The sequence below is a fragment of the Diaphorobacter oryzae DSM 22780 genome (assembly GCF_059568935.1).
The window spans coordinates 519,710-576,563 of sequence record NZ_JCANUL010000002.1 but is presented as its reverse complement, the minus strand read 5'-3'; the positions used below and the strand labels follow the sequence as shown (position 1 = coordinate 576,563).

Annotated in this window: 52 protein-coding genes, 1 other RNA gene and 1 CRISPR repeat array (1 of these 54 only partly in view); of the genes, 20 read left to right on the top strand and 33 right to left on the bottom strand. The window is 69.2% G+C overall.

All coding sequences use genetic code 11. The features are described from left to right. The 20 genes from murG to dapF form a co-directional block, all read right to left on the bottom strand. Positions 1 to 811, bottom strand: partial view of an undecaprenyldiphospho-muramoylpentapeptide beta-N-acetylglucosaminyltransferase gene (gene murG, locus BP68_RS05870; RefSeq protein WP_496369680.1) — the 5' portion only. 254 nt of this gene lie to the left of the window's left edge; only the first 811 of its 1,065 coding nucleotides appear in the window; it begins with the start codon at positions 809 to 811; the stop codon falls past the left edge of the window. Beyond that, positions 808 to 2,082, bottom strand: a complete 1,275-nt coding sequence (gene ftsW, locus BP68_RS05865; RefSeq protein ID WP_496369679.1) for a putative lipid II flippase FtsW — start codon at positions 2,080 to 2,082, stop codon at positions 808 to 810. The genes murG and ftsW overlap by 4 nt, the downstream gene beginning before the upstream one ends. Beyond that, positions 2,079 to 3,965: a UDP-N-acetylmuramoyl-L-alanine--D-glutamate ligase gene (gene murD / locus BP68_RS05860; RefSeq protein ID WP_496369678.1), complete on the bottom strand. Its 1,887-nt coding sequence runs from the start codon at positions 3,963 to 3,965 to the stop codon at positions 2,079 to 2,081. The genes ftsW and murD overlap by 4 nt, the downstream gene beginning before the upstream one ends. Beyond that, a complete protein-coding gene (gene mraY, locus BP68_RS05855) occupies positions 3,962 to 5,140 on the bottom strand; it encodes a phospho-N-acetylmuramoyl-pentapeptide-transferase (protein WP_496369677.1) in 1,179 nt (392 codons plus the stop codon). Before mraY ends, murD begins: the two co-directional genes overlap by 4 nt. After that, on the bottom strand, positions 5,131 to 6,567 hold the full coding sequence (locus BP68_RS05850) for a UDP-N-acetylmuramoyl-tripeptide--D-alanyl-D-alanine ligase (protein WP_496369676.1): 1,437 nt from the start codon (positions 6,565 to 6,567) through the stop codon (positions 5,131 to 5,133). Before BP68_RS05850 ends, mraY begins: the two co-directional genes overlap by 10 nt. Positions 6,568 to 6,587: 20 nt before the next feature. Then, on the bottom strand, positions 6,588 to 8,096 hold the full coding sequence (locus tag BP68_RS05845; protein ID WP_496369675.1) for a UDP-N-acetylmuramoyl-L-alanyl-D-glutamate--2,6-diaminopimelate ligase: 1,509 nt from the start codon (positions 8,094 to 8,096) through the stop codon (positions 6,588 to 6,590). Next, entirely contained in the window at positions 8,093 to 9,841 is a 1,749-nt protein-coding gene (locus tag BP68_RS05840) for a peptidoglycan D,D-transpeptidase FtsI family protein (protein WP_496369674.1), read from the bottom strand. Before BP68_RS05840 ends, BP68_RS05845 begins: the two co-directional genes overlap by 4 nt. Then, the gene (ftsL, locus tag BP68_RS05835; protein WP_496369673.1) at positions 9,838 to 10,143 is read right to left on the bottom strand and encodes a cell division protein FtsL; all 306 of its coding nucleotides are present in this window, start codon (positions 10,141 to 10,143) and stop codon (positions 9,838 to 9,840) included. The genes BP68_RS05840 and ftsL overlap by 4 nt, the downstream gene beginning before the upstream one ends. Positions 10,144 to 10,198: 55 nt before the next feature. Continuing rightward, on the bottom strand, positions 10,199 to 11,125 hold the full coding sequence (gene rsmH / locus BP68_RS05830) for a 16S rRNA (cytosine(1402)-N(4))-methyltransferase RsmH (protein WP_496369672.1): 927 nt from the start codon (positions 11,123 to 11,125) through the stop codon (positions 10,199 to 10,201). Between the two features lie 9 nt (positions 11,126 to 11,134). Beyond that, positions 11,135 to 11,563, bottom strand: coding sequence for a division/cell wall cluster transcriptional repressor MraZ (gene mraZ / locus BP68_RS05825; protein ID WP_496369671.1), 429 nt, complete (start codon positions 11,561 to 11,563; stop codon positions 11,135 to 11,137). Between the two features lie 265 nt (positions 11,564 to 11,828). After that, entirely contained in the window at positions 11,829 to 13,148 is a 1,320-nt protein-coding gene (hslU, locus tag BP68_RS05820) for an ATP-dependent protease ATPase subunit HslU (protein WP_496369670.1), read from the bottom strand. Positions 13,149 to 13,237: 89 nt separating this feature from the next. Beyond that, a complete protein-coding gene (gene hslV, locus BP68_RS05815) occupies positions 13,238 to 13,783 on the bottom strand; it encodes an ATP-dependent protease subunit HslV (protein WP_496369669.1) in 546 nt (181 codons plus the stop codon). Between the two features lie 91 nt (positions 13,784 to 13,874). Beyond that, a complete protein-coding gene (locus BP68_RS05810; protein ID WP_496369668.1) occupies positions 13,875 to 15,692 on the bottom strand; it encodes an STAS domain-containing protein in 1,818 nt (605 codons plus the stop codon). Between the two features lie 60 nt (positions 15,693 to 15,752). Then, positions 15,753 to 16,244 carry an RNA polymerase-binding protein DksA gene (dksA, locus tag BP68_RS05805; protein ID WP_496369667.1) on the bottom strand — a complete coding sequence of 164 codons (492 nt, stop codon included), beginning with the start codon at positions 16,242 to 16,244 and terminating at the stop codon, positions 15,753 to 15,755. 367 nt (positions 16,245 to 16,611) lie between these two features. Beyond that, positions 16,612 to 17,721, bottom strand: coding sequence for a CobW family GTP-binding protein (locus BP68_RS05800; protein ID WP_496369666.1), 1,110 nt, complete (start codon positions 17,719 to 17,721; stop codon positions 16,612 to 16,614). Positions 17,722 to 18,304: 583 nt separating this feature from the next. Further along, the gene (locus BP68_RS05795; protein ID WP_496369665.1) at positions 18,305 to 19,024 is read right to left on the bottom strand and encodes an Ig-like domain-containing protein; all 720 of its coding nucleotides are present in this window, start codon (positions 19,022 to 19,024) and stop codon (positions 18,305 to 18,307) included. Then, positions 19,021 to 20,133, bottom strand: a complete 1,113-nt coding sequence (locus BP68_RS05790) for a midcut-by-XrtH protein (RefSeq protein WP_496369664.1) — start codon at positions 20,131 to 20,133, stop codon at positions 19,021 to 19,023. Before BP68_RS05790 ends, BP68_RS05795 begins: the two co-directional genes overlap by 4 nt. 247 nt (positions 20,134 to 20,380) lie before the next feature. Continuing rightward, on the bottom strand, positions 20,381 to 21,355 hold the full coding sequence (locus tag BP68_RS05785) for a tyrosine recombinase XerC (protein WP_496369663.1): 975 nt from the start codon (positions 21,353 to 21,355) through the stop codon (positions 20,381 to 20,383). 100 nt (positions 21,356 to 21,455) lie between these two features. Continuing rightward, positions 21,456 to 22,151, bottom strand: coding sequence for a DUF484 family protein (locus BP68_RS05780; protein ID WP_496369662.1), 696 nt, complete (start codon positions 22,149 to 22,151; stop codon positions 21,456 to 21,458). Then, on the bottom strand, positions 22,148 to 23,026 hold the full coding sequence (gene dapF, locus BP68_RS05775; protein ID WP_496369661.1) for a diaminopimelate epimerase: 879 nt from the start codon (positions 23,024 to 23,026) through the stop codon (positions 22,148 to 22,150). Before dapF ends, BP68_RS05780 begins: the two co-directional genes overlap by 4 nt. A gap of 196 nt (positions 23,027 to 23,222) precedes the next feature. Between dapF and BP68_RS05770 the strand changes: the two genes are divergently transcribed. The 6 genes from BP68_RS05770 to BP68_RS05745 all read left to right on the top strand — a co-directional run bounded on the left by BP68_RS05770 (position 23,223) and on the right by BP68_RS05745 (position 28,856). Then, on the top strand, positions 23,223 to 23,420 hold the full coding sequence (locus BP68_RS05770) for a hypothetical protein (protein WP_496369660.1): 198 nt from the start codon (positions 23,223 to 23,225) through the stop codon (positions 23,418 to 23,420). Between the two features lie 137 nt (positions 23,421 to 23,557). After that, a complete protein-coding gene (locus BP68_RS05765; protein WP_496369659.1) occupies positions 23,558 to 23,755 on the top strand; it encodes a hypothetical protein in 198 nt (65 codons plus the stop codon). Positions 23,756 to 23,781: 26 nt separating this feature from the next. Beyond that, positions 23,782 to 25,476 (top strand): MBL fold metallo-hydrolase, encoded by a 1,695-nt coding sequence (locus tag BP68_RS05760; protein ID WP_496369658.1) that lies wholly within the window; start codon positions 23,782 to 23,784, stop codon positions 25,474 to 25,476. After that, positions 25,469 to 26,239: an rRNA pseudouridine synthase gene (locus BP68_RS05755; RefSeq protein ID WP_496369657.1), complete on the top strand. Its 771-nt coding sequence runs from the start codon at positions 25,469 to 25,471 to the stop codon at positions 26,237 to 26,239. Before BP68_RS05760 ends, BP68_RS05755 begins: the two co-directional genes overlap by 8 nt. Before the next feature lie 139 nt (positions 26,240 to 26,378). Continuing rightward, the gene (locus BP68_RS05750; protein WP_496369656.1) at positions 26,379 to 27,653 is read left to right on the top strand and encodes a YjgN family protein; all 1,275 of its coding nucleotides are present in this window, start codon (positions 26,379 to 26,381) and stop codon (positions 27,651 to 27,653) included. Between the two features lie 12 nt (positions 27,654 to 27,665). Continuing rightward, positions 27,666 to 28,856, top strand: a complete 1,191-nt coding sequence (locus BP68_RS05745; protein WP_496369655.1) for a M48 family metallopeptidase — start codon at positions 27,666 to 27,668, stop codon at positions 28,854 to 28,856. A gap of 27 nt (positions 28,857 to 28,883) precedes the next feature. Here the strand turns inward: BP68_RS05745 and rnpB are convergent. Beyond that, an RNA gene (gene rnpB / locus BP68_RS05740) (RNase P RNA component class A) lies at positions 28,884 to 29,223 on the bottom strand. Positions 29,224 to 29,249: 26 nt separating this feature from the next. Beyond that, positions 29,250 to 29,420: a hypothetical protein gene (locus tag BP68_RS05735; RefSeq protein WP_496369654.1), complete on the bottom strand. Its 171-nt coding sequence runs from the start codon at positions 29,418 to 29,420 to the stop codon at positions 29,250 to 29,252. Positions 29,421 to 29,660: 240 nt separating this feature from the next. On the opposite strand from BP68_RS05735, the gene cysK reads away from it, so the two are divergent. Together cysK and BP68_RS05725 are read left to right on the top strand one after the other, a co-directional pair. Beyond that, positions 29,661 to 30,578, top strand: coding sequence for a cysteine synthase A (gene cysK / locus BP68_RS05730; protein ID WP_496369653.1), 918 nt, complete (start codon positions 29,661 to 29,663; stop codon positions 30,576 to 30,578). A gap of 199 nt (positions 30,579 to 30,777) precedes the next feature. Then, positions 30,778 to 32,559: an NAD(P)/FAD-dependent oxidoreductase gene (locus tag BP68_RS05725; protein ID WP_496369652.1), complete on the top strand. Its 1,782-nt coding sequence runs from the start codon at positions 30,778 to 30,780 to the stop codon at positions 32,557 to 32,559. A 10-nt stretch (positions 32,560 to 32,569) separates the two neighbouring features. Here the strand turns inward: BP68_RS05725 and BP68_RS05720 are convergent, their stop codons facing one another. The 11 genes from BP68_RS05720 to BP68_RS05670 form a co-directional block, all read right to left on the bottom strand. Further along, a complete protein-coding gene (locus BP68_RS05720) occupies positions 32,570 to 32,932 on the bottom strand; it encodes a hypothetical protein (protein WP_496369651.1) in 363 nt (120 codons plus the stop codon). A gap of 124 nt (positions 32,933 to 33,056) precedes the next feature. After that, positions 33,057 to 33,932, bottom strand: coding sequence for a protease HtpX (gene htpX / locus BP68_RS05715; RefSeq protein WP_496369650.1), 876 nt, complete (start codon positions 33,930 to 33,932; stop codon positions 33,057 to 33,059). A 123-nt stretch (positions 33,933 to 34,055) separates the two neighbouring features. Further along, the gene (locus BP68_RS05710; protein ID WP_496369649.1) at positions 34,056 to 34,823 is read right to left on the bottom strand and encodes a DUF3025 domain-containing protein; all 768 of its coding nucleotides are present in this window, start codon (positions 34,821 to 34,823) and stop codon (positions 34,056 to 34,058) included. Next, positions 34,820 to 35,689, bottom strand: a complete 870-nt coding sequence (locus tag BP68_RS05705; protein WP_496369648.1) for an NYN domain-containing protein — start codon at positions 35,687 to 35,689, stop codon at positions 34,820 to 34,822. The genes BP68_RS05710 and BP68_RS05705 overlap by 4 nt, the downstream gene beginning before the upstream one ends. Positions 35,690 to 35,834: 145 nt before the next feature. Further along, positions 35,835 to 36,875, bottom strand: a complete 1,041-nt coding sequence (pyrC, locus tag BP68_RS05700; protein WP_496369647.1) for a dihydroorotase — start codon at positions 36,873 to 36,875, stop codon at positions 35,835 to 35,837. Between the two features lie 34 nt (positions 36,876 to 36,909). Continuing rightward, positions 36,910 to 37,104, bottom strand: coding sequence for a DUF2905 domain-containing protein (locus BP68_RS05695; protein ID WP_496369646.1), 195 nt, complete (start codon positions 37,102 to 37,104; stop codon positions 36,910 to 36,912). A 41-nt stretch (positions 37,105 to 37,145) separates the two neighbouring features. Continuing rightward, positions 37,146 to 38,048 carry an ABC transporter permease gene (locus BP68_RS05690; protein ID WP_496369645.1) on the bottom strand — a complete coding sequence of 301 codons (903 nt, stop codon included), beginning with the start codon at positions 38,046 to 38,048 and terminating at the stop codon, positions 37,146 to 37,148. Then, a complete protein-coding gene (locus tag BP68_RS05685) occupies positions 38,045 to 39,001 on the bottom strand; it encodes an ABC transporter ATP-binding protein (protein ID WP_496369644.1) in 957 nt (318 codons plus the stop codon). The genes BP68_RS05690 and BP68_RS05685 overlap by 4 nt, the downstream gene beginning before the upstream one ends. Continuing rightward, the gene (locus BP68_RS05680) at positions 39,001 to 40,083 is read right to left on the bottom strand and encodes an ABC transporter substrate-binding protein (protein ID WP_496369643.1); all 1,083 of its coding nucleotides are present in this window, start codon (positions 40,081 to 40,083) and stop codon (positions 39,001 to 39,003) included. Before BP68_RS05680 ends, BP68_RS05685 begins: the two co-directional genes overlap by 1 nt. A 96-nt stretch (positions 40,084 to 40,179) precedes the next feature. Next, complete coding sequence (locus BP68_RS05675) at positions 40,180 to 41,079, bottom strand: TauD/TfdA dioxygenase family protein (RefSeq protein ID WP_496369642.1); 900 nt, start codon at positions 41,077 to 41,079, stop codon at positions 40,180 to 40,182. Between the two features lie 122 nt (positions 41,080 to 41,201). After that, positions 41,202 to 42,314, bottom strand: coding sequence for a class I SAM-dependent methyltransferase (locus BP68_RS05670; RefSeq protein WP_496369641.1), 1,113 nt, complete (start codon positions 42,312 to 42,314; stop codon positions 41,202 to 41,204). 18 nt (positions 42,315 to 42,332) lie between these two features. Between BP68_RS05670 and BP68_RS05665 the strand changes: the two genes are divergently transcribed. From BP68_RS05665 to cas6f, 12 genes are all read left to right on the top strand, one after another. After that, entirely contained in the window at positions 42,333 to 43,118 is a 786-nt protein-coding gene (locus BP68_RS05665) for an SDR family oxidoreductase (protein ID WP_496369640.1), read from the top strand. Positions 43,119 to 43,140: 22 nt separating this feature from the next. Further along, on the top strand, positions 43,141 to 43,512 hold the full coding sequence (locus tag BP68_RS05660) for a dihydroneopterin aldolase (protein WP_496369639.1): 372 nt from the start codon (positions 43,141 to 43,143) through the stop codon (positions 43,510 to 43,512). Positions 43,513 to 43,516: 4 nt separating this feature from the next. Next, positions 43,517 to 44,470 carry a tRNA 2-thiocytidine(32) synthetase TtcA gene (ttcA, locus tag BP68_RS05655; protein WP_496369638.1) on the top strand — a complete coding sequence of 318 codons (954 nt, stop codon included), beginning with the start codon at positions 43,517 to 43,519 and terminating at the stop codon, positions 44,468 to 44,470. A 93-nt stretch (positions 44,471 to 44,563) separates the two neighbouring features. Beyond that, positions 44,564 to 45,178 carry a DUF4136 domain-containing protein gene (locus BP68_RS05650; protein ID WP_496369637.1) on the top strand — a complete coding sequence of 205 codons (615 nt, stop codon included), beginning with the start codon at positions 44,564 to 44,566 and terminating at the stop codon, positions 45,176 to 45,178. Between the two features lie 9 nt (positions 45,179 to 45,187). Further along, positions 45,188 to 45,835 (top strand): histidine phosphatase family protein, encoded by a 648-nt coding sequence (locus tag BP68_RS05645; protein WP_496369636.1) that lies wholly within the window; start codon positions 45,188 to 45,190, stop codon positions 45,833 to 45,835. Beyond that, entirely contained in the window at positions 45,819 to 46,988 is a 1,170-nt protein-coding gene (locus BP68_RS05640) for a DSD1 family PLP-dependent enzyme (RefSeq protein WP_496369635.1), read from the top strand. Before BP68_RS05645 ends, BP68_RS05640 begins: the two co-directional genes overlap by 17 nt. A gap of 37 nt (positions 46,989 to 47,025) precedes the next feature. Continuing rightward, positions 47,026 to 48,030: a type I-F CRISPR-associated endonuclease Cas1f gene (gene cas1f, locus BP68_RS05635; protein ID WP_496369634.1), complete on the top strand. Its 1,005-nt coding sequence runs from the start codon at positions 47,026 to 47,028 to the stop codon at positions 48,028 to 48,030. Continuing rightward, complete coding sequence (gene cas3f / locus BP68_RS05630) at positions 48,027 to 51,557, top strand: type I-F CRISPR-associated helicase Cas3f (RefSeq protein ID WP_496369633.1); 3,531 nt, start codon at positions 48,027 to 48,029, stop codon at positions 51,555 to 51,557. The genes cas1f and cas3f overlap by 4 nt, the downstream gene beginning before the upstream one ends. Before the next feature lie 45 nt (positions 51,558 to 51,602). Further along, entirely contained in the window at positions 51,603 to 52,970 is a 1,368-nt protein-coding gene (csy1, locus tag BP68_RS05625; RefSeq protein WP_496369632.1) for a type I-F CRISPR-associated protein Csy1, read from the top strand. Further along, the gene (gene csy2, locus BP68_RS05620; RefSeq protein WP_496369631.1) at positions 52,967 to 54,052 is read left to right on the top strand and encodes a type I-F CRISPR-associated protein Csy2; all 1,086 of its coding nucleotides are present in this window, start codon (positions 52,967 to 52,969) and stop codon (positions 54,050 to 54,052) included. The genes csy1 and csy2 overlap by 4 nt, the downstream gene beginning before the upstream one ends. Before the next feature lie 58 nt (positions 54,053 to 54,110). Continuing rightward, on the top strand, positions 54,111 to 55,136 hold the full coding sequence (csy3, locus tag BP68_RS05615) for a type I-F CRISPR-associated protein Csy3 (RefSeq protein ID WP_496369630.1): 1,026 nt from the start codon (positions 54,111 to 54,113) through the stop codon (positions 55,134 to 55,136). A 13-nt stretch (positions 55,137 to 55,149) separates the two neighbouring features. Then, positions 55,150 to 55,725, top strand: coding sequence for a type I-F CRISPR-associated endoribonuclease Cas6/Csy4 (gene cas6f, locus BP68_RS05610; RefSeq protein WP_496369629.1), 576 nt, complete (start codon positions 55,150 to 55,152; stop codon positions 55,723 to 55,725). 129 nt (positions 55,726 to 55,854) lie between these two features. Further along, positions 55,855 to 56,843: direct repeats of the CRISPR family, unit length 28 nt; unit sequence GTTCGCTGCCGTGCAGGCAGCTCAGAAA. Between the last annotated feature and the right edge of the window lie 11 nt (positions 56,844 to 56,854).

The window sequence follows — 56,854 nt, the reverse complement described above, 5'->3', positions numbered from 1 at the left end:
CGGCGGCGATCTCGGTGACGGTGCTGGCGCCCGCGCGGCACACGATGAGGTCGGCCTCGGCGTAGGCCGTGGCCGTGTCGTCGATGAAGGGCGTGCACTCGGCCTGCACGCCCGCCGCCGCGTAATTGGCGCGCAGCTGCTCGATCTGCGCGGCGCCGCTCTGGTGCATGACCCGGGGCCGCTGGCCTTCCGGGATCAGCGCCAGCGCCTGCGGCACGATCTCGTTGAGCGCGCGTGCGCCCAGGCTGCCGCCCACGACCAGCAGTTGGAGCGGCCCCGTGCGCCCCGCAAAGCGCTCGGCCGGACCGGCCTGCCGCGTGAAGGCGGCGCGCAGCGGGTTGCCCACCCACTGGCCCTTCGTGAACACGCCGGGGAAGGCGGTGAAGATGCGGTCGGCCACGCCGGCCAGCACCTTGTTGGCCATGCCGGCCACGGAGTTTTGCTCGTGCAGCACCAGGGGCTTGCCGGCCAGCACGGCCATCATGCCGCCGGGGAAGGTGACGTAGCCGCCCATGCCCACGACCACGTCGGGCCGCACGCGCCGCACCACGGCCAGCGCCTGCCAAAACGCGCGCAGCAGCTTGAGCGGCAGCAGCGCCAGCGTGACCAGCCCCTTGCCGCGCACGCCCGAGAAGTCGATGGTCTCCAGCGCAAAGCCCTGCTGCGGCACGATGCGCGACTCCATGCTGCCCGGCGTGCCCAGCCAGTGCACGCGCCAGCCGCGTGCGCGCAGTTCCTCGGCCACGGCCAGGCCGGGGAAGATGTGGCCGCCGGTGCCGCCGGCCATGATGAGCGCGGTCTTCTGCGTCATGTGCGCCCTCCCCTCATCAGCAGCTTGTTTTCGTAGTCGACGCGCAGCACCACGGCGACGGCGACCAGGTTCATGAGGATGGCCGAGCCGCCGAAGCTCATGAGCGGCAGCGTCAGCCCCTTGGTGGGCAGCGCGCCCAGGTTCACGCCCATGTTGATGAAGGCCTGGAAGCCGATCCAGATCGCCACGCCCTGGGCCACGAGGCCCGAGAACACGCGGTCCAGCGCGATGGCCTGGCGGCCGATGTGCATGATGCGGCGCGTCATCCACAGGAAGGCCAGGATCAGCGTGAGCACGCCCACCAGGCCGAACTCCTCGCCGATCACGGCCAGCAGGAAGTCGGTGTGCGCCTCCGGCAGCCAGTGCAGCTTTTCCACGCTGCCCCCCAGGCCCACGCCGAAGATCTCGCCGCGGCCGATGGCGATCAGCGAGTGCGACAGCTGGTAGCCCTTGCCCAGCGCATGCTTTTCGCTCCACGGGTCGAGGTAGGCAAAGATGCGCTCGCGCCGCCAGTCCGAGAACCAGACCATGGCCGCGAACGCCAGCAGCAAAATGGCGGCGATCAGGAAGAACATGCGGGCGTTCACGCCGCCCAGGAACAGGATGCCCATGGCGATCACGGCGATCACCATGAAGGCGCCCATGTCGGGTTCGGCCAGCAGCAGCGCGCCCACGATGGCCACGGCGACCGCCATGGGCATCACGGCGCGGAAGAACCGCTCCTTGACCTCCATCTTGCGCACCATGTAGTCCGAGGCGTAGATCAGCACGGCGAACTTGGCCAGCTCCGACGGCTGGAAGTTCATCACCCCCAGGCTGAGCCAGCGGCGCGCGCCGTTGACCACCGTGCCCACATGCGGAATCAGCACCGCGATGAGCAGCACGATGGAGGCCACGAACAGCCAGGGCGCCATGCGTTCCCAGGTGTTCATGGACACCTGGAACGCGAACAGCGCCGCCACGAAGCCCACGCCCAGCGCCGTCACATGGCGCACCAGGAAATGCGTGGGCGCGATGTTGCCGAAGCGCGGGTTGTCCGGCATGGCGATGGAGGCCGAATACACCATCACCACGCTGAAGGCCAGCAGCAGGACCACGACCCACAGCAGCGCCTGGTCGAAGCCCAGCACGCGCGCGGGCGTGGCCGCGGTGCGCCGGTATTCCGTGCCGCCCACGCGCACGGGCAGCACGTCGGCGGTCTTGGCCGGCAGCGCGCCCACCCAGCCCAGCAGGCGCTGCCAGAGGTTGGTGCGGGGAGCCGCGGCGCTCATGCCAGGCCTCCGTCCAATGACTGGCCCGCATCCTCGGCCAGGGCCTGCACGGCGTCCCGGAACACCTGGGCGCGGTGGCCGTAGTGGTCGAACATGTCCAAGCTCGCGCAGGCGGGCGACATGAGCACGGCGTCGCCCGCGTGGGCGCGCTGCGCGGCCAGTTGCACAGCCTCGGGCAGCGTGGCGGCGTCCAGCAGCGGCACGCCGCTGCCCTGCAGCGCGGCGCGGATCTGGGGCGCGTCACGGCCGATGAGCAGCACGGCGCGCGCATAGCGCGCCACGGGCGTGGCCAGCGGCGAGAAGTCCTGCCCCTTGCCATCGCCGCCCAGGATCACCACCAGGCGCCGGTCCGCGCCCAGCCCCGTGAGGGCCGCCACCGTGGCGCCCACGTTGGTGCCCTTGCTGTCGTCGAAATACTCCACCTCGCGCACCATGCCCACGGGCTCCACGCGGTGCGGCTCGCCGCGGTATTCGCGCAGGCCGTAGAGCATGGGCGCCAGCGCGCAGCCCGCGGCCTGGGCCAGTGCCAGGGCGGCCAGCGCATTGGTGGCGTTGTGCCGGCCGCGGATGCGCAGCGCATCGGCGGGCATCAGGCGCTGGATGTGCAGCTCGGCCTCCGGCTGCGCCTTGCCGCGCTTGGCGGTTTCGTCGGCCTCGTGCGCACGCACCAGCCAGGCCATGCCGCTCACGATCTCGATGCCAAAGTCGCCCGGGCGCTGCGGCATGTCGCCGCCGAAGGTGACATGGGCGCGCAGCTGGGGCTTTTGCAGCTTCACGCGCAGGGGCGGCGGCAGCATGGCCATGACCTCGGGGTCTTCGCGGTTGAGCACCATGAGGCCCCGCTCGCCGAAGATGCGCGCCTTGGCCTGGGCATAGGCCTGCATGCTGCCGTGCCAGTCCAGGTGGTCCTGCGTGATGTTGAGCACCACGGCGGCCGTGGGCTCGAAGCCTGTCACCCCGTCGAGCTGGAAGCTCGACAGCTCCAGCACCCAGACCTCGGGCAGCTGGCCCGCGTCGATGCGCTGACCCAGCGTGTCCAGCAGCGTGGGGCCGATGTTGCCGGCCACGGCCACGCTCTTGCCCGCGCATTCCACCAGCAGCCCCGTGAGCGAGGTCACGGTGGTCTTGCCGTTGGTACCGGTGACGGCCAGCACGGCCGGCGCATAGCCCTGGGTGGCGCGCAGTTCGCGCAGCGCCATCGCATACAAGCCCAATTCGCCTTGCACGCTTATCTGTAGCGCGTCAGCAGCTACAACAATAGGAGCAATCTCCGCCGGACGCAGGCCCGGGGAACGGTACACCGCGTGCAGTTCGCGGCCCTGCAGCAGGGACGCATCGAAGGCGCCGGCGACAAACTCCACCTGCGGCAGCTCGGCGCGCAGCGCCGCCAGCTGCGGCGGGTTGGCCCGCGTGTCGGCCACGGTGACCTGCGCACCGCTGCGCACACACCAGCGCGCCATGGCCAGGCCCGAGGCGCCGAGGCCCAGCACCAGCACCCGCCGCCCGGCCAGGGACACCGGGGCGTCACCGGCGGCGGCCGGCTGGCCATCGGCCACGGCCGCATCGCCCGCTGCGTCCTCAGGCGCGGCGCTTTCGCCGGCCGGCTCGGCGGCGGTGGCCTCGTCGGAACTGCCCACATCGGCAAAGATGCGCGCCACGAACTCGGCTGCGGCCGCGGCGGCCGACACCGTGGGCGCGGTGTAGTCGAAGCGGTCAGCGGCAGCTGGGACGGCCGGCGGTTCGGCGCCGGGCAGCACCTCGGCCGGTGCGACAGGCGGCACCGCCTCCGGCAACGACACCGCCACCGGTGCGGGCACGGCCGCATCCACCGCGGCGGGCGTGGCCGCTTCGGGGCGCAGGGGGTCGTGGTGCTCGGTGCTCATCGCAGCTTCAGCGTGGACAGCCCCACGAGGCACAACAGCATGGTGATGATCCAGAAGCGCACGACGACCTGCGTCTCCTTCCAGCCACTTTTCTCGAAATGGTGGTGCAGCGGCGCCATCTTCAGCAGGCGCCGGCCCTCGCCGTAGCGGCGCTTGGTGTACTTGAACCAGGTCACCTGCAGCATCACCGACAGGGCCTCGACCACGAAGATGCCGCCCATGATGGCCAGCACGATTTCCTGGCGCACGATGACGGCGATAGTGCCCAGCGCCGCGCCCAGCGCCAGCGCGCCCACGTCGCCCATGAACACCTGGGCCGGATGGGTGTTGAACCACAGGAAGGCCAGGCCCGCGCCGGCCATGGCCGCGCAGAAGATCAGCAGCTCGCCCGAGCCCGGGATGTGCGGGAACAGCAGGTACTTGGAGTAGCTGGCGTTGCCCGTCACGTAGGCGAAGATGCCCAGGGCCGAGCCCACCATGATCACCGGCATGATGGCCAGGCCGTCCAGGCCGTCGGTGAGGTTCACCGCATTGCTCGAGCCCACGATCACGAGGTAGGTGAGGATCACGAAGCCCAGCACGCCCAGCGGGTAGCTGACCTCCTTGAAGAAGGGCACGAGCAGGCCGGCCTTGGGCGGCAGATCCAGCGAGAAGCCCGATTGCACCCAGGTGGCGAACAGCTCGAACACGCGCGCGTTGGAGCTTTCGGAGATGCTGAACACCAGGTACAGCGCGGCCAGCAGGCCGATCACCGACTGCCAGAAATACTTCTCGCGCGAGCGCATGCCCTCCGGGTCCTTGTTGACCACCTTGCGCCAGTCGTCCACCCAGCCGATGGCGCCGAAGCCCAGCGTGACGGCGAGCACGATCCACACGAAGCGGTTGGACAGGTCGAACCACAGCAGCGTGGAGATGGCGATGGAGCCCAGGATCAGCACGCCGCCCATGGTGGGCGTGCCGCTCTTGGACAGGTGCGACTGCATGCCGTAGCCGCGGATGGGCTGGCCGATCTTGAGCGAGGTGAGCATGCGAATGACCTTCGGCCCCGCCACCAGCCCGATCAGCAGGGCCGTCACGGCGGCCATCACCGCGCGGAACGTGAGGTACTGGAACACGCGCAGAAAGCTCAAGTCGGGCGACAGGCCCTGCAGCCATTGGGACAGCATCAGCAGCATGCGGCGCCTCCCTCAGCGGTCGTTCCCCGGGCGGTGCCGCCCTGCGCTCCGGCCTCATGCACGGCCTCGAGCGCCTGCACCACCTGTTCCATCTTCATGAATCGCGATCCCTTCACCAGCACGCTGCCCACCCCGGGCAGCGCTGCCCGCACCGCTGCCTGCAGCGCTGCCATGTCGTCAAAATGCCTTGCCGCAGGCCCATAGGCCCGCGCCGCGTGGGCGCTCAAGGCGCCCAGCGCATAAACCTGCTCGATGCCGCGCTGGCGCGCATGCGCGCCGGCCTCGGCGTGGAACTGCGGCCCCTGGTCGCCCACCTCGCCCATGTCGCCCAGCACCAGCAGGCGCGGGCCCGGCAGTTCGGCCAGCACCTCGACGGCGGCGTGCACGGAGTCGGGGTTGGCGTTGTAGCTGTCGTCCACCACGGTGATGCCGCGCCCCTGGCACTGCACGGCGAAGGCGCGCGAACGCCCCTTGACCGGCACGAAGGCCGCCAGGCCCTGCGCGATGGCCTCCAGCGGCACGCCCGCGGCCACGGCGCAGGCGGTGGCGGCCAGTGCGTTGGTGACGTTGTGCCGCCCGGCAATGGCCAGCCGCGTGTCGAAGGCGCCCTGCGGCGTGTCCACGCGCACCTGCCAGGCGCCGCCCTGCCACTGCGCGGCCGCGCAGCGCACCTCGCCCGCCGCCTCGCCAAACGTCAGGCAGCGGCGCCCCTGCGCCAGTTCGCGCCACAGCGACGTGAAGGCATCGGCGGCAGGGAACACGGCCACGCCCTGCGGCGGCAGTGCCGCGAACACACTGCCGTTCTCGCGCGCCACGGCCTCCACCGTGCCCATGAACTCCAGGTGCTCGCGCTGGGCGTTGTTGACCAAGGCCACGGTGGGCCCCGCCATGTCGGCCAGGCCGGCGATCTCGCCCGGGTGGTTCATGCCCAGCTCGATCACCGCCGCCGCGTGCGTTGCGCGCAGCCGCAGCAGCGTGAGCGGCACGCCCACGTCGTTGTTGAAGTTGCCCTGGGTGGCCAGCGCGGCATCGCCCTTCCAGGCGCGCAGCACGGCGGCGATCATCTGCGTGACCGTGGTCTTGCCGTTGCTGCCCGTCACGCCGATCAACGGCAGCGCCCACTGCGCGCGCCAGCCGGCGGCCAGTGCGCCGAGCGCGCGCAGGCTGTCGGGCACCTCGATGCCGGGCAGGCCGGCCGCCGCCAGCCCGCCATGGGCCAGGGCCGCGGCGGCACCGGCGGCACGCGCCTGCGCGAGGAACTGGTGGGCGTCGAAGCGCTCGCCCTTGAGCGCCACGAACAGGTCGCCCTGCGCCAGCGTGCGCGTGTCGGTGTGCACGCGCGCGAGCGGCGTGGCGCCGTCGCCCACGATGCGGGCGGCAGGAATGCGGGGCTGCAGCAGGGCCAGCGCCTGCTGCAAGGTCAGCATGGGGGAAATGTGTGGGTGGCTCATGCCACGGCTCCTCGGCGCGCCAGCGCGTCACGCGCCTGCGCCATGTCGGAAAACGGCAGGCGTCTGCCGGCCGTCTCCTGGTAATCCTCATGGCCCTTGCCGGCGATCAGCACCACGTCGGCGCCATCGGCCTCGGCCAGCGCCTGCGCGATAGCGGCGGCGCGGTCGGCTTCGGCGCGCACGTGGGTCGAGGCGATCATGCCCAGCAGGATCTGGTGGATGATGGCCCGCGGGTCTTCGCCGCGCGGGTTGTCGCTGGTGACGATCACGCGGTCCGCCTCGCGCTGGGCCACGGCCCCCATCAACGGGCGCTTGCCCGCATCGCGGTTGCCGCCGCAGCCGAACACGCACCACAGGCGGCCGCCCCGCTGCGCCGCCACGGGCCTGAGCGCGGCCAGAGCCTGGTGCAGCGCATCGGGCGTGTGGGCATAGTCCACGGCCACCAGGGGCTGGCCGGCCAGGGCCAGCTGCTCCATGCGGCCGGGCACCGGCGCGAGCCCGGCGCAGGCCCGCAGCGCCTGCGCCAGCGGCACGCCCATGGCGCGCATGCCGGCGATCACGCCCAGCAGGTTGGAGACGTTGTACAGGCCGATGACCCGGGTCTGCAGCAGCTCGGCCTGCGCGCCCTCGGCCACGGTGAACGCCAGGCCGGCGCCCGTGTGCACGATGTCCCGGGCCTGCAGGCGTGCCGGCCCGTGGATGGAAACGCTCCACAGGTCCAGCCCGCGGCCCGCGAGCTCGGCATGCAGCGCGGCACCCTGCGCGTCGTCGATGTTGACCACGGCGGCCTGCAGCCCGGGCCAGTCGAACAGCACGCGCTTGGCCTGCCAATAGGCCGCCATGCCGGGGTGGTAGTCCAGGTGGTCCTGGGTGAAGTTGGTGAACAGCGCCACGCGGATGCGCGTGCCGTCCAGCCGGTGCTCGGCCAGGCCGATGGACGAGGCCTCGATGGCGCACGCCCCCAGGCCCGCGTCGGCAAACTGCGCGAAGGCGCGCTGCAGGCGCACCGGATCGGGCGTGGTCATGCCCGTGGCATCAAGCGCCGGCGGCACACCCATACCCAAAGTACCCACCAGCGCACACCCGCCAAGCGCGGATAGCTCCTGTTTTGATAGCAAACCAAAGGCGTCAGCCAGCCACCAGGCGGTGCTGGTCTTGCCATTGGTCCCCGTCACGGCCAGCACGGGCAGGCGCTGCGTGGGGTGGCCGAACCATGCGTCGGCAATGAGGCCGGTCGCGGCCTTGAGGCCGCGCAGCGACGCGATATGCGGGCGGCCATCGAACCCGAAGGGCGCCACGCCCTCTTGTTCCACCAGGCAGGCCACGGCACCGCGCGCCATGGCATCGCCCACATGGGCGCGCCCGTCCGTGGCCGCGCCGGGCCAGGCGATGAAGCCGTCGCCCGGCTGGACGAGGCGGCTGTCGGTCTGCAGCGTTCCCGTGACACGCTCGCGCAGCCAGCGCACGGCCTCGGGTGCAGAGGTGAGGGTGTGCAGGGCCGTCACAGCGACTCCTCCACGGCGTTGGAGACGATCAGCGGCTTGACCGCCATGTCGGGCGCCACGCCCATCATGCGCAGCGTCTGCTGCACCACTTCGCTGAACACCGGCGCCGCCACCGCGCCGCCGTAGATCACGCCGTTGCTGGGCTCGTCGACCATCACGGCGACGATGATGCGCGGCTGGTCCACGGGCGCCAGCCCGGTGAACCAGGCCCGGTACTTGCCCGAGGCATAGCTCTTGCCCACCTGCTTGCGCGCCGTGCCCGACTTGCCGCCCACCGAATAGCCCACGGTCTGCGCCTTCTGCCCCGTGCCGCCGGGGCCGGCGGCCATCTGCAGCATCTTGCGCACCTGGTTGGCGGTGCGTTCGGAAAACACGGGCACGCCCACGCCGGGCTCGTGGGACTTGAGCATGGTGGCCGGAATCACCTTGCCGCCGTTGGAGAACACGGTGTAGGAGCGCGCCATCTGGAACAGGCTGGCCGACAGGCCGTAGCCGTAGGCCATGGTGGCCTGCTCGATGGGCCGCCAGCTCTTGTACGGCCGCAACCGCCCGCCGGCCACGCCGGGAAAGGCGATGTGGGGCTTCTGCCCGAAGCCCACGGCGGAGAAGGTCTCCCACATCTCCTGCGCGGGCAGCTGCATGGCGATCTTGGTGGTGCCCACGTTGCTCGACTTCTGGATCACTCCTTCCACCGACAGCACGCCATAGTTGCGCGTGTCGCTGATGGTCGAGCCCGTGATGTTGATGCGCCCGGGCGTGGTGTCCACCAGGGTCTCGGGCTTGAAGCGCCCGCTTTCCAGCGCCAGTCCGACGGTGATGGGCTTGATGGTCGAGCCGGGCTCGAACACGTCGGTGAGCGCGCGGTTGCGCAGCTGCTCGCCCGTGAGGTTCTGGCGCTTGTCGGGCACGTAGCTGGGGTAGTTGGCCAGGGCCAGCACCTCGCCGGTACGGGCGTCGAGCACCACCACGCTGCCGGCCTTGGCGCCGTGCGCCATGACGGTGTCGCGCAGCTTCTGGTAGGCAAAGAACTGCACCTTGCTGTCGATGGACAGCTGCATGTCCTTGCCGTCCACGGGCGGCACCTCGGCGCCCACGCCCTCGACCACGCGGCCCAGGCGGTCCTTGATCACGCGGCGGGAGCCGGCCTTGCCGGCCAGCTCCTTGTCGAACGCCAGCTCCATGCCCTCCTGGCCATGGTCCTCCACGTTGGTGAAGCCCACCACATGCGCGGCCGCCTCGCCCTCGGGGTACTGGCGCTTGTATTCCTTGCGCTGGTAGATGCCCTTGATGTTCAGCGCAGCGATCTTCTGGCCCACGTCCCAGTCAAGCTGGCGCTTGATCCAGACGAAGGTCTTGTCCTCGTCGGCCAGCCTGGCCTGCAGCGCGGGCAGCGGCATGTCCATGAGGCGCGCCAATTCCTTGAGCTTGGCGCGCACCTCGGGCTTGTCGCCCTCCACGTCCTCGGGAATGGCCCAGATGCTGGCCGCCGGCACGCTGGAGGCGAGGATCAGCCCGTTGCGGTCCAGGATACGGCCGCGGTTGGCCGGCAGCTCCAGCGTGCGCGCAAACCGCACCTCGCCCTGGCGCTGGAAGAAGGCATTGCCAAACACCTGCACGTAGGCCGCGCGCCCCGCCAGCCCCATGAAGCCCAGTGCCACCAGGGCGACGATCATCTTGCTGCGCCAGACCGGTGTCTTGCTGGCCAGCAGCGGGCTGGAGGTGTAGTTCACGCTGCGGCTGCTCACTGCACGCCTCCCGCCGCGGGAACGGACGCCACGGGGGCGCCGTCATCGGTCACGTACTGGGTGATGGCCGGCGTGGTCGTGCGCATGTGCAGGCGGTCGCGCGCCAGGCGCTCCACGCGCAGCGGCGTGGCCTGGGCCCGCTTTTCCACCTGCAGGCGCTGGTGCTCGGTCTCCAGGCGGCGCGACTCGGCCACCGCGCGGTCGAGTTCGGTGAACAGGCGCCGCGACTGGTACTGCGTGTGCACCAGGTAGAGCGCGCTGGCCATCACGGCCAGCAGCAGCACCAGGCTGACGCGCGTCATGGCCGCCCCCCCGGGCTGCGTGCCACGCCGCGCCCCCAGAGGGCCCGCGCGGCATTCATGCAGGCACCTCCGTGCGTTCGGCCACGCGCATCACGGCACTGCGCGCACGCGGGTTCGCCGCCACCTCGGCGGCACCGGGCTTGATGCGCTCCAGGGCCTTGAGCCGCATGGGCTGGGGCGGCGCGAACGGCGCGCGGCGGTCGAAGACCTCCTTGGAATGCTGGGCGATGAACTGCTTGACGATGCGGTCTTCGAGCGAGTGGAAGCTGATCACCACCAGCCGCCCACCGGGCTGCAGCACCGCCAGGCTGGCCTCTAGCGCCTGTTGCAGTTCTTCAAGCTCGGCATTGATGAAAATCCGAAGAGCCTGAAATGTGCGCGTTGCAGGGTTCTGGCCTGCCTCGCGGGTCTTGACCGCGCCAGCCACGATGTCGGCCAGTTCGGCGGTGCTTGCAATGGGGCCGCGCTGCGTGCGCCGAGCAACAATCGCCTTTGCAATGGGGCCAGCAAACCGTTCTTCACCGTAGTCACGTATCACCTCCGCAATCTGCGCCGCTTCGGCATCTGCCAGCCACTCGGCCACGCTCTGGCCGCGCGTGGTGTCCATGCGCATGTCCAGCGGACCGTCGAATCGAAAACTGAACCCGCGCCCCGGATCGTCGATCTGCGGAGAGCTGACCCCCAGGTCGAGCAGCACGCCCGCCACGCTGGCGGGCGGCAGCTCCTGCAGGTGCGAAAAGCCCTGGTGCCGAATGGAAAAGCGCGCATCCTGGATGCGCGCCGCTTCTTGGATGGCCTGGGGGTCCTTGTCGAACGCCACCAGCCGCCCCTGCGGCCCCAGCCGCTGCAGGATGAGACGCGAATGCCCCCCCCGGCCGAACGTGCCGTCTACGAAGGTGCCCGCGGGCGATTCGCCATCGCCCAGCAAGGCGTAAACCGCCTCATCGAGCAAGACCGTGGTGTGCTGCAGGGACTGATTCACGCGCAGTCCTTAAAAAGAGAAGTCCTTGAAGACGTCGGGCATGTCGGCCTGCATGGCCGCAGCCTCCTTGGCCTCGTAGGTCGCCTTGTCCCAGAGTTCGAAGTGATTGCCCATGCCCAGCAAGATGGCGTCCTTGGACAGGCCGGCCGCCTCGCGCAGTTCGGGCGAGACCAGCACCCGGCCCGTGCCGTCCATCTCCACGTCCATCGCATTGCCCAGGAAGATGCGCTTCCACCACTGGGCGGACATGGGCAGTTGGGCGATGCGCTCGCGGAACTTTTCCCACTCGGGGCGGGGAAAGACCATCAGGCAGCCGTCGGGGTGCTTGGTGACGGTCAGTTGGCCGCTGGCCTGCTCCGCGAGGGCGTCACGATGCCGGGTCGGCACAGACAGCCGCCCCTTTGCATCCAGACTCAGCGATGACGCCCCTTGAAACACGGATGGAGACCTCTGCTTGATGATGCCGCTTCCAACGCCCCGGGACAGGGGTCAGATGGCACTTTTCACCACTTAATTGCACTTTTTTGCACTGTAGCAGGAAAAGAACACCAGGCAAGGGGTCGCGCTACAAAATTTTGCAATGAAATCAAGGACTTAGCGCCGAATCTGGAGGTGAGAAACGGGCAAAATTCCTTATTGATTAAGTACTTAGGTGCAGGTATGCAAGTGATTTCTGAAGGCTTGACGGGGCCGCTACCAAATATCACAGGATGTATCTGGACAGATCCTCATCCTGGCTCAGGGACTGCAGCCGCGCGTTCACGTAGTCCGCATCCACCACCACCGTCTGGTCCGCCAGCCTCGTCGCGTCGAAGCTCACCTCGTCCAGCAGGCGCTCCATCACCGTGGACAGGCGGCGCGCGCCGATGTTCTCGGTGCGCTCGTTGACCTCGTAGGCGATGTGCGCCAGGCGCGTGATGCCTTCGGGGCGGAACTCCAGCGCCACCCCTTCGGTGGCGAGCAGCGCCTGGTACTGCTTGACCAGCGAGGCATGGGTCTGCGTGAGGATGGCCTCGAAGTCCTGCACCGACAGCGAGCCCAGCTCCACGCGGATCGGGAAGCGCCCCTGCAGCTCGGGAATCAGGTCGCTGGGCTTGGCCAGGTGGAAGGCGCCCGAGGCGATGAACAGAATGTGGTCGGTCTTGACCATGCCGTACTTGGTGGACACCGTCGTGCCCTCCACCAGCGGCAGCAGGTCGCGCTGCACGCCCTGGCGCGAGACGTCGGCGCCGCTGGATTCCTGGCGCGCCGCCACCTTGTCGATCTCGTCGATGAAGACGATGCCATTCTGCTCGGCGTTCGCCAGCGCGCGGTTCCTGACCTCTTCCTCGTTAACCAGCTTGGCCGCCTCTTCGTCGGTCAGCAGCCTGAGCGCCTCGGCGATCTTGAGCTTGCGCGTCTTGCGCCGCTCCTGCCCCATCTGGCTGAACATGCCGCGCAGCTGCTCGGCCATTTCCTCCATGCCCTGCGGGCCCATCACCTCCAGGCGCGGCGCGGCGTCGGCCAGGTCGACCTCGATGTCCTTGTCGTCGAGCTGGCCCTCGCGCAGCTTCTTGCGGAACACCTGGCGCGCCGCGCTGTCGGCCGCGGGCTCGCCGGCGCTGCGCGCCTGCGGAATCAGCACGTCGAGGATGCGCTCCTCGGCCGCATCCTCGGCGCGTGCGCGCACCTTCTTCATGTCGGCTTCGCGCGTCTGCTTCACGGCCACCTCGACCAGGTCGCGGACGATGGAGTCCACGTCCTTGCCCACATAGCCCACCTCGGTGAACTTGGTGGCCTCGACCTTGATGAAGGGCGCGTCCGCCAGACGCGCCAGGCGCCGGGCGATTTCGGTCTTGCCCACGCCCGTGGGACCGATCATCAGAATGTTCTTGGGCGTGATCTCCTGGCGCAGGCCGGCGTCCACCTGCTGGCGGCGCCAGCGGTTGCGCAGAGCGATCGCCACGGCGCGCTTGGCGCCGGACTGGCCGACGATGTGCCTGTCGAGTTCGGAGACGATTTCCTGGGGGGTCATGGAGGACATGCTGCGGCCTGCCTGTCTTTATGAGTCAAATCAGCTTCTGGCGCTTTATGAATAAGCGCAAACAGCTATTAAAATAATAGCAAACAAGACTACAGTGTCTCGATGGTGTGGTGCATGTTGGTGTAGATGCACAACTCGCCGGCGATCTCCAGCGACTTCTTGACGATCTCGGCGGCCGGCAGATCGGTGTTGTTCAGCAGCGCCTTGGCGGCCGAATGCGCATAGGCACCGCCCGAGCCAATGGCGACGATGCCCTGCTCGGGCTCCAGCACGTCGCCGTTGCCGGTGATGATGAGCGAGGCGGAATGGTCCGCCACGGCCAGCATGGCCTCCAGGCGGCGCAGCACGCGGTCGGTGCGCCATTCCTTGGTGAGCTCGATGGCCGCGCGCGTCAACTGGCCCTGGTGCTTTTCCAGCTTGGCCTCGAAGCGCTCGAACAGCGTGAAGGCATCGGCCGTGGCGCCCGCGAAGCCCGCCAGCACCTTGCCGCCATAGAGCTTGCGCACCTTGCGCGCCGAGCCCTTGACGACGATGTTGCCCAGGGTGACCTGGCCGTCGCCGCCAATGGCGACCTGGATGCCGTCCGCCGTCTGGCGCCGGACGCTGAGAATGGTGGTGCCGTGGTACTGTTCCATGGGGATGGCATATGGGGGCGGCTGCGCCCATTGCAAGCGGGGCCCGGCAACCTTACCGGGGCCTGCGCATGCGGCGCCGGCTGCCGGGCCGTCAGTTCTTGCGCGGCACCACCCAGGCGTGCTCGTTGACGCCGATCACGTTGAAGAACACCGCCACCAGGCGGTGCAGATTGGTGAACTGCACCACATGGCCCTGCGCCTGCTGCTCGGCCGCCCAGTTCAGCACCGAGCCCACGGCGGCGAAGTCGATGCGGATCAGCCGGTCGCAGGCCACGATCAGCGGCACGCCGGGACGCACCAGGGCCTCCAGGGGCTCCAGCGCCGGCGTGGCGTCGCCCTCGATATGGCCTTCGAGCGCCGCGACGGGGCCCTCGTGCCCCCCCGCGGGCTGCGACAGCGCGAAGCCGGACATGTGCAGATCGCTGTCGGGCGCATCCTGCACGGCGGCGGGCTGCGCGCCATCGTCGCCGCTGTAGCCGCAGGCGGGCGGCGCCCAGGAGGGTGGCGAAACCTCGTACGTCACGCAGTAGTCGAGGGCCACGAGCTCGAACTCGTCGGGCAGCCCCATCATGCGCAGCACGGCCATGCGCAGGCGCCACCACTGCGGATCGGCCCCGCGGTCGCCCGACTGGGTGTGGGCCTGCAGCACCGCTTGTAGCGCGCGCACGCCCACGAACTTGATCTGCACATCGCTTTCGGCCCAATGCTCGACCAGCTCGGCCAGGGCGGACACGGCGGGCGGCTCGATGTCGGTCAGGCGCGTCCAGGTCAGCGTCCACGGCGGCGCGGAGCGCGCCAGCGAGGCCTGCAGCGCGGCCACCGACTGCTGGGTGAGCGTGGGCTGCGCATTCCAGCTCAGCTCGCGCTGCGGCACGGCGGGCGCGGCAGCCTCCGGGGCCGCCGCGTGCAGGCCCAGTTGCTCGGGCAGGGAGAACCACAGCGGCGCCGAGCGGCCGAAGCGCGCGGCGTAGTCGATGGCCAGCACGTCGAACTGCGCCTGCTGCCCGATGGCACGGTACAGGTCGAACAGCGTCATCCAGATGTCGTGCTGCTGCTGCGGATCGTCCCGCTGGTGCTGGGCCAGCACGTCCTTCAGGCCCGATTCCGCGCCGGCATAGTCGCCGTTGGCGAAACGGATCGCGGCCTCTTCAAGATCGGGTTCGTGCACGAATTTCTCCAGTTTCGGCGCCGCATCCTGCGCATCCTGCGCGCGGGATGCCGGCGCCCCGATGCCATCCAGGCCATCATCGGCAAACAAGGGGGCCACCAGCGGCGCCCTGTCGAGCGCGGCGGGCAGGCTCAGCGGCGCGGTGGGTGCGAAGGCACGCGCATGCTCCCCCGCCAACCCGCTGGAGGCCAGGGCCGCGGCAATGGCGGCCGACGCGGGCGCGGGCTGGATGCCGCCCACGGGCGCATGCGCGGGAATGACCGGCATGGCCGCCGCCGGGCGCACAGGCGCCGGCGGCATGGGCTGGGTGGGCGCCGCGGCCGCAGCGCCCGGCACAGCGGACGCGGGGAGCACGGACGCAGCCTCGCCACCGCCCTTGCTCTTCCACCACTGCTGGGACATCTGGGCCTCGATCTCGTCGATCTTCTTGAGCGTGACGGCCCGGTCGTCGGGCGAGGTCATGCTGGTCTGGAAGAACGAGGTGCGCCCCGTGGGGTCGTCGACGCGCTGGCCCTGCAGGACCTCGCGCTGGCGCAGCTTGCGCAGCTGATCGAACTCGCGGCGGCGCACGAAGTCATTGCGCCGCTTGCGCTCAATCATCTCCTTGAGCATCTGCTTGCTGTACTGGCTCTCGCGGTCGGCTTCCACCGCGTCGAGATCCGACCAGTTGACGGTGGGGTTGCGCACGAACCTCACCATCTTGGACAGCAGGCCGCCGGAAGAGGTTTCTTCCTTGCTCATGGTGTGCGGCCGTGCGCGCGCAGCCCTGTGCCTTGCATGCGGAAACCTTCGCCTGGGCGCTCAGTCGCCAAACATCTTCTGCTTGAGCTCACGGCGCTGCTGGGCTTCCAGCGACAGCGTGGCCGTGGGGCGCGCCAGCAGGCGGCCCACGCCGATGGGCTCGCCCGTCTCGTCGCAGTAGCCATAGTCGCCGGAGTCGATGCGGGCGATGGACTGCTCGATCTTCTTGAGCAGCTTGCGCTCGCGGTCGCGGGTGCGCAGTTCCAAGGCGTGCTCTTCCTCGATGGTGGCGCGGTCGGCCGGATCGGGGACGACCACGGTGTCCTCGCGCAGGTGCTCGGTGGTTTCACCGGCGTTGTTGTGCATGTCCTGCTTGAGCTGAACCAGCTTGTGGCGGAAGAACGCCATCTGCTTGTCGTTCATGTACTCGCTCTCGGGCATGGCCAGCACTTCGGCGTCCGACAGTTCTTCGGCGGACTTGGTTTTCCAATTGTTGGCCAGCTTGGGGTCTTTCTTGGCGGCCGCCACAGAGGTTTGCAGGGTCGTAGTCATAGTTTGAATAAAGCTGGCGGCAGAGGCGGCGGGCGCCCCCTTCTGTGCTGTTGATGGTACGTTCAATTGCCCGGAACCGGAAGGAGAAGGCCGAGGAGGGTGCGCGGTTACCGGCGCGGGCTTGACGCCTGCGCGCGGCGCCTTGGCCGCGGCCTTGGCTTTGCTGGATTCGGCTTTCACTTCCTGTCTCCTCGCAATTCGGGCGATTCCGGCCGCCCATGGTGAGATGAACGGCGCGGTGCGGGTGGCATGCCTTGGGGCGTTTTCGCCGGGGCGCGATTGTATAGACCTGCGCCGGCAATGGCCAAAACGTTGTGGATACCACACAGGCGCAGTGCACTTTGCCGGCGCACCGCGCACCGCGGGCTCACACCAGGCACTGCTCCAGCCCCTGCAGCAGGATGTCCTGGGGCAGGTCGATGCCGATGAAGACCATCTTGCTCTGGCGCGGCTCGCCCTCGGCCCATTGCGGCCCCAGGTCGCTGCCCATGAGCTGGTGCACGCCCTGGAAGATCACCTTGCGGTCCGTGCCCTGCATGTGCAGCACGCCCTTGTAGCGCAGCATGCGCGGGCCGTAGATGTTGACGATGGCGCCCAGGAAGTCCTCGAGCTTGGCGGGGTCGAAGGCCTTGTCGGCACGGTAGACGAAGCTCTTCACATCGTCGTCGTGGTGATGGTGGTGCGGGTGCTTGCAATGCTCGCCATGTTCGTGGTCGTGGCCGCAGTGCTCGCCGTGCTGGTGGCCGTGATCATGGCCATGCGCGTGCCCATGCTCGCAGTGGCCATGGTCGTGGTCGCAATCGGCATGGTCATGGTCGTCTTCCTTGAGGAAGTCGGGGTCGATGTCGAGCTTGGCGTTCAGGTTGAAACCGCGCAGGTCGAACACCTCGGACAGCGGCACCTCGCCGAAATGCACGGCGCGGATGGGCGCGCGCGGGTTCATGTGCTTGAGGCGGTGGATCAGGTCTTCCTTCTCGCCCTCGCCCACCAGGTCGGTCTTGGACAGGAAGATCTGGTCGGCAAAGCCCACCTGGCGGCGCGCCTCCTGGCGGTCGTCGAGCTGCTGGTGGGCATGCTTGGCGTCCACCAGGGTGATGATGGAGTCGATGAGATAGGTCTCGGCGATCTCGTCGTCCATGAAGAAGGTCTGCGCCACCGGGCCGGGGTCGGCCAGGCCCGTGGTCTCGATGACCACGCGGTCGAACTCCACCAGCCCCTTGCGGCGCTTGGCGGCCAGCAGTTGCAGGGTTTCGCGCAGATCCTCGCGGATGGTGCAGCAGATGCAGCCGTTGCTCATCTGCACGATCTGCTCCTTGGATTCGGTGCGCAGGATGTCCGTGTCGATGTTCTCTTCGCCAAATTCGTTTTCGATCACGGCGATCTTCTGGCCGTGCATCTCGGACAGCACGCGCTTGAGCAAGGTGGTTTTGCCCGAGCCGAGGAAGCCGGTGAGGATGGTGGTGGGGATCAGGGACATGGAGTGCTTTCCGTCAGTGCGAATGCAAAGCGGCGGCCAGGGGACCGCCGCGGAAGAAACTGGTTTTCAGTGTAGCGAGCCTGTCAAGACCTTCGCGCGGGTGGCGTCATGCCTGCTTGCGCATCACGACCAAGCCCTTGAGGCATGCCCCGCCGGGATACGCCAGAACCATCGGATGGCCTGGCCAATGCGGGACGCGCCATGCGCCACGCACCAGCCATTGTTTCCCATAAAAACCAGCTCCAGCACCCAAGGAATAGGCGCAAGCAGCTATAAAAAGAGAAGCATTCCGCACACCACTCCGCCCCGAGCGCGAATGAACGGCTGCGGGCGAAATGCCCTCCAGGCAGCAAGCAGCCTGCCATCGTGCGATTCGACGTACGCCGTCTCGCCGCTGCCGTCAGCGCTCCTGGCAGCAGCGGCCTCCACGATCCGAGCAGGGCGACACGCCTTGCGGGGCGCAGGCGCATGGCTTCCGTGCCGCCGTTGTCGCGGCGAAGGCGCATCCCGCCGCCCCCAGCATGCCGGGGGGCTCCGCGCGCTCCGGGGACAGCAGCATCGCGATCATCTCGGCCGGCTCCTCTCAGGGCGTTACCGTGACATACACCACGGCGCTTGCCGTGCCACCGTTGCCATCGTGAATGCTGTAAGTGAACGAGCCCACCCCCACGAAGTTGTTCGCCGGCGTGAAATACAGCTTGCCGCCGATCACGGCCAAACTGCCATTGACGACGGCACTTGTGGCAAACACCGCAAGGCTGTCTCCGTCCACGTCGGTGTCATTGGATGTCAGTGCGGCCAAGGCAATCTCGACAGTGGTGTTCTGCGGCGTGGTCATGTTGTCGTCCACCGCCACGGGCGACCGATTGGCGAGTGCCACCGTGATGTCGACGGTAACGGTGTTCCCGTCGTTGGTGCCATCGTTCGCCCGGTAGCTGAAACCATCCGCAGGGTTTGCACTGCCGTTATGGACATAGCTGAAGGTGCCATTGGGGTTCAGTGTGAGCGTGCCATGGCTGGGCACTGTCACAAGAATCGCTTGTAGTGCATCGCCGTCAGCATCGGTATCGTTGGCCAGCACACTGGTGGCACCACTGACGAGCACGGTCGCCGTACCACCTTGGGACAGTGCAATCTGGTCTGCCACGGCCACAGGGGCCTGGTTGGCCACCACCACGGTGACGGCCACCGTGGCGGTAGCGGTGGCGCCCCGACCGTCTGACACGGTGTACGTGAAGCTGTCAGAACCGTCATATCCGGCGTTGGGCGTGTAGATGGGATTGCCCGTGACGGCGTCGATCACCACGGAACCACGCCCCCCCCCTGGGTGACCGCTGTCACGGTCAGCGCATCCCCGTCGGGATCGGTGTCATTCCCACGCACGCTCACCACGGCAGAACCTCCAGAAGGGACCGCGACCGTATCGTTTTGGGCCACAGGCGCGCGGTTGTGCGCCTGCACGGCGATCGTCAGTGTGCTGGTTGCTCCTGTGTGGGTTCGGTAGGTAATGACCGTGGGACTGGTGGAGCCATAGGGGGCGGCAGCGGCAAAGGTGTACGCGCCGCTGGCGTGAATGACCAAGCGGCCCCAGCCGGGCACGTCGGTGGTCGTTCCCGCAAGCACCGTACTGCCATGCGCCACATAACTCGCCACCAGTAGCGGGGCATCGGCATCCGCGTCATTGCTCAGCACATTTCCACTGACCGAGCCACCGGGAGCCACGTTGTCCGTGTCCGCCACCAGACTGCTGGGCTGGTGCCCCAGCACGGTAGCGGCAGCCGCGGCGCACAGCTGTGCCACATCGACCCGGCACACGCCATTCGGCCCCAGCGTCGATCCGACCGTGCAAGCGGCGCCAGGGCTTGCGGGCGTGGTGGGCAAAGGCGTGGGAATACCCAAGGGGAAACAGGTATTCCAGGTGGGCTGCGTGATGCGGATCACGCCCAGCGGACGCCCCGCACGATTGGTGTACTCCACCGGCACAAAGCCCAACGGAGAACCATCGGGTGCCATGCCCGTGGCCTGCACGGGGATGGCTTGCGTTTCTCCTGCGGGCTGCGTGAAATCCCGCTGCACTGCCGCCAACTGCGCTTGAACGGCGCTCCCGAAGATCGCCACGCCACCCAGGCCCAGTCCCATGACCGCCAGAACACAAGAGCGAAGCAGGGCGCTGGCAATCAGCCCCTTGCGTGCCAGCCAGGCCACGCCAGCACACACCCCCACCGACGCAATCGCCAGGGCCCACGGTGCATCTACAGGAATCGACGGGGTCGCGGCCAGTGGCCCCACGGTCACCGCTTGCGCGGCCACCTTCTGCGGCAGCAAGGAAACCGCCCCCGTGATCCAGGCAGCCGTCCGAATCACACCATGGAGCCCGTAGCCACCTGCGTTTTTTCTCCTCGAATGCGTCATACATATTGCTTTCAAGAAACATCCGCTCCCACACAGGAACTTCCGACAGAACAAAAAATTTTGATGCGCCACCCCACCACGGGCATCGCGCCATTAGCGCGCCACGGCATGGTTCACAACGCCGGCTCCGACCGAAGCTTTTGATTACAAAGAAAACCGATGGACTCGTCTATCCCTGAAATTGGGTAATTTGCCGGCACCGCCGCCGCCCTCCTCGTGCCCGCCCAGCGGCACACGCGAGGCTGGCCTATTCGGGCTTGCGCTTGGCCCGCGGGTGGGCCGCGTCGTACACCTGCGCCAGGTGCTGGAAGTCCAGCCGCGTGTAGACCTGGGTGGTGGTGATGTTGGCGTGGCCCAGCAGCTCCTGCACGGCGCGCAGGTCGCCGCTCGATTGCAGCAAATGGCTGGCGAACGAGTGGCGCAGCATGTGCGGGTGCACCGGCGTGGTCAGCCCGGCGAGCTGGCTGCGCTGGCGCAGGCGCAGCCAGACGGACTGCGCGGTCAGCCGCGCGCCGCGCCGGCCGACGAACAGCGCGCCCTCCAGCCGCGGCGAGGCCGCGCCGCCAAAGGGCTGGTCGCGCAGCGCCAGCCAGTCCTGCAGCGCCTGGGCGGCGGCGCGGCCCACGGGCACGCTGCGGCGCTTGGCGCCCTTGCCGAAGACATGGGCCTCGCCCGCCTGCAGATCGATCCAGCCGCGCCCCTGCTGGTGCGCCGCCGGGCTGGGCGCCAGGTCCAGGCCCACCAGTTCGCCCACGCGCAGGCCGCAGCCGTAGAGCAGTTCTACGATGGCGGCGTCGCGCGCCTCCAGCCAGGGGTCGGCGCCGGCCTGCTCATGCTCGGCCAGGCGCACCGCGTCGTCCACGGGCAGGGCCTTGGGCAGGGGCTTGGGCGCCTTGGGCGCGCGCACGTCCTGCACCGGGTTGTGCGCCACCAGGCCCTGGCGCGCGGCCCAGGCATAGAAGCCGCGCCAGCCCGACAGGATCAGCGCGATGCCGCGCCCGCTGCGCCCGCCCGCGTGCATCTGCGCCACGAAGCGGCGGATGTGGGCGCCGGTCAGGCGCAGCAGCGGCAGCTCCACGCCCGCGGCGAAGGCGGCCAGGCGCTCCAGGTCCAGTGTGTAAAGCGTGAGCGTGCGCGCGGCCAGGCGCTTTTCCACGCGCACATGCTCCAGGTACTGCAGCGCCTCGGGCGGCAGGGACGGGGCGGCCGGCGGCGTGCTCACGGGCTCTCAAAAATCAGAGCTGGCCGCGCTTGCATCCATTGGGTTTCAGCATGAAAACCCATTGAAACCCTGTAGGGACAAGCGCAGGCAGCTCACTTTTTTAGCGCAGGCGCGCGAGCGCGGAGCTGGCCAGCTCGGCCATGCGCGAGAGGAATTCGGTGCCCATGGTGGCCTCGAAGCGGTGCGGGTCGTGCGAGCCCAGCACCAGCAGCCCGAAGGCCGGCTGGTCGGCGCTGTCGATCGCGCCCTCGCGCAGCGGCAGCAGGGCCAGCGACTGCACCTCGCCCGCCTGCGGCAGCCAGGCCGTGGCCTCGAAGCCCAGGTTGGGGCCGCAAAACGGCATGGTGAGCGACGAGGCAAAGGAGCGCACGTCCTCGCTCACGGGCTGCGTGGCGACGAGGCCGGCGTGCCCGGGCGCCACGTTCCACACGCGCAGGGCCACCTGCGGCACGTCGAACAGCGTGCGCATGCCGTTTTCCACGGCGCGCGGCAGGCGGGCCGCGTCGCGCACGGCGGCGATCTCGCGCGCCCACTGGTGGATCTTGTGGGCGATGGCGGTGTTCTCGTTGCTGTGGCGCACCATCTCCATCACGCGGTGCTCCAGGCCCTTGATCTTCTCGCGCAGCATCTCGGCCTGGCGCTCGTGCAGGCTCACGGCGCGCTGGCCGTGCGGGCTGGTGATGGTGACGCTGGCCAGCAGCTCGGCATGGCGCTCGAAGAAGCCCGGCGTGTTGGCCAGGAACTGCGCGATGTCGTCTTCGGTGATGGGGGAAACAGAGGAGGTGGAAGAGGTCATACAGCGTCCGGAATGTCGATCTGGCCTTCAAAGACCGTGGTGGCGGGGCCGGTCATGAACACCGGGTCCTGCGGCCCGCCGGCCCAGTCGATGGTCAGCAGGCCGCCGCGCGTGTGCACCTGCACGCGCGCGTCCAGCAGCCCCAGGCGGATGCCCGCGACCACGGCCGCGCAGGCGCCGGTGCCGCAGGCCAGGGTCTCGCCGGCGCCGCGCTCGTACACGCGCAGGCGCACCTCGGCGCGGTTCACCACCTGCAGGTAGCCGGCGTTCACGCGCTGGGGAAAGCGCGCATGGCGCTCGATGAGCGGACCGGTCTGCGCCACGGGCGCGGTGTCCACGTCCTCCACCAGCTGCACGGCGTGCGGGTTGCCCATGGACACGACCGCTATCATTACAGTAGCTTGCTGCGCTTGCCCATCAAGCGCCAGCGGCCATTTTTGCCCCATGCCCTGCGGCACGGGCTGCAGGCCCGCGGTGTCGAACGGCACGCGCGCGGGCTCCAGTTCGGGCCGGCCCATGTCCACCGTCACGCGGCCGTCGGGGTTCAGCCGCGGCGCAATCACGCCGGCCATGGTCTGCACGCGGATGGTGTCCCGGTCCGTCAGGCCCTTGTCGCGCACGTAGCGTGCGAAGCAGCGTGCGCCGTTGCCGCACTGCTCCACCTGGCCGCCGTCGGCGTTGTGGATCACGTATTCGAAGTCGATGCCCGCGCCGGGCGAGGGGCGCACGGTGAGGATCTGGTCGGCGCCCACGCCGAAATGGCGGTCGGCCAGGAAGCGGTACTGCGCGGGCGTGAGCCCCAGGCGCCCCTGGGTTTCGTCAAGCACCACGAAGTCGTTGCCTGCGCCCTGCATCTTGGTGAAGCGGATGTGCATGGCGCGATTATCCGCCGCGCCCGGGCGTCGCCCCCGGACAACCCATGGGAAATCCCCCATGCCCTACACCCGAGGTTTTCGCTCGGATATTGATTTTTATCAGCCTGCCCGCGCGCTGCATGGGGAGCATCCGGGGTTCCCGCCCAGAACGGCGCGCCGGCCCGGGCGGGACAACGATAACGATGACGGAGGTGCTATGACCTTGACGATGGATGTTCTCGACCGGCTCCATGCCGCCGACCTCAATGCCGCCACGGACCTGGTGCAGGAAAGCACCAATCCCGTGGCGCTGATTGAACTGCTGGAGATGCTGTGGAACTGCGGCATCCCGCGCGCGCAGCATCTGCTGGAGCCCCTGCTCCAGCGCCTGCTGCAGCTGCGCCCGACGGACTGAGGCGCCGCAGCCGGTGGCGGGCCGCACACCCGTGCGCCCCCACCGGCTGCGGTGGCCCCGATGTCTGTCGCCGATGCGGTTCGGCCGGCCTGGGCAGGTTGCTGCTTTTCACGCCACCCCACCATAGCGAGGCCCCCATGACCCTGACCGTAGACGTACTCGACCGGCTCCACGCCGAAGACGTGACCACCGCCACCCACCTCGTGCAGCGCAGCGCCGACGGCGCCGCCCTGATCGAGCTGCTGGAAATGCTCTGGAGCCTGGGCATCCCCCGCGCCAAGCGGCTCATCGGCCCGGTGCTCGAGCGCCTGGCCCAACTGCACCCGCAAGACTGAGGGCCGCTCCTGCCGATAATGCGGCGATGCCCCGCCACAGCCAATACATCCACCCCTACCGCGAACCGGTCACCCCCCTGCATGCGGCCACCGTGCTGCTGCTGCGCGACACGCCCCTGCCGGGCGGCGGCAGCGCGCTCGAGGTCTTGATGACGCGCCGCTCGGACAAGGCCAGCTTCGTGCCCGGCGCCTACGTCTTTCCCGGCGGCGGCATCGAGCCGCAGGACGCCGACGCCGCTGCCCACGCCCTGGCGGACCGCCGCCCGGCGCAGGACGCCGCGCGCCTGACCGACGCCATGGCCGCCATCCGCGAGAGCTTCGAGGAGCTGGGCGTGCTGCTGGCGCGCCATGCCGACGGCCGCTGGGCCGGCATGAACGACATCGCGGCGCTGGGCCGCACGGCCCCGCCGGACACCCCGTTCGCCGCCCAGTGCGCGCAGCGCGGCCTGCGGCTGGCCGCCGACGCGGTCTACCTGCTGGCCCACTGGACGGCCGACCGCAACCTGCCCAAGCGCTTTGCCGTGCCCTTTCTCGTGGCGCGCATGCCGGACGGCCAGGAGCCCGTGGCCGACGAGTCCGAACAGTTCGAGCCCGTGTGGGTGCGCCCGGCCGACGCGCTGGCGCGGCACGAGGCCGGCCAGTTCTTCATGATCTTCCCCACCATCCGCACGCTGCAGCGCCTGGCGCAGTTCGAGGGCGTGGATGCGGTGCTGGCCGCCGTCGCGCACGAGCAGCCGCTGTGGGTGAGCAACCCGCGCTCGGGCCTGCTCGCCGGCAAGGAGGTGCGCTACATGGAGCACGAGCCGCCCTTCGGCGAGCTGGCGCTGGTCAGCCCCGCGGGCCGGGGCGAACATGTGCTGGACTGGCAGAGCGAGACGCCCGTGCCCCTGCTCAAGAACCTGCAGCGCCTCACCGCGCCCAACCCCGGCGTGATGACCGGCCCCGGCACCAACAGCTACCTGGTGGGCGACCCGGCCACGGGCTACATCGCCATCGACCCCGGCCCGGCCGACGCCGAGCACCTGGACAAGCTCTGGCGCGCCGCGGGCGGCGACATCCGCATGATCGTGTGCACCCATTCGCACCCCGACCATTCCCCCGGCGCCGCGCCGCTGCAGCAGCTGTGCGTGCGCGCCGGGCGCTCGGCGCCGCCCATCCTGGGCCTGCCCTCGGCCCCCACGGCCCGCGCCGCCAGCCAATTCACGCCCGAGCGGTCGCTACAAAATGGTGAGCTGCTCACGCTGGAGGTACAAGGGCCCGACGGCAAAACAACCCATACCCTGGAGGTGGTGCACACGCCCGGCCACGCGGCCAACCACCTGTGCCTGCTGCTGCGCGAGGACGCCCTGCTGTTCTCGGGCGACCACATCCTCAACGGCAGCACCACGGTGATCGACCCGCCCGACGGCAACATGGCCGACTACCTGGACTCGCTGGACCGGCTGGACGCCCTGTGCGCCGCGCACGGCGTGGAATTCATCCTGCCGGCCCACGGCTACGTGCTGGGCGAGGCGCGCGCCGCCATCGCCCAGCTGAAGGCCCACCGCCTGGCGCGCGAGGCCAAGGTGCTGGCCGCCATGCAGGCCCTGCCCGAGGGCACCATGGAGGACTGGGTGCGCCTGGCCTACGCCGACGTGCCCGAGCGCCTGTGGCCCGTGGCCCAGCGCTCGCTGCTGGCGCATGTCGAGCGCATCCGCATGCTGGAGCCTGGAAATGACTGACATGGATGCGATTCGTCTCTCCAAGCGGCTGGCCGACCAGCAGGGCTGCTCGCGCCGCGAGGCCGAGCTGTACATCGAAGGCGGCTGGGTGCGCGTGGACGGCGCGGTGGTGGAAGCCCCGGGCGCGCGCGTTGCGCCGCAGCAGCAGGTGGAACTGGCCGCCGGCGCGCGGGCGCAGGAGGTGCCGCCGATCACCCTGATCCTGCACAAGCCGGCGGGCTACGAGGCCGGCCTGCTCGGCGCCGCGGGCGACCCGCACGCGGCCCGCAGCCAAGGCCTGCCCGACGCCCTCACGCTGGTGCGGCCGGACAGCCGCCACGCCGAGGGCGGCCCGCCGGTGCGCGTGCTGCAGAGGCACTTCCGCCAGCTGGAATGCTTCACCCCGCTGCCGGCCGAGGCCTGCGGGCTGGTCGTGTACACGCAGGACCGGCGCATGGCGCGCAAGCTCATCGAGGACATCGAGACGCTGGAGCAGGAGTGCATCGTCGAGGTGGCCGGCCAGATCGCCGAGGGCGGGCTGCAGCGGCTGTGCCACGGCCTGACCTTCAACGGGCGCCCGCTGCCGCCCATCAAGGCCAGCTGGCAGAGCGAGCACCGCCTGCGCTTTGCGCTCAAGGGCATCCGCCCGGGCCAGATCCCGTCCATGTGCGAGGCCGTGGGCCTGCGGGTGGTGCAGATCAAGCGCATCCGCATCGGCCGCCTGCCGCTGGCCAAGCTGCCCGAGGGACAGTGGCGCTACCTGCAGCCCTGGGAGCGTTTCTGACGCCTGCGGTGCAATCAAAACAATAGCTACCCGCGCTTGATACACGGGCGCCGGGGCCCTGTTGCACCCTGATACAACGGCCCGGGCGCTGCGCTACACTGCGCGCCAGCACAACACCAAGCCGGGAGAGGGGAAATCCATGGACGCACACACACGGTCCGAACGCGCGCCCGTGCGCACCGGGCTGCGCTCGTCCTTCGAGTCGCAGGACATCGAGGCGCACCGGCTGCGCTTCACGGGCCGCGGCGGCGAGTACTTTCGCGTGTGGATCGTGAACGTGCTGCTAGGCATCGTCACGCTGGGCCTGTACACCCCCTGGGCGCGCCGGCGCACGGCTCAGTATTTCTACGGCCACACGCTGGTGGCGGGCAGCCCGCTGGAGTTCACCGCCCAGCAGCGCCGCATGGTCGTGGGTTTCCTGGTGCTGGTGCTGCTGACGCTGGCCTACCAGCTGGCATCCAACACCGGGCAGGACACAGCGGTCAGCCTGTTCCTGCTGGGCGGCGCGGCCCTGTCGCCGCTGATCTGGGGCAGCGCCCAGCGCTTTCGCATGGCCAACACGCGCTGGCGCGGGCTGCGCCTGCAGTTCACCGCCAACTGGGCCGAGGTCTACCGCGCCAGCTGGCCCTTCTTTGCCATCGCGCTGACGTGGATCGGCGTCTTCCTGGGCGCGCAGGCGCTGGCCCCCGAGCTGTTCGACGGGGTCAAGGACCGCGGCACGCCCGCGCCCGTTAACTGGCCCCTGATGGGCCTGTTGCTGCTGGGCCTGGTGCTCACGGTGCTGTGCGTCATCCGCCTGGAGTTCAACTACCGCAGCCTGCTGGTGCTGCGCTCGCGCATCGGCACCGAGGGCGGGCGCTGGAAGCCCGTGTACATGGACTTCGTGAAGCTCTGGCTGGCCACGCTGCTGGTGTTCGTGGTCTCGGCGCTGGTGCTGACCGCCGTGATCACCGGTCTCTTCGGCGGCTCGCTCATGCTGCTCAAGAACCTGAACTGGAGCACCCCGGGCTCGAGCCTGGGCATGGGTTTCTTTCTGCTGGTCATCCTGGCGGTCATCGTCGCCGTCGTGGTCGTGCTGGTGCTGGCCACGGCGCCGGCGCGCGCCTACCGCGAGGCGGCGCTGTTTCGCCTGACCTGGGACAACATCGGCGTGAGCCACATTGCGCGCTTCAAGTGCAACCTGCGCGTGGGCGCCTACGTGCTGCTGCGGCTGCGCAACATGCTGTTCACCTTCCTCACGCTGGGGTTCTTCCGCCCGTTCGCCCTGGTCAGCGAATACCGCATGAAGCTCGAGTCCGTCACCCTGCACGTCAAGGGCGGCGTGGACCAGGTGGCGGGCCGCCTGGTGCAGCAGCAGCCGGGCGGCATTGGCGACGCGCTGGCCGACGCGGCGGGGCTGGACCTCATCGGCTGACGCCGCGCCGCCATGGCCGCCGCCCCCGACACGCAGGCGCCTGCCGCGCCCCTGGTGCCCGCGCGCTGGTTCGACGGCCTGCGCAGCCAGGCCCGCCCCGTGCTCGTGGGCCTGCGGCCCGCGCCCGGCGGCCCCACGCTGGTGCTGCACACGCTGCAGCAGCCCGGCGCCGCGCCGCGCGCCTTCGCCCACCGCGACGTGGGCTGGCCCGAGGCCTGGAGCCACCGCCGCCCGCAGGAGCGGCTGGCGGTGGACCTGCGGGACGCGGGCAGCCTGGAGATCGACGACGCCCCAGCCTGGCAGGCCGCGCTGGCGGCGGCGGGCCAGCGCCCGGGGCTGGCGCAGCGCATGCAGACGCGCTGGGGCATTCTGGCCACCGTGCTGCTGCTGTCCGTGGTCGGGCTGTTCTTCTTCTACCGCCATGGAACGCCCTGGCTGGCCACGCAGCTCACGCGCCACGTGCCCCTGGCCTGGGAGCTGGCGCTGTCGAACAACGCGCTGCAGCAAATGGACAGCGGCACGCTCAAGCCCAGCAAGCTCGCGCCCGAACGCCAGGCCGAACTGCGCGCGCGCTTCGACGCCCTGCTGGCGCAGAGCCCCGCCCGGCTGCAGCGCTATGACGGCTACGCCCCCCGCTACACGCTGGCGTTCCGCTCGGGCATGGCGCCCAACGCCTTCGCGCTGCCCGGCGGCGCGGTGGTCATGACCGACGCGCTGGTGGAGGCCGCGCAGGAACACCGGCTGGGCGACGACGCGCTGGTCGGCGTGCTGGCGCACGAGATCGGCCATGTGGCGCACCGCCACACCACGCGCATGCTGGTCGAGCAAGGCGTGCTCAACATCGGGCTGGGGTTGGCGCTGGGCGATGTGTCGGGCCTGCTGTCCACCGGCGGCTCGCTGCTCACCGGCCTGGCCTACCGCCGCAACCACGAGCGCGAGGCCGACTGCCACGCCATCGCGCTGATGCAGCACGCGCGCCTGCCCACGGCCCCCATGGGCGCGCTGCTGCAGGCCATCGCGCACGACGGCGACGGCGACGGCAGCGACGGGCACCGCCACAAGGGCCCGAAGGGACCGGGGGAACAGAAGGGGCAGGAGCCGGCGGAGAAGGAAGACCTGTGGTCGCTGCTGAGCAGCCACCCCGACACGGCGGCCCGCGCGCGTGCGCTGCGCGCCGGCCAGGCGCCGCACTGCGCCCGCTGAAGAGCGGCGCGTGCGGCGATGAAAAAAGTGTGAAGCGCGCCGATAAGCCGGATTCTGTGCATGCGGTTGCCCGCATGTGACCGCCATTACTCTGGGCCGGGTGTCGCCACCACGGCTCGATGCTACCTACCCGCCAGCTCCGCGGAACCACGTCAACGCTGGCCTACTTGGTATTGCTGCGCGTAGAGATTGCCCGTTTCACCCCCAGTGGTCTGCCTTCGCAGGCACTCCCCCGGGACTCGTCTCTGTTGCTCTGATCCTCACCTCACGGTGGGCAGCCGTTAGCTGCTACGCTGTCCTGTGCAGTCCGGACGTTCCTCCAGTGCGGTCTTTCGACACTTGCACCAGCGGCGGTCTGGCGTGCTTCACGGCGTGATTATCCGCCCTGGCGCCTCACTGCGCGGGCAGCAGCTTGAAAATGTTGTAGGCGATGAGCAGCAGCGCCCCCACGATGCCCAGCATCATCAGCGCCGGCCCCCAGCGCGACTCGCGCGCGGAAAAGCCGATGAGCATCAGCGCGCAACTCGCGGTGAGCATGAGCATGGTGGATTGCAGCAGGGTCATGGCGCAGGCATGGGAGTGGCAATGCGACCATTGTCCTTCGCTTGTCCCGCGCACGGGCCGCAACCGCATGCCAGTGCGCCGACATTCTTGACGCAAGTCAATTGGCCGGCGCACCGCCCGAGCGCCAGCGGGCACATATCCATGGCGGAATATCGATATCGCGGCACGGCGGAACAACTCCCCCACAATGGGCGGCCTCACCCGCCTCACCGGATTCCCACCACTCTTCCTGGAGACAGCATGCGAGTCGACAACATCCTGCACACCATCGGCAACACGCCCCACATCCGCATCAACCGCCTGTTCGGCGCCGGCGCCAACGTGTGGGTGAAGTCCGAGCGCGGCAACCCCGGCGGCTCCATCAAGGACCGCATCGCGCTGGCCATGGTCGAGGCGGCCGAGCACAGCGGCGCGCTGAAGCCCGGCGGCACCATCATCGAGCCCACCTCGGGCAACACCGGCATTGGCCTGGCGCTGGTGGCGGCCGTCAAGGGCTACAAGCTGATCCTGGTGATGCCCGACAGCATGTCCGTCGAGCGCCGCCGCCTGATGCTGGCCTACGGCGCGACGTTCGACCTGACGCCACGCGAAAAGGGCATGAAGGGCGCCATCGCCCGCGCCCAGGAGCTGGTGGACGGCACGCCCGGCAGCTGGATGCCCCAGCAGTTCGAGAACCCCGCCAACGTGGACGTGCACGTGCGCACCACGGCCCAGGAGATCGCGGCCGACTTCCCCGAAGGCCTGGATGCGCTGATCACCGGCGTGGGCACGGGCGGCCACATCACGGGCGTGGCGCGCGTGCTCAAGGCCTGCTTCCCGCAGCTCAAGGTCTTTGCCGTGGAGCCCACGGCCTCGCCCGTGCTCTCCGGTGGCCAGCCCGCGCCCCACCCCATCCAGGGCATTGGCGCCGGCTTCGTCCCCAAGATCATGGACACCAGCCTGCTGGACGGCGTGATCCAGGTCGACGCCGAGCCCGCCCGCGAGTACGCCCGCCGCGCCGCGCGCGAAGAGGGCCTGCTGGTGGGCATCTCGTCGGGCGCCACGCTGGCCGCCATCGCCCAGAAGCTGCCCGACCTGCCCGCGGGCGCGCGCGTGCTGGGCTTCAACTACGACACGGGCGAGCGCTACCTGTCGGTCGAGGGTTTCCTGCCGGCCTGAGCCCGCACACCCCCGTCCCCCACCGGGCCCCGCAAGGGGCCTTTTTCATGCCAAAACGGCAGTTTGCTCTTATCCAACAAGCGCCAATAGCTATATATTTAATAGCAAACAAAGACCCACCACGTCAGCCGGCGGGCCGCTCCCTTATCATCGCCCTCCCTTTGGCACCGCACGCCCGATCGCCACGGGCCCGCACCGCATGATCCGCCTGTCCGAAATCAAGCTGCCGCTGGCAGCCCTGCCCGCCGGCGCCTACGACGCCGACACCCACCCCGACGCCCTGCTGCGCGCCCAGGCCGCCCAGGCGCTGGGCCTGCCCGAATCCACCATCGTCGCCGTGCATGTGCATAAGCGCAGCTTCGACGCACGCAAGGCCGAGCTGCTGGCCGTGTACATCCTCGACATCCAGCTCGCCGAGCCCGACCAGGCGCCGGCGCTGCTGGCACGCCACGCCGGCCATCCGCACATCCACGCCACGCCCGACATGGCCTGGCGCCCCGTGGGCCGCGCGCCCGCCGCGCCGGCGCTGCGCCCGGTGGTGGTGGGCTTCGGGCCCTGCGGCATCTTCGCGGCGCTGGTGCTGGCGCAGATGGGCTTTCGCCCCATCGTGCTGGAGCGCGGCAAGCCCGTGCGCGAGCGCACCCGGGATACCTGGGGCCTGTGGCGCAAGCGCACGCTGAACCCCGAGTCGAACGTGCAGTTCGGCGAAGGCGGCGCAGGCACCTTCAGCGACGGCAAGCTCTACAGCCAGATCAAGGACCCGCGCCACCTGGGCCGCAAGGTGATGGAGGAATTCGTCGCCGCCGGCGCCCCGCCCGAGATCCTGTACGTGGCCCACCCGCACATCGGCACCTTCAAGCTGGTGAAAGTGGTCGAGTCGCTGCGCCAGCAGATCATCGACCTGGGCGGCGAGGTGCGCTTCGAGCAGCGCGTGGACGACGTGATCGTCGAGCCAGACGCCGCCGGCCGGCGCCACCTGCGCGGCCTGCGCGTGCGCGACCTGGCCAGCGGCGCCACCGAGGAGCTGCGGGCCGACCATGTGGTCATGGCCCTGGGCCACAGCGCGCGCGACAGCTTCGCCATGCTGCACGGCCACGGCGTGGCCATGGAGGCCAAGCCGTTCTCGGTGGGCGTGCGCATCGAGCACCCGCAAAGCGTGATCGACCGCGCGCGCTGGGGCAAGCATGCGGGCCACCCGCTGCTGGGCGCGGCCGACTACAAGCTGGTGCACCACGCCGGCAGCGGCCGCACCGTCTACAGCTTCTGCATGTGCCCCGGCGGCACCGTGGTGGCCGCCACCAGCGAGCCCGGGCGCGTGGTGACCAACGGCATGAGCCAGTATTCGCGCGCCGAGCGCAACGCCAACGCCGGCATGGTGGTGGGCGTGGACCCGCAGGACTTCCCGCACGACCCTGCCGCGTTCGAGGCCCAGCTCGGCGCCACGCATGGCGTGGAGGCACTGGCCGCCGGCCAGGCGCACCCGCTGGCCGGCATCGTGCTGCAGCGCCAGCTGGAGTCGCACGCCTGGCAGCTGGGCGGCGGCAGCTACAACGCGCCGGCCCAACTGGTAGGCGACTTTCTCGCGCGCCGCGCCTCCCAGGCGCTGGGCGACGTGCAGCCCTCCTACAAGCCAGGCGTCACGCTGGTCAGCATGGACGAGGCCCTGCCCCCCTACGCCACCGAGGCCATGCGCGAGGCCCTGCCCGCCTTCGGCCGCAAGATCCGCGGCTACGACATGCACGACGCGGTGCTGACGGGCGTGGAGACGCGCACCTCGTCACCGCTGCGCATCGGCCGCGGCGACGATTTCCAGAGCCTGAACACCGCGGGGCTGTACCCCGCGGGCGAGGGCGCGGGCTATGCGGGCGGCATCCTCTCGGCCGGCGTGGACGGCGTCAAGGTCGGCGAGGCCGTGGCCTGCGCCCTCCTGGGCCTGCCGCTGCCGTCGTCGGGCACGCGCGGCTCGGGCGGCGCGGCCTGAGCGCCAGGACTCAGCGCGGGCCCCAGCGCCCGCCGTGCTGCTGCCAGCCCCGCGGCCCATGGTCCCAGCGGGGTGGATACCAGACATGGCCGTGCCGCGGCGGCATGGCCCAGTGGCCCGGCGTCCAGGCATAGCGCGCCCCGCCCCAGCCCCAGTAGCCATTGATCCACACATGCACCGGCGACGGCGCGATGGGGATCACCTCGGCCTGCAGCGGCGGCGGCGCCATGGGTGCGTACACCACCTCCCCCGCGGGGGCGACCGGATAGGCCGGCGCCACCACGCAGCCGGTCAACACCAGGCCGGCGGCGGCCAGGGCCACGGCCGGCAGCCTGCGCCGCAGGCCCACGGCAAAAGTCGATGTGAGGATCACGATGCTCTCCTTGCACTTCTGACGGTCATGTTCCCACAACGAAAAAGCCCCTGTCGGCTGTTGACAGGGGCTTGTAGCGGGGCGGTAAAGATGTGCCGCCAGACGTAGCGCCGCAGCGCGCCGTTCACTGCTGCGCGTTCTGCAGCGCGGCCACGCGTTCCTCGATAGGCGGGTGCGAGCTGAACAGCTTGCCGATGCCGCCCGCGATGCCCATGGCCTGCATGCTCTGCGGCAGCGCACCGGGATGCATGCCGCCCAGGCGGTACAGCGCATTGATCATGGGCTGCTTGCGGCCCATGAGCTGGGCGGCGCCGGCGTCGGCGCGGAACTCGCGCTGGCGCGAGAACCAGGCCACGATGATGGCCGCCAGGAAGCCCAGCACGATGTCGAGCACGATGGTGGTGACCATGTAGCCGATGCCGGGGCCGGAGCTGTTCTCGTCGTTCTTGCGCAGGAAGCTGTCCACCGCGTAGCCGATCACGCGCGACAGGAACACCACGAAGGTGTTCATCACGCCCTGGATCAGGGCCATGGTGACCATGTCGCCGTTGGCCACGTGGGCCACCTCGTGGCCGATCACGGCCTCGACCTCCTCGCGGGTCATGCCCTGCAGCAGGCCGGTGGACACGGCCACCAGGGCAGAGTTCTTGAACGCGCCCGTGGCGAAGGCGTTGGGCTCGCCCTCGTAGATGCCGACCTCGGGCATCTGGATGCCGGCCTTCTCGGAGAACTGGCGCACCGTCTCCACGATCCAGGCCTCGTCGCCGTTGCGCGGCGCGTTGATGATCGTGACGCCCATGCTCATCTTGGCGATGGGCTTGCTCATCAAGAGCGAAATGATCGCGCCGCCAAAGCCCATGATGAAGGCGAAGCCCAGCAGCGCGCCCAGGTTCAGGCCATTGGAGGTGAGGTAGCGGTTCACGCCCAGCAGGCTGGCGACGATGCCCAGCACCACCACGACGGCGACGTTGGTCAGCAAAAAGAGCGCAATGCGTTTCATCGATGGCTTCTCCGAACAAAGAGACTGGTGTGCCCGCTCCCACGCGGGCAAAAAACAATGTAGGGGTGGTACGCGACGCTTCAAGCCGCGTGGGCAGCCATGGGCGCGCCTGTTGTTGTGGGTCTATGCGGCGCGCGCGCTGCGGAAAACGAGAGAGTCATCATAGAAGCAAAAGTTCTCGTTTTCGGGGCACCAGCCCGGCACACCCAGAACCGGCAGGGGATTGAAGGGCTTGGCCGCGAACCGCTCCGCGGTCAGCTCGGCCGCCAGGGCGGCATCCGCACTTGCTATTGAATTAATAGCTATTGACGCTTGATAGACATGCGCCGTGATCGATTTTCGTGGTGATACCAGCTTTTCCATCAGGGCATGGCCAATGAGCAGCAGCCGCGCCTGCCGCCACAGCGGGCGCAGCTCCACGCACAGCCGATGCCACTGGCGCGCGGCCAGGGCCTGGTGCAGCGCGGGCGGCGCCAGCAGCACGGCGCCGTTCTCGTCGAACACGGTGATGGCATCACGCAGCGGCCCGCGCACCGCGCCCACGCCGTCGGCCGCGATGGCTCCGGCCTGCCACTGGTTGAGGCGGCGCTTGGTGGCCGGGTAGTGCAACCAGACCAGGCCGTTGAAAAAGTCGTGCAGGTTGTCGCGCGTGGGCACGCGGCCTTCGGCGTGGATGAACTGCTCATAGGCCACGCCCTGCGGCAGCGCCTGCTGGTGCACGAAGCGCACGCCGGGCGATGGGGCCGCGCCCTCGTCCACCAGCGCGTTGAGCGCATCGGCCACGCTGGCACCGGCCAGCGCCCGCACGGCCGCCCGGTGCCCCGCGGCCGCCAGCGGCGCGAGCCAGGGGCTGCGCCAGTCGATGGCGGCCAGGGCCTGCGCGCCGCTCACGCCGCAGCGGGCCCGCCGCCCGGCGCGGCGTGCTGCCGCGCCGCGCGCTTGTCGCGCACGGCCACGCGGGAGGTGCCCTCGTCCCGGAACTCGAAGGCCTGGGTGGCCGCCAGCAGCTTGGACAGCGAGGCATAGCCGTAGTTGCGCGCGTCGAACGAAGTCTTGTTGCCGATCTGCGTGCCCACCGCGCCCACGCGGGCCCAGCCGGTCTCGTCCTCGGACGCATGGACCGCATAGCGCAGCAGGCTCATGAGCCGCGTGTCCTGGCGCAGTTGGGCCGTGGGCACGCGCAGCGTGGCCGGGCTCTGCGGCACGCCCGGCGCGGGCACGTCCTCGGACTTGCCGGCGGTGGCGGCGCACACCGGCTCCGCCTTGCCGTTGGCGGGCGCAACGGGCGCGGCGGCGGCATCGGCCTCTTCGTCGCTCACCAGCGACTCCAGGTACAGGAAGCGCGAGCAGGCGTTCACGAAGGGCTTGGGCGTCTGCGCGGCGCCAAAGCCGTACACGGCCGAGCCCTTGGCCCGCAGGTGCATGACCAGGGGCGTGAAGTCGGCGTCCGACGAGACGATGCCGAACGCGTCGGGCCGCTCGGAATAGAGCAGCTCCATGGCGTCCACCGTCATGGCCATGTCGGTGGCGTTCTTGCGCCGCGAATAGTCGAACTGCTGGATGGGCCGGATGGCGAACTCCAGCAGCCGCTCCTGCCAGCCGCCCAGGCCGGACTTGGTCCAGTTGCCGTAGGCCCGCCGCACGTTGATCTCGCCCAGCGTGGACAGCTCGGTGAGGATCTCGTCGATCTTCTCGGCCGGCGCGTTGTCCGCGTCGATCAGCAGGGCAATGCGCAGCTGGCGTTCAGGCACAGGCATGGGTGGCTCCGTTCAAAACTGGCGCAAGCCAAGCGAGGGCCGCCGCGCAAGGGCCGCCCCGCCGCGCCGGCGGCGTCCCCCTGCCCGCATCGCGCAGCAGTGCGAGAGCGGGGGGAAGGCGCGCAGCGCCTCAGGAGGGTGTCGCTCATACCAGGCGCCAGGGCAGCGCCTCGCCGGAGCGCAGGGGCTTGAGCTCGGCCTCGCCGAAGGGGAAGCTGTCGGGCGGCGTCCACGACTCGCGGCGCAGCGTGATCGTGCCCTGGTTGCGCGGCAGGCCGTAGAAGGCCGGGCCGTGCAGGCTTGCGAAGCCCTCCAGACGGTCCAGCGCGCCGGCGTTGTCGAACGCCTCGGCATACATCTCGATGGCGGCATGCGCCGTGTAGCAGCCGGCGCAGCCGCTGGCATGCTCCTTGAGGTGCGCGGGGTGCGGCGCGCTGTCGGTGCCCAGGAAGAACTTGTCGCTGCCGCTGGTCGCGGCCTCGACCAGCGCCACCCGGTGCGTCTCACGCTTGAGCACGGGCAGGCAGTAGTAATGCGGGCGGATGCCGCCCGTGAAGATGGCGTTGCGGTTGTACAGCAGGTGGTGCGCGGTGATGGTGGCCGCCGTGAAGCGGTCGGCCTCCTGCACGTACTGCGCCGCGTCCTTGGTGGTGATGTGCTCGAAGACGATCTTCAGCTCGGGGAAGTCGCGGCGCAGCGGGATGAGCTGCTGGTCGATGAACGCGGCCTCGCGGTCGAACAGGTCGATGTCGCTGCTCGTCACCTCGCCGTGCACCAGCAGCAGCAGGCCGGCCTTCTGCATGGCCTCAAGCGTCTTATAGGTCTTGCGCAGGTCGGTCACGCCCGCGTCGCTGTTGGTGGTGGCGCCGGCCGGGTAGAGCTTGGCGGCGACCACGCCCGCGTCCTTGGCGCGCGCGATCTCGTCGGGCGGCAGGTTGTCGGTCAGGTACAGCGTCATCAGGGGCTCGAACTGCATGCCCGCGGGCACGGCGGCCAGGATGCGCTCCTTGTAGGCCAGCGCCTGCTGCGCGGTGGTCACGGGCGGGCGCAGGTTGGGCATGATGATGGCGCGGCCGAACTGCGCGGCCGTGTGCGGCACGACGGTGTGCAGGGGCTCCCCGTCGCGCACATGCAGGTGCCAGTCGTCAGGGCGGATGATGGTGAGGGTGTCGGGTGCGGCGGTCATGCCGCCATTGTCCCACCCGCCGCCGGCCCGCCCCTCACGCCCACTTGAGCAGCAGGCCCAGCAGAAAGCTCAGCAGCACGGTGCTGGCGAGCGGAATGAACCACTCGCGCCCGAACAGCCGAAAGTGGAAGTCCCCCGGCAGCCGCCCCAGCCCCAGGCGCCTGAGCCAGGGCGTGAGCCCGTTGATGAGCACCAGGGCCAAAAAGACGACGATGAGCCAGCGCAGCATGGGGCGAGTGTAGGGCGTCCCGGCGCGCCGCACGGCAAACGTCAGCGCTGCACGCCCCAGCGCCGCACCGTCAGGCGCTCCAGCGTGTGAAAGCCCAGGTTCTCCACCAGCAGGCCGATGGCGATCACCATGGCCAGGCCGGCGAAGACCTTGTCGGTGTACAGCTCGTTGCGGTTCTGGAAGATGTACCAGCCCAGGCCGCCCCGGCCCGAGGACGCGCCGAACACCAGTTCGGCCGCGATCAGCGTACGCCACGCAAAGGCCCAGCCGATCCGCAGCCCCGACAGGATGGACGGCAGCGCCGCGGGCACCAGCAGCTGCAGCACGTAGCGCAGGCCCGTCAGGCCATAGTTGCGCCCGGCCATGCGCAGCGTGTCGGGCACGCCCTGGAAGCCCGCGTAGGTGGCCAGCGCCAGGGGCCACAGCACGGAATGCACCAGCACGAAGACCAGGCTGCCCTGCCCCAGGCCGAACCACAGTAGCGCCAGGGGCAGCAGGGCAATGGCCGGCAGCGGGTTGAACATGGCCGTGAGGGTGGACAGCAGGTCGCGCCCCAACTGCGTGGACACGGCCAGCGTGGTGAGCACGAACGCCCCCGCGATTCCCGCCAGGTAACCCTTGAGCAGCACGGCCAGCGACAGCGCCGTCTTGTGCAGCAGCTCGCCCGAGGCCACGCCCTCGCCCAGGGCGCGTGCGGTCTGCACGAAGGTGGGCAGCAGCAGGTCGTTGTCCTGCCAGCGCGCGGCACCTTCCCACAGCAGCGCCAGCACGGCAAGGATGAGCGCCTTGCGCACGGCGGCCTGCTGCCAGACGCGCGCCGCCAGCGGCAGCGGCTGCGCCGCGGCCACGCCGGCCAGGGGCTCCAGGGGGCGCAGCACCTCGGCGCGCACGGGGGGCTGCAGCGCCGCGGCCGCGGCGTGCAAGGGGGTGGACTGGCTGCTCATACGGAAATGCGAAACGGTAAATGGGGAGGCACGGGCGCGCCGTCGCGGCGCCCGGGCAGCAGCGTGGCGGCATCGGCCTGAACCGAGCCCGGCGCGCCCGCCGCCGGCTCGTCGAACAGCAGCCGGTGCACGCGCTGCGCCGTGGCCTGGAACGCGGCGCCGCCCACGCTGTGCAGGCCGAACTGGTGGCAGTTGATCTCGGCCCGCAGGCGCCCCGGGTGCGGCGACAGAATGGCGATGCGGTTGCCCACCACCAGCGCCTCCTCGATGGAATGGGTGACGAAGACCAGCGTGAAGCGCAGCTCGTCCCACAGCGCCAGCAGCTCCTCCTGCATGCGCCGGCGCGTGAGCGCATCCAGCGCCGCGAACGGTTCGTCCATGAGCAGCACCTGGGGCTGCATGGCCAGCGCCCGCGCAATGGCCACGCGCTGCTTCATGCCGCCCGAAAGCTGGTGCGGGTGCACGTCGGCGAACTGCGCCAGCCCCACCTTTTCCAGGTACTGGGCAGCGCGCTCGGCGGCCTCGGCGCGGGTGGCGCGGCGCGCGGCCAGCAGTGGGAACATGACGTTTTCGCGCACGGTCTTCCAGGGCGGCAGCTGGTCGAACTCCTGGAACACCGCCACCCGGTCGGGCCCCGGCCCGGCCACGGGCCGCCTCTGCAGCCGGATCTGCCCCTCGGTGGGCGCGATGAAGCCGCCGATGGTCTTGAGCAGCGTGGACTTGCCGCAGCCCGACGCGCCCAGCAGCACGTAGCGGTCGCCCGCATGCACGTCGAAGGACACGCGGTGCGTGGCGCGCACCACGCGCTCGCGCGTGCGGTAGTCGATGCTCACACCATCGACCTGCAGCAGGGGTGCAGCATGCGGCGCCACTGCGGGATCGGCAACGGCCCCGCCGGGCAGGGCCGCCTGTGCCGGCCCGCCGTCCAGCTCGCCGTTCAGCGCGGCGCGCATCAGCTACCTCCCGCGATGCGCGGGTCCTCGAAGAAATACTCCTTGAGCGTCTCGGGCCGGGTCTTGATCGCGCCCACGCGGTGCAGGAACTGGCCCAGGCCCAGGGTGTTTTGCGGCCGGATCTGGAACTGCACCTCGGGGTTGCGGATGATCTGCAGCAGCAGCTGGCGGTCGGTGTGGCCGCCGCTGGCCTTGAGGTAGATGTCGGCCGCCTTCTCGGGCTGGGCGGCGATGAAGCGGGCCGCCTCGTCGAGCGCGTCCAGGAAGGCCTTGTAGGTCTTGGGGCTCTCGCTCCGGAATTTCTCGGTGGCGTACAGCACCGTGGCCGATGCGGGGCCGCCCTGCACGTCGTAGGACTTGAGCACGATGCGCGCGCCTGGGTTGCCGGCCAGCTCCTGCTCCTGGAACGGCGGGTTGCCGAAGTGGGCCGTTATCTCGGTGCCGCCCTTGATGATGGCCGCGGCCGCGTCGGGGTGCGGCAGCGCCACCTGGAGCCGGTCCAGGCGGTTGAACTCCTTGTCGCCCCACAGCTGGGCCGAGGCCAGCTGCAGGATGCGCGACTGCACCGACACGCCCACGGCCGGCAGCGCGATGCGGTCCTTGTCGGTGAAGTCGGCGATCGTCCTGACGGCCGGGTTGTTGCTCACCAGGTAGTACGGGAAGTTGCCCAGCGAGGCCACGCCCTTGACGTTCTGCCGGCCCTTGGTGCGGTCCCACAGCGTGAACAGGGGGCCGACGCCGGCGCCCGCGATGTCGATGTTGCCGGCCAGCAGCGCGTCGTTGATCACCGGGCCGCCCGAGAGCTTGACGAACTCCACCTGGATGTCCACACCCGCGGCCTTGCCGTGCTTTTCGATGAGCTTCTGGTCCTGCGCCACGTTGAGCAGCAGGTAGACGATGCCGAACTGCTGCGCGATGCGCAGCTGCCCCTCGGCCGCCTGCGCCGCGCGCTGCGTGCCCAGCCCCGCCAGCAGCAGGCCGGCGGCGGCGCACAGGGCGGCGGTGCGGCGGGCAAGGCGGCGCGCCGGGCGCGGCGCGGTCGGGTGCGCTGAAGAGGCAGGGGGCACGGAGACGGGAGGCATGGCAACGGTTCCTTTTTTTTGGCAAAAACAGGCCCTGGCGCTTATGCAATAAGCGCCAACAGCTATCAAATAATGAGTAACGGAAGACGAAGGGGGTCAGTAGGGCGCGTCGCCCTCCACCGTGGTGCGGTAGAGCTTGCGGCGCTCGGTATCGGGCGTGCCCGCCGCCAGGTGCAGCAGCGCGCGGTTGTCCCAGAACACGAGGTCGTGCGGCCGCCACTGGTGGCGGTAGACGAACGCGGGGCGCACGCTGGCGGCGAACAGCTCCTGCAGCAGCGCCCGGCTTTCGTCCTCGGGCAGGTCCAGGATGCGCGTGGTGAAGTGCTCGCTGACGAACAGCGCCTTGCGCCCCGTGGCCGGGTGGGTGCGCACCACGGGGTGCACGGCGGGCGCCACCTCGGCGATCTGCTGCGGCGTGAGCCGGGGGCGCCAGGGGTTGCGCTGGCGCAGCTCGTCGTAGCGCGCCAGGTAGCTGTGCTCGGCCCGCAGGGTGGCGATGCGCGCCTTGGTGGCCTGGGGCAGTGCGTCGTAGGCGGCGTGCTGGTCGGCGAACAGGGTGTCGCCGCCCAGGTTCGGCAGCTCCTGCGCGTGCAGCAGCGAGCCCAGGCTGGGCCGCTCCTTGTACGACAGGTCGGAATGCCAGAACGAGCCGGCGTCGCCCAGGCCGATGGGTTCGCCCTGCGCGTCGCGGATGTTGGAGACCACCAGCACCTCGGGGTGGCCCGGCAGCTGGAACTTGCGCTGCACATGGATCTGCAGCGGCCCGAAGCGGCGGCTGAACGCCACCTGCTGCGCCGGGGTGATGCGCTGGTCGCGAAACACCAGCACCAGATGCTCCCAGTGCGCGCGCAGCAGGCGGCCGAAGTCCGCCTCGCTCAGCGGCTGGCCCAGGTCCAGCCCCAGCACCTCGGCCCCGAACGGGCCGGGCAGGCGGCGGATTTCAAAGGGGGACGGGCTCTGGGGCGACAGGCCCGGATCGGTCGGTACAGCGGACATCGCTACAGCTCCTGCGGGGGTGTTTGTTACAACGTGCAGTCACTGTAGGCAGCGGTCGTTATTTCCAGAACTACCGATTTATTGGTTGTTTAATACCTAAACATCTATGAAACCATCCGGCATCACAGCCGGTGGCTGCGGTCGCCCCGCGCGAAGCCCAGGGGCTGCCAGGCCTCGCCCGGCCCCACGGCCAGCACCTTGAACAGCTCGCCCATCTCGTGCTCCATCATCAATTTGGCCGCTTGCGCCCGTGGTGCCTGCGCAAGCAGCTCTAATTTTGATAGCAAACCGCAGTTGATGAGGAAATGCGCCTGCGTGGTGTAGCCCAGCACCTGCAGGCCCGCCTCCTGCGCGGCCAGGGCCATGGCGGTGAAGTTCACGTGGGCGGTGATGTCCTTCAGGCCCACATCGGCCAGCGGGTCGGAGTCCACCTGGTGCGCGCGGTGGCACACCAGCGTGCCCATGTGGCGCTGGGGGTGGTAGTACTCGTCCTCCCCAAAGCCGTAGTCGATGAGCAAGGCCGCGCCGCGCGTGAGCCGCTCGGCCAGCGTGCGCATGAAGGCCTCGCCCTGCGGGTGGATCTCGGTCAGGTAGTCGTGCGGACCCTCGATGTCCACGGGCGGACGCAGACCGGTGGGCCTGTCGGCCCAGGCGAAGCCGTCGCCCGCCGCGTTCAGCACCACGCCGCGCTCATGCCAGATGCCGTCGGCGGCGCCGCCGTGGCGCGCCAGCAGCTGCACGGGCATGGCGTCGAGCACCTCGTTGCCCACCACCACGCCCTGCATCTGCTCGGGCAGCCGGTCGGCCCAGGCCACGCGGTCGCCAAAGGCCGCCAGCCGCTGCTGCTGGCGCGCGCGCAGCTGGCCCGACAGGTCCACGATGGTGTAGCGCCGCACGCGCTCGCCCAGGGCCTCCAGCAGCTGCGCGGCCAGCGCGCCGCTGCCGGCGCCGAACTCCCAGACCTCGTCGGTGGCGGTGGCGTCCAGCGCCTCGCGCACCTGGCGGGCCAGCAGTTGGCCGAACACGGGCGACAGCTCGGGCGCGGTCACGAAGTCGCTGCCGCTGCCGGGCATGGCGCCGAACTTCGGCGTCTCGTTGGCGTAGTAGCCCAGGCCCGGCGTGTACAGCGCCAGCTCCATGAAACGGTCGAAGCCGATCCAGCCTCCCGCCGCGCCAATGGCCTTGGCCAGGTGCGCCTGCAGGGCGCTCGTTAAAATTGAGGGTTCTGTCGTCACGCCCCCGATTGTCCCCCAATGGCCACCTCTCCCCGCCCCCGCACCGTGCTGGTGACCGGCGCCGCCAAGCGCCTGGGCCGCAGCATTGCGCTGGCGCTGGCCGCCGATGGCTGGCAGGTGGCCGTGCACTACCGCAGCTCGGAGCAGGACGCTATTGAAACAGTAGCTTCTTGCGTACAACTGGCGGGCGACAGCGCCCATTTTGATGCCGACTTCCAGGACGAGGCCGCCGTGCGCGCCCTGCTGCCGCGCGTGATCGCCCGCTTCGGCGCGGTGGACGCGGTGGTCAACAGCGCCTCGCTGTTCGAGCACGACGACGCCGCCGCCTTCGGCTATGCCCTGCTGGAGCGGCACCTGCGCAGCAACACCGGCGCGCCCGTGCTGCTGGCGCAGGCGCTGCACGCGCACCTGCAGGAGCGCGCCGCCCGGGGCGAGGCCGACGCGCAGGGCGCCGTGGTGAATCTGCTGGACCAGAAGCTCTGGAACCAGAACCCGGACTTCCTGAGCTACACGCTCTCCAAGGCCGCGCTGGAGGCCGCCGGCACCATGCTGGCCATGGCCCTGGCGCCGCGCGTGCGCGTGGTGGGCGTGGCGCCGGGCCTCACGCTCACCAGCCACCTGCTGACGGGCGAGCGCTTCGCCGAGATGCATGCGCTGAGCCCGCTGGGCCGCTCGTCCACGGCCGAGGACGTGGCCGCCAGCGTGAAGTTTGCGCTGGACAACCGCTCGCTCACCGGCACCACGCTGCTGGTGGACGGCGGCCAGCACCTGATGCGCTTCGAGCGCGATTTTTCGATGATGTAAGGCGCCCCCGCGCCACCCCGCCATGTACAACGCCGCAGGCACACAGATCCTCACGCTGACCGGATTGCGCTTCGATGCCAACCTGGGACTGCTCGCGCACGAGAAGACCGCGCCCCAGCCCATCCAGGTGGATGCCGAACTCAACCTGGGCACCCAGCCCCTGTCGCCGCGCGACGACGACATCCTGCATGTGCTGGACTACCGCAAGGTGCGCCAGATCATCATCGACGAGTGCACGGCCGAGCACGTGAACCTGCTGGAGAGCCTGATCGGCAAGCTGGCGCAGCGGCTGATGCTGATGCCCGGCGTGCTGGGCGTGCGCGTGAAGATCGCCAAGCTGGAAATTTTTGATGACTGCGAAGTGGCCATTCGCGTCGAAACAGGACAGTGGTAAACCCATGAACACCGCCATCAACACCCCTCCCACCGCCGCCGACTGGTCCGGCGAAGACGCCGCCGCCGAGACCGGCGACACCCGCAAGATCGAGCGCGAGCAGGTCAAGCTCGAAAAGCGCCTGTGCCGCGAGGTGGGCCGCGCCATCACCGACTTCAACATGATCGAGGAAGGCGACAAGATCATGGTCTGCATGTCCGGCGGCAAGGACAGCTACACGCTGCTGGACATCCTGCGCAAGCTGCAAAAGCGCGCGCCGGTGAAGTTCGACCTGGTGGCCGTGAACCTGGACCAGAAGCAGCCCGGCTTTCCCGAGCACATCCTGCCCGACTACTTCAAGAGCATCGGCGTGGACTACCACATCGAGAACCAGGACACCTACAGCATCGTCAAGCGCGTGGTGCCCGAGGGCAAGACCACCTGCGGCCTGTGCTCGCGCCTGCGCCGCGCCATCCTGTACTCGGTGGCCGACCGCCTGGGCTGCACCAAGCTGGCGCTGGGCCACCACCGCGACGACATCGTGCAGACGCTGATGCTCAACATGTTCTACGGCGGCCGCATGAAGGGCATGCCGCCGAAGCTGGTGAGCGACGACGGCAAGCATGTGGTGATCCGCCCGCTGTGCTACGTGCCCGAGAAGGACACGACGCGCTGGGCCCAGTACCAGAGCTTCCCCATCATCCCTTGCAACCTGTGCGGCAGCCAGGACGGCCTGCAGCGCGTGGCCGTGGGCGAGATGCTGCGCGAGTGGGACAAGAAGTTCCCCGGCCGCATCGAGAGCATGTTCCGCGCCATGGGCAACATCGTGACCACGCACATGATGGACCCGCAGCTGCACGACTTCCGAAACGCCAAGGCCACCGGCATCGCCGATCCGGCCGGCGACATGGCCTTCGACCACGAGGAATTCCCCACGGCGCCCACGTTGCCGGGCCTACAGGTGGTGCAGATCGGCTGAGCGCCGCACGCGGCGTACTACCATCGGCGCAGGGCGCCCGCCCGGTTCCCGCCGCGCCGCATCCGCGCGCGGCCCTTTCTGGAGACACGCACCATGTCCTTCATGCGCCACATCCAAGCCCTCGCGCTGTGCGCCGCCGCCGCGCTGCTGGCCGGCTGCGCCGGCACCCGCGTGGTGGAGAGCGATGTCAGCAGCTTCTCCACCCTCACGACCCTGCCCGAGCCACCCACCTACCGGTTCGACCGCCTGCCCTCACAACAGGCGCAGACCGCGGCCTTTGCGCCCATCGAGGCGCAGGCCGAGCGCGCGCTCGCCCGCGTCGGCCTGCGGCGCGACGATGCCCAGCCCCGGCTGCTGGCGCAGCTGGGCTTTGAGGGCGGCTACGCCTATCCCAGCAACTGGCCCTACTACGCGACCGACCCGTTCTACGGCCGCTTCGGCTGGGGCATGGGCTACGGCGGCCGCTGGGGCATGGGCATGGGGTGGATGATGGACGGGCCGCCCACCCTCTACCACCGCAAGGTCAGCCTGGTGCTGCGCGACGCCGCCAGCCAGCAGGTGGTGTACGAGACCTCCGCCGTCTATGAGGACGTGTGGGCCGACGACTCCACCATCTACGGCGTGCTGTTCGACCAGGCGCTCTCGGGCTTTCCCCAGCCCCCCACCGGGCCGCGCAAGCTGCGCACCGAAATCACGCCACGACCCTGAAGCCCACCGATGGACCAAGCCACCCGCATCATCGCCATACGCCACGGAGAAACCGCCTGGAACGTGGACACCCGCATCCAGGGGCACCTGGACATCCCGCTCAATGACACCGGCCTGTGGCAGGCGCGCCAGGTGGGCCAGGCACTGGCGCAGGAACCCGTGGCCGCCATCTACAGCAGCGACCTGCAGCGCGCCTACGCCACGGCCCAGGCCGTGGCCGACACCACGGGCGCGCCGCTCGTGCCCGAGCGCGGCCTGCGTGAGCGCAGCTTCGGCAGCTTCCAGGGCCGCACCTTCCAGCAGATCGAAAGCGACGCCCCCGAGCAGGCCCTGCGCTGGCGCAAGCGCGACCCGCACTTCGTGCCCGACGGCGGCGGCGAGTCGCTGACCATGCTGCGCGAACGCATTGAAAGCACGGTGCATGCCATCGCCGCCCGCCACCCGGGCGAGCAGATCGTGCTGGTGGCGCATGGCGGCGTGATGGACGTGCTCTACCGCCTGGCCACCCGCCTGGAGCTGCAGGCGCCGCGCACCTGGGAGCTCACCAACGCCGCCATCAACCGCCTGCTGTGGACCGGCGGCAGCGGCCTCACCCTCGTGGGCTGGGCCGACACGCAGCACCTGGGCGACGCCAGCCGCGATGAAATCCATTCCTGAGCACCTGCGCGCCAGCATCGGGCTGCGCGTGGACCTGATCGACACGCCCAGCCTCGTCGTCGACCTGGACGCCATGGAGCGCAACATCCAGCGCATGGCCGACTTCGCGCACAAGCACCAGGTCCGCTGGCGCCCGCACGCCAAGCTGCACAAGAGTGCCGAAATCGCCCTGCTGCTGGAAAAGGCCGGCGCCTGCGGCCACTGCGTGCAGAAGGTGTCCGAGGCCGAAGCCCTGGCCGCCGGCGGCGTGACGAACCTCTACATCAGCAACGAGGTGCTGGCCGCCGGCAAACTGCTGCGCACCGCCCGGCTCGCGGCGCAGTTGGCCGCGCGCGGCGGGCGCCTGGCCCTGGCGGTGGACAGTGAAGAGGGCATCGCCCGCCTGGCCGAGGCCATGCGCGTGGCCGGCAGCGATGCCGGCATCGACGTGTTCGTGGAGATCGACGTGGGCCAGGGCCGCTGCGGCGCCCCGCCCGGCCCCGAGGCCGTGCGCCTGGCGCAGACCGTGGCCGCCCAGCCGCGCCTGTGCTTCGCGGGCCTGCAGGCCTACCACGGCCGCGCCCAGCACCTGCGCGGCGCCGCCGAACGCCGCGAGGCCATCGCCCGCGCGGCGCAAGCCGCGGCCGGCACCCGCGCGCTGATCGCGGCCGCGGGCCTGCCCGTGCCGCTGGTCACGGGCTCGGGCACCGGCACGCTGGTGCACGAAGCCGCCAGCGGCGTGTATGGCGAGCTGCAGGCCGGCTCCTTCCTCTTCATGGACGCCGACTACGCCACCAACGAGCGCGAGAGCGCGCAGCCCGCGTTCGAGCACGCGCTGTTCGTGAAGACCCAGGTCATCTCGGCCCGCGACACCCACGCCGTCTGCGACGCGGGCCACAAGAGCCACGCCATCGACTCCGGCCTGCCCCTGGTCTACGGCCTGCCGCCCGAGCGCGCGCTGCGCTACGCCAACGGCGGCGACGAACACGGCATCCTGTACCCCGACGGCCCCAAGGCCCGCCTGCCCGCGCTGGGCCGCATGCTGTGGCTGGTGCCCGGCCACTGCGACCCCACGGTGAACCTGTACGACCACCTGCTGGGCGTACGCGGCGGGCTGGCGCATGGCGTGGTGGAACGCATCATCCGCGTGGACGCGCGCGGGGCGCTGACGTAAGCGCCATGCAAGGAGGCAAAAGGCACACTCGCCCCCGATGGACGACATTGCAGCCTCCGGCCTCAAGACGATCCTGCACTCCCGACGTGCACAGATTTATTACCTAGAGCACTGCCGGGTGCTCGTTAACGGTGGGCGCGTCGAATACGTGACCGATGCAGGCAAGAAAAGCCTGTACTGGAACATCCCCATCGCCAACACCACCAGCATCCTGCTGGGCACGGGCACTTCCATCACCCAGGCGGCCATGCGCGAGCTGGCCAAGGCCGGCGTACTTGTGGGCTTTTGCGGGGGCGGCGGCACCCCGCTGTTCAGCGCAAACGAGGTCGATGTCGAGGTGGCCTGGCTGGCACCGCAAAGTGAGTACCGGCCCACCGAATACCTGCAGGCCTGGGTGAAGTTCTGGTTCGACGACGGGCTGCGCCTGCACGCCGCCAAGCAGTTGCAGACCTGGCGCCTGCAGCGGCTGCTGGCCGAGTGGAACTCCCGCACCTTGCGCGAGGCGGGCTTTGCCGTGGACATGGGCCGCCTGCAGACGCTGGTGCAGCAGTTCACGCCGCTCATCGCCCATGCACCCGACGTGACCGCCCTGCTGACCGACGAGGCGCGCCTGACCAAGGCCCTGTTCAAGCTGGCCGTGGATGCCGTGGGCTATGGCGAGTTCACGCGCGCCAAGCGCGGCACGGGCGCCGATGCCGCCAACCGCTTTTTGGACCACGGCAACTACTTGGCCTACGGCCTGGGCGCCACGGCCACCTGGGTGCTGGGCCTGCCCCACGGCCTGGCGGTGCTGCACGGCAAGACGCGGCGCGGCGGGCTGGTGTTCGACGCGGCCGATCTGGTCAAGGACGCCGCCATCCTGCCCCAGGCCTTCGTGTCGGCGATGCGGGGCGACGATGAACAGCAGTTCCGCCGCCAGTGCATCGAGGCCTTGACGCGCAGCGAGTCGCTGGACTTCATCATTGACACGCTCAAGCAGATCGCCACCACCACCGCCCGCCTGGCCGACACACTGCCACCCGCGCAGGAACCCCGTGCATGAATGTGCTGTTCGTCGCGCAATGCACCAAGCGCGCGCTGACCGAGACGCGCCGCATCCTCGACCAGTTTGCCGAACGGCGCGGCGAACGCACCTGGCAAACGCCCATCACCCAGGCCGGGCTGGACACCGTGCGCAAACTGCTGCGCCAGAGCGCCCGCAAGAACACCGCCGTGGCCTGCCACTGGATTCGCGGGCAGGACCACAGTGAACTGCTGTGGGTGGTGGGCGACGCACGCCAGTTCAACGACCAGGGCGCCGTGCCCACCAACACCACGGCCCGCAACGTGCTGCGCGCCGGCGACGAAAACACCTGGCACCACCTGCCGCAGATGACCGCCCTGGCGGCGCTGGCGGCCCTGCTGCACGACCTGGGCAAGGCCACGCAGGCGTTCCAGGACAAGCTTCAAAACCCCGGCCTGCGCGAGCGCAACCACTACCGGCACGAATGGGTGTCGGTGCGGCTGTTCCAGGCATTCGTGGGCCAGGACGACGATGCCGGCTGGCTGCAGCGGCTGGCGGCCTGTGCGCAGGCGAGCACCGACGCCCAGGCGTTTGAAACACTGTGGCTGGACCATGCTGGCGGGCGGCTGTTGCGCGATGGGCTGGACGAGCCCCAAGCCTCCCGGCACCTGCCCTTTGCCCATTTGCCGCCGCTGGCCCAGGCCGTTGCCTGGCTGGTGTTCACCCACCACCGCCTGCCCTGCCTGCCTGTGAGGCAGGCGCAAGGCGTGGATGCGGAGGACATGGAAGACGCCAGACAGACCCACCGCCGCTTTGGTGCGCGGCCCGGCTTCATCAACCCCAGCGATCTGGAGGATGTACTCCTGCGCATCAGCGCCGACTGGAACGAACCGCGCGAACAGGCCAGCCAAGACACCCGGCAAGCCCACTGGCGCTTCCCGTACGGGCTGCCCGTGGCCACCCCCGCCTGGCGCCAGCAGGCCGCCCGCTACGCACGCAAGCTGCTGGCGCTGTTGCCCGCGCCACGCCACGCACCGGTGCTGCACGACCCGTTTGCCATGCATGTCGCGCGCCTGTGCCTGATGCTGGCCGACCACCATTACTCCAGCCTCACCGACGAAGCCGCGCGCAAGCCATACCTCAACGAGGGCTACCCGCTGTACGCCAACACGCGCAGCGTTAGCTATGAAAAAAATAGCTACCCGCGCTTGATGGATAAACGCAGAAGCCCCATTTTCAATCAAACCCTGGACGAACATCTGCTGGGCGTGCAAGCCCACGCCACGCTGGTCGCGCACTCCCTGCCCAGCCTGGCGTACAGCCTGCCCGCGCTCAAGAACCACAAGGCCCTCAAGAAGCGCAGCGCCGACCCGCGCTTTGCCTGGCAGGACAAGGCCGCCGACCTCGCCGCCAGCGTGCGCACCCGTGCCGCGGCGCAGGGCGCCTTCATCGTCAACATGGCCTCCACCGGCTGCGGCAAGACGCTGGGCAACGCCCGCGTGATGAATGCGCTGGCCGACCCGGCCACGGGCCTGCGCTGCGCCTTTGCCATCGGGCTGCGCACGCTCACGCTGCAAACCGGGCGCAGTTTTCAAGCCGACCTGGGCCTGAGCGAAGAGCAGCTCGCCATCCAGGTGGGCGGCGCCGCCAGCCGAACGCTGTTTGAGTACTGGGAGCAGCAGGCCGAGGCCACCGGCTCCGCCTCCAGCCAGGCGCTGCTGGACGAAGCGGGCACCGTGCTCTTCGAGGGCAACGACCAGCACCCGCTGCTGCAGCGCCTGACCGACGACGCCAAAGCCCGCGCGCTGATTGCCGCGCCGCTGCTGGTCTGCACGGTGGACCACCTCACCCCCGCCACCGAAAGCCTGCGCGGCGGCCGCCAGATCGCGCCCATGCTGCGCCTGCTGACCAGCGACCTGGTGCTGGACGAGCCCGACGACTTCGACATGGCCGACCTGCCCGCCCTCACGCGGCTGGTGCACTGGGCCGGCCTGCTGGGCAGCCGCGTGCTGCTGTCCTCGGCCACCTTGCCGCCCGCACTGGTGGAAGGGCTGTTTCTGGCCTACCGCGCCGGGCGCGCCGTCTACCAGCAGCACCGCAGCGAGCGACCCGGCGAGCCGGTGAACGTCTGCTGCCTGTGGATCGACGAGTTCCACCAAGCCACGCAGGACTGCGCAGACGGAGCCGCCTTCCGCGAGGCCCACACCCAGTACGTGCACAAGCGCGTCGCCAAGCTCAAGCAGGCCGAAGCACGACGCCTGGCGCAGATAGCGCCCCTGCCCGACACCTGGCACGGCCTGGAAGAAGCCGAGCGCCGCCAGGACTTTGCCCGCCTGGTGCTGGCGCAGGCCTGGCAGCTGCACCAGCAGCCCCACAACCACAGCCAGGATGCGGCCAGCGGCAAGCGCGTGAGCCTGGGCCTGATCCGCATGGCCAACATCGCCCCGCTGTACGACGTGGCACTGGCCATGTACGCACTGGGCGCACCGGCGACTGGTGTGCGCATCCACCTGTGCGTGTACCACTCGCAGTTTCCGCTGCTGCTGCGCTCGGCCATTGAGCAACAGCTCGACACGCTGCTCAACCGCCGAGGCGCAAAGGACGGCCACGACCCGGCCCTGCACCGCCCCGCCCTGCGCGCCCTCATCGATGCCCACCCGGAGCCCCACCACCTGTTCATCGTGCTGGGCAGCCCGGTGACGGAAGTGGGCCGCGACCACGACTACGACTGGGCCGTGGTCGAACCCTCGTCCATGCGCTCGCTCATTCAGCTCGCGGGGCGGGTGCGGCGGCACCGGCCGGGGGCCGTGGGCGGGGTGAACATGGTGGTGCTGGACAGCAACCTGCGGCACTTCAGGGACAAAAACAAAGCAGCGTTTTGCAAACCAGGCTTTGAGATGGACCCGCAGCCCCCAGGGTCTAGCGACGCCGCACAGAACTTCTACCTGCTCGGCCATAGCCTGCGCCAGCTGATGGCTCGATCGGTACAAGGCGACGGGCCGTGGGCTGTGGATGCCCAACCGCGCATTGAAGTCGCCGCCGCGCAATACCACCCCCGCCGTCACTGGGCAGACTTGGAACACGAGCGCATGCGAGATGCCATGTTGCAACGCTCGGCGGCCAGCAAATACACCACTGCCCCCGAGCGAGCGGCCAGCCTGCATTGGGCGCATTCCGGTCAGCTGTGGCTCACCGGCCTGCTTCCGCAGTTCCAGCGCTTCCGCTACGACACACAGCAGCGCGACGACGTGGCCCTGCTGCCCGACGACGAAGAAGAAACGCTGCGCCTGCACCGCGTGCAGGACGGAGAGCGGAGGTACGACAAGCTCTATGTGCCCATCCACCAAAGCCTGTGCCACCCGGTGTCCGACGCGCAACTGGCATCACCCAGCGTATCGCTCTGGCCGCGGGTGGACTTGCTGGAGGAGTTGGCAGCACTGGCGCAAGCGCGGGGCTTGTCGTTGGCGAAATGTGCGGAGCGCTATGCCACCGCCAGCTTGCCGGAATGTCAGGCAGGCTGGCGGTGGCACGAACAACTGGGTTTCAACAAGAAGGAGGCGTCTTGATGACAGCGAGGTACCGAAGACATAACCCACCAGGAGGGCCAAGGCATGGCAACGCATGAAGCACCGCCCATCTTCGGCAACTACCGCGAGGCGATCCATGCCTTTCTACAAGAGCGGCTGAATGCCAAGGTGGAGAAGCTCAAGGCTGACGAAGAAACGAAACGCGCGGAGTTGATTGCACAGCATCAACCCACGACATGGCTGGAAGATGCCGCACGGCGCGTGCAGCAAATCCAGGCCGTCACCCACTCCCTCAAACCCATCCACCCCGATGCACGGGGCACCAACCTGTACGTGGAGCCTGCCACCCTGCCCCCGCTGGCCGAGCTGGGCAGTCATGCGCTGGGCGCGCATTTTGTGGGCGACGTGGTGGGCAATGCTGCCGCGCTGGATGTGTACAAGCTGCTCAAACTGGAAGTGAACGGGCGCAGCCTGCTTGCCGCCCTGCTGGCGCAGGACGCCGATGCACTGGCAGCGCTGCATGCCGACCCGGCACAGGCCCAGGCGCTGCGCGATGCCTTCGTGTCACTGACCCAGCCCCGCGCCGAGGGCCCCAGCAGCCACACCCTGGCCAAGCAGCTGTACTGGCTGGCGGGCAGCGATGCCTGCGATGACGCCCACTACACCCTGCTGGCCCCGCTGTACGCCACCTCGCTGGCCCATGTGGTGCACGCCCAGGTGCAGGAAGACCGCTTTGGCGAAGCCAACAAGGCCGCCCGCCTGGCACGGCGCGAGCGCAAGGCGCACGACGGCGTGTTCCACGACTACCCCGGCCTGGCCGTGCAGAACATGGGCGGGACGAAGCCGCAGAACATCAGCCAGCTCAATAGTGTGCGGCGGGGTATGAATTACCTGCTGTCGTCACTGCCGCCGCAGTGGCAGGCTAGCGCGGTGCGGTTGCCGGTGCGGGCCACATCGGTGTTTGACCAGCTGTTCATCGCCCGGCCGGAGGTACGGCACATCGTGCGGGCGCTGCGGGCATTCTTGGAGTCGGACCCTGAGGCCAACCTCGCCACGCGCCAGCGCCGCGAGGAACTGCTGGACACGCTGGTGGACGAACTGGTTGCGCTGGCAGCCGATCTGCAGCAGCTGCTGCCCCCCGGCTGGAGCCGTGACGACGAACGCTTTGGGGGTTTGCACCGCAGCGAACAATTGTGGCTGGACCCGCTGCGCGCCGAGCGCCCCGATGAAGCCGACTTTGCCCGCGAGTGGCTGCAGATGGACTGGCCTGCCGCCGTGGGCCAGCGCTTTGCCAACTGGCTCAACGCGCAACTGCACGGCAAGCTGCCTGTGGGCGGCGCCGAAGCGCGCGCATGGCAAAAGGAGTTGCTAACCGATGAGGACGGCTTTCAACAGCAATTGCGCGCACTGCGCCAGCAGCTGGACCGCACGGCAACGGAGGTCACACCATGACGCGACCCCAAGCCATCCTCGTCCTACCCCACCTGCGCATCCAGAACGCCAACGCCATTGCCAGCCCGCTCACGCACGGCTTCCCGTCCATCACTGCCTTTACCGGCGTGATGTGGGCGCTGGAGCGCAAGCTGGCCCAGGCGGGTGTGCCGCTGCGGCTGCACGGCGTGGGCGTGGTGTGCCACCAGCATCAGGAGCAGGTGACGCAGGGCTATGTGCGCAGCTTCAACCTCACGCGCAACCCGGTGGACAAAGACGGCAGCACCGCCGCCATCGTGGAAGAAGGCCGCATGCACCTGCAGATCACGCTGGTGCTGGCCGTATGGGAAAAGCGCACGCCCGGCACCCCTGCGGCGCTGGTGCAAGGCAACCAGCCACAGCTGGACGACTGGGCCACGCAGGCAGGCCACATCCTGGCGGGCATGCGCGTGGCGGGGGGCAGCGTGCTGCCCTCGCGCCCCGTGCCAGGCAAGCGGGTACGGCCCTGGATGGCCCTCGTCCCCGAGGACCCGGAGGCCGCCGCCAAGGAGTTCCGCCAATGGCGCCGGCAATGGCTGCCGGGCTTTGCCCTGGTGGGGCGCGACGACCTGCTGGCCCAGCGGCTCCAAGACCTGCGCGGCACCCAGCCCGATGCCACGCTGCTGGACGCCTGGCTGCACGCGGCCCGCTTCAATTACCAGGCCGCTGCCCCCGAAGGGGAACACCCCGCGCCTGACGGGCAGGTGCACTGGGAGGACCCGCGGCACCCCAAGGGCAGCGGCTGGGTAGTGCCCATCCCCGTGGGCTACGCCGCGCTCACGCCCCAGGCCCATGCCGCAGGCACCGTGCGCAATGCGCGCGATGCCACGGTGCCGCTGCGGTTTGTGGAGTCGGTCTATGCGCTGGGCGAATGGATCAGCCCGCACCGCCTGACCCACCTGGGCCAGTTGCTGTGGCATGCCGAAGCCGACGACACGCTGGGCCTGTACCGCTGCCGCAATGGCTACCAGCCCGCGCCAGCGAACGACGCCAGCGCGCATGCCGCTGCCCACGCCGACACGCCGGAGGAATGGGACGACGCCGAGGCCTATGACTACACCTGAGCCGGCAACCCGCCCCACTCGCAATCCCTGCACATCGCATTTTTGAAAGATTGACACCATGACCGACAAACTCACCACCGCCTCCGTCCTGGCCTTTGAGCGCAAGCTGGACCCATCTGACGCCGTGTTCCACGCCGGCCTCTGGGAAGAGCGCGCCCAATCGCACGCCTGGCAGCCTGTCGCCATCAAGGCGAAGTCGGTGCGCGGCACCATCAGCAACCGGCTCAAGGCCAAGGACCAAGACCCCGCCAAGCTGGACGCCGCCATCGAGAACCCCAACCTGCAAACCGTGGACGTGGCTGCCCTGCCCGCGGAGGCCGACACGCTCAAGGTGCAGTTCACGCTGCGCGTGCTGGGCGGCGCGGGCACGCCATCGGCCTGCAACAGCGCGGCCTACCAGGCCAAGCTGCTGACCACGGTGCAGGGCTATGTGCAGCAGCACGGCTTTGGCGAGCTGGCCCGGCGCTACGCCGCCAACCTGGCCAATGGTCGCTTCTTGTGGCGCAACCGCGTGGGCGCCGAACAAGTGGCCGTGACCGTGGAGCAACTGCAAGAGGGCCAGGCCGCAAAAACATGGTCTTTTAATGCTCTATCCCTTAACGTACGTGCGCTAGCAGCTATTAATAGTGAAGCAGAAGGACTGAAAGAACTGGGCCATGCCATTGCGGCCGGGCTGGCCGGATCGCAGCATGTGCTGCTGCGGGTGACGGCCTTTGTACGCCAGGGTGCAGGGCAGGAGGTGTTCCCCTCGCAAGAGCTGATTCTGGACAAGGGCAGCGCGGGCAAGAGCAAGACGCTGTACGACGTGGGCGGTGTGGCCGCCATCCACTCGCAGAAGATCGGCAACGCCATCCGCACCATCGACACCTGGTACGAAGGTGCCGAGGAGCTCGGCCCCATCGCCGTGGAGCCCTACGGCTCCGTCACCACCCAGGGCAAGGCCTACCGCCAGCCCAAGCAAAAACTGGACTTCTACACCCTGCTGGACAACTGGCTGCTGAAAGATCAGATGCCGCCCGTGGAGCAGCAGCACTTTGTGATGGCGGTGCTGATCCGTGGCGGCGTGTTTGGCGACGCGAGCTGACCGGCGAGGCGCTATGACCACGCACTACATCGACATCACCCTGCTGCCCGACCCGGAGTTCAGCCACGTACACCTGCTGGGCGCGCTGGTGGCCAAACTACACCGGGCGCTGGTGCAGCATGGCAAGGGCGACATCGGGGTGAGCTTTCCGCAGCATGTGAACGCCCCACTGTCCCAACGCACCCTGGGCAGCGTGCTGCGGCTGCATGGCCAGCCACCTGCCCTGCAGGCGCTGATGGCCCAGGACTGGCTCAAGGGCATGCGCGACCATGTGGCGCGGACCCCGCTGGCGGCCGCACCACCCGACGCCCCGCACCGCCCGGTGCAGCGCCGCCAGTTCAAGACCAGCGCCGAACGCCTGCGCCGCCGCCGCATGCAACGCAAGGGCGAAACCGCAGAACAGGCCGCCGCCGCCATCCCCGACAGCGTGGAACGCAAGCCCCACCTGCCTTACGCACAGGTGCGCAGCAGCAGCACGGGGCAACCGTTTTGCCTTTTCGTAGAGCACGGACTGCTGCAACCCTCAGCAGTGCCGGGCAGCTTCAACGCCTATGGCCTCAGCCTGGGGGCGACCGTTCCCTGGTTTTGACCCTTTTCTGAGGCAAGCCGTGAAACCTCGATAAATCAACAACTTAGGCGACACCGAAGAAATTGGGGTTGCGGCCTTTACTGGGAGGTTTTTCTTTACGCATCAAGCACTTGACGGATTTGGACTTCAGTTCGCTGCCGTGCAGGCAGCTCAGAAATCGTGGTCAAAGCCGCCGTGCGTGATGGCATCGTTCGCTGCCGTGCAGGCAGCTCAGAAACCGCAACAAGCGTTGGGTGCGCGACGTTGCAGGGTTCGCTGCCGTGCAGGCAGCTCAGAAAATTGACTTCACGGAGGTCAAGTGACTGACCGCGTTCGCTGCCGTGCAGGCAGCTCAGAAACAGCACCCAGCGACGAATAGCGCGGCCATCTGGTTCGCTGCCGTGCAGGCAGCTCAGAAAACGTCGGTCTTGGAGAACTCGCGCGCCTTGTCGTTCGCTGCCGTGCAGGCAGCTCAGAAAGCGGCGCATTGCGACATGCAAGTCGCCCATGGGTTCGCTGCCGTGCAGGCAGCTCAGAAATTGACCTGCTAGGCGAGGCCGCCGATGGCGAAGTTCGCTGCCGTGCAGGCAGCTCAGAAATTGTGGCGTGCCCGTGGGCGGGGAGGGCATGTGTTCGCTGCCGTGCAGGCAGCTCAGAAATGAAAGGAAAACCCATGTCTCTGACCTTCAACGTTCGCTGCCGTGCAGGCAGCTCAGAAAGGCTGGATACGTGCAGAGCTGCGCTACGGCAAGTTCGCTGCCGTGCAGGCAGCTCAGAAATTCGCAGTGACGCCGGAAACCGAGGCTTTGCAGTTCGCTGCCGTGCAGGCAGCTCAGAAATGACAACGTGCGGATCACCCGAGACAAAGAGAGTTCGCTGCCGTGCAGGCAGCTCAGAAAGACGCTAGAAAGCCAACCCAGCCGACCTCGACGTTCGCTGCCGTGCAGGCAGCTCAGAAAATAAAGCGCCCCCAAGCTCGCCAATGTGTGGCGTTCGCTGCCGTGCAGGCAGCTCAGAAAAGGAGATCACGACGAAGGTGAACGAAGCCATGGTTCGCTGCCGTGCAGGCAGCTCAGAAAACATGGTCGCGCAGCATGTCCGACAGGCGTTGGTTCGCTGCCGTGCAGGCAGCTCAGAAATTTCGCGTCTT

Coding starts and splice junctions, on each gene's coding strand:
- ftsW (WP_496369679.1), bottom strand. CDS start 2,082: ATGAGCGCCGCGGCTCCCCGCACCAACCTCTGGCAGCGCCTGCTGGGC.
- murD (WP_496369678.1), bottom strand. CDS start 3,965: ATGAGCACCGAGCACCACGACCCCCTGCGCCCCGAAGCGGCCACGCCC.
- mraY (WP_496369677.1), bottom strand. CDS start 5,140: ATGCTGCTGATGCTGTCCCAATGGCTGCAGGGCCTGTCGCCCGACTTG.
- BP68_RS05850 (WP_496369676.1), bottom strand. CDS start 6,567: ATGCTGACCTTGCAGCAGGCGCTGGCCCTGCTGCAGCCCCGCATTCCT.
- ftsL (WP_496369673.1), bottom strand. CDS start 10,143: ATGACGCGCGTCAGCCTGGTGCTGCTGCTGGCCGTGATGGCCAGCGCG.
- hslU (WP_496369670.1), bottom strand. CDS start 13,148: ATGTCCTCCATGACCCCCCAGGAAATCGTCTCCGAACTCGACAGGCAC.
- hslV (WP_496369669.1), bottom strand. CDS start 13,783: ATGGAACAGTACCACGGCACCACCATTCTCAGCGTCCGGCGCCAGACG.
- BP68_RS05810 (WP_496369668.1), bottom strand. CDS start 15,692: ATGAGCAAGGAAGAAACCTCTTCCGGCGGCCTGCTGTCCAAGATGGTG.
- dksA (WP_496369667.1), bottom strand. CDS start 16,244: ATGACTACGACCCTGCAAACCTCTGTGGCGGCCGCCAAGAAAGACCCC.
- BP68_RS05800 (WP_496369666.1), bottom strand. CDS start 17,721: ATGTCCCTGATCCCCACCACCATCCTCACCGGCTTCCTCGGCTCGGGC.
- BP68_RS05790 (WP_496369664.1), bottom strand. CDS start 20,133: ATGACGCATTCGAGGAGAAAAAACGCAGGTGGCTACGGGCTCCATGGT.
- BP68_RS05780 (WP_496369662.1), bottom strand. CDS start 22,151: ATGACCTCTTCCACCTCCTCTGTTTCCCCCATCACCGAAGACGACATC.
- dapF (WP_496369661.1), bottom strand. CDS start 23,026: ATGCACATCCGCTTCACCAAGATGCAGGGCGCAGGCAACGACTTCGTG.
- BP68_RS05770 (WP_496369660.1), top strand. CDS start 23,223: ATGACCTTGACGATGGATGTTCTCGACCGGCTCCATGCCGCCGACCTC.
- BP68_RS05765 (WP_496369659.1), top strand. CDS start 23,558: ATGACCCTGACCGTAGACGTACTCGACCGGCTCCACGCCGAAGACGTG.
- BP68_RS05760 (WP_496369658.1), top strand. CDS start 23,782: ATGCCCCGCCACAGCCAATACATCCACCCCTACCGCGAACCGGTCACC.
- BP68_RS05755 (WP_496369657.1), top strand. CDS start 25,469: ATGACTGACATGGATGCGATTCGTCTCTCCAAGCGGCTGGCCGACCAG.
- BP68_RS05750 (WP_496369656.1), top strand. CDS start 26,379: ATGGACGCACACACACGGTCCGAACGCGCGCCCGTGCGCACCGGGCTG.
- BP68_RS05745 (WP_496369655.1), top strand. CDS start 27,666: ATGGCCGCCGCCCCCGACACGCAGGCGCCTGCCGCGCCCCTGGTGCCC.
- BP68_RS05735 (WP_496369654.1), bottom strand. CDS start 29,420: ATGACCCTGCTGCAATCCACCATGCTCATGCTCACCGCGAGTTGCGCG.
- cysK (WP_496369653.1), top strand. CDS start 29,661: ATGCGAGTCGACAACATCCTGCACACCATCGGCAACACGCCCCACATC.
- BP68_RS05725 (WP_496369652.1), top strand. CDS start 30,778: ATGATCCGCCTGTCCGAAATCAAGCTGCCGCTGGCAGCCCTGCCCGCC.
- htpX (WP_496369650.1), bottom strand. CDS start 33,932: ATGAAACGCATTGCGCTCTTTTTGCTGACCAACGTCGCCGTCGTGGTG.
- BP68_RS05705 (WP_496369648.1), bottom strand. CDS start 35,689: ATGCCTGTGCCTGAACGCCAGCTGCGCATTGCCCTGCTGATCGACGCG.
- pyrC (WP_496369647.1), bottom strand. CDS start 36,875: ATGACCGCCGCACCCGACACCCTCACCATCATCCGCCCTGACGACTGG.
- BP68_RS05695 (WP_496369646.1), bottom strand. CDS start 37,104: ATGCTGCGCTGGCTCATCGTCGTCTTTTTGGCCCTGGTGCTCATCAAC.
- BP68_RS05690 (WP_496369645.1), bottom strand. CDS start 38,048: ATGAGCAGCCAGTCCACCCCCTTGCACGCCGCGGCCGCGGCGCTGCAG.
- BP68_RS05685 (WP_496369644.1), bottom strand. CDS start 39,001: ATGCGCGCCGCGCTGAACGGCGAGCTGGACGGCGGGCCGGCACAGGCG.
- BP68_RS05680 (WP_496369643.1), bottom strand. CDS start 40,083: ATGCCTCCCGTCTCCGTGCCCCCTGCCTCTTCAGCGCACCCGACCGCG.
- BP68_RS05675 (WP_496369642.1), bottom strand. CDS start 41,079: ATGTCCGCTGTACCGACCGATCCGGGCCTGTCGCCCCAGAGCCCGTCC.
- BP68_RS05665 (WP_496369640.1), top strand. CDS start 42,333: ATGGCCACCTCTCCCCGCCCCCGCACCGTGCTGGTGACCGGCGCCGCC.
- BP68_RS05660 (WP_496369639.1), top strand. CDS start 43,141: ATGTACAACGCCGCAGGCACACAGATCCTCACGCTGACCGGATTGCGC.
- ttcA (WP_496369638.1), top strand. CDS start 43,517: ATGAACACCGCCATCAACACCCCTCCCACCGCCGCCGACTGGTCCGGC.
- BP68_RS05650 (WP_496369637.1), top strand. CDS start 44,564: ATGTCCTTCATGCGCCACATCCAAGCCCTCGCGCTGTGCGCCGCCGCC.
- BP68_RS05645 (WP_496369636.1), top strand. CDS start 45,188: ATGGACCAAGCCACCCGCATCATCGCCATACGCCACGGAGAAACCGCC.
- BP68_RS05640 (WP_496369635.1), top strand. CDS start 45,819: ATGAAATCCATTCCTGAGCACCTGCGCGCCAGCATCGGGCTGCGCGTG.
- cas1f (WP_496369634.1), top strand. CDS start 47,026: ATGGACGACATTGCAGCCTCCGGCCTCAAGACGATCCTGCACTCCCGA.
- cas3f (WP_496369633.1), top strand. CDS start 48,027: ATGAATGTGCTGTTCGTCGCGCAATGCACCAAGCGCGCGCTGACCGAG.
- csy1 (WP_496369632.1), top strand. CDS start 51,603: ATGGCAACGCATGAAGCACCGCCCATCTTCGGCAACTACCGCGAGGCG.
- csy2 (WP_496369631.1), top strand. CDS start 52,967: ATGACGCGACCCCAAGCCATCCTCGTCCTACCCCACCTGCGCATCCAG.
- csy3 (WP_496369630.1), top strand. CDS start 54,111: ATGACCGACAAACTCACCACCGCCTCCGTCCTGGCCTTTGAGCGCAAG.
- cas6f (WP_496369629.1), top strand. CDS start 55,150: ATGACCACGCACTACATCGACATCACCCTGCTGCCCGACCCGGAGTTC.